47 protein-coding genes (2 of these 47 only partly in view) are annotated in these 57,671 nt (G+C 38.8%); 22 read left to right on the forward strand and 25 right to left on the reverse strand.

Going from position 1 to position 57,671, the window contains the following annotated elements:
• Positions 1 to 474: the 3' portion of an NO-inducible flavohemoprotein gene (locus F580_RS27285; RefSeq protein WP_019026510.1), read on the forward strand. The gene continues 9 nt to the left of window position 1, outside the view; the window shows 474 of its 483 coding nt (coding positions 10-483); its start codon lies off the left edge, out of view; its stop codon occupies positions 472 to 474.
• 87 nt (positions 475 to 561) lie between these two features.
• On the opposite strand, the gene F580_RS0104570 is transcribed toward F580_RS27285, so the two are convergent.
• The 3 genes from F580_RS0104570 to F580_RS0104580 form a co-directional block, all read right to left on the reverse strand.
• Entirely contained in the window at positions 562 to 1,362 is an 801-nt protein-coding gene (locus F580_RS0104570; protein WP_019026511.1) for an HvfC/BufC N-terminal domain-containing protein, read from the reverse strand.
• Positions 1,359 to 2,234, reverse strand: a complete 876-nt coding sequence (bufB, locus tag F580_RS0104575) for an MNIO family bufferin maturase (protein WP_019026512.1) — start codon at positions 2,232 to 2,234, stop codon at positions 1,359 to 1,361. Before bufB ends, F580_RS0104570 begins: the two co-directional genes overlap by 4 nt.
• A gap of 80 nt (positions 2,235 to 2,314) precedes the next feature.
• A complete protein-coding gene (locus F580_RS0104580; RefSeq protein ID WP_019026513.1) occupies positions 2,315 to 2,602 on the reverse strand; it encodes a BufA1 family periplasmic bufferin-type metallophore in 288 nt (95 codons plus the stop codon).
• 351 nt (positions 2,603 to 2,953) lie between these two features.
• Here F580_RS0104580 and F580_RS0104585 point away from each other — a divergent pair, with 351 nt between their 5' ends.
• Positions 2,954 to 3,172: a hypothetical protein gene (locus F580_RS0104585; RefSeq protein WP_019026514.1), complete on the forward strand. Its 219-nt coding sequence runs from the start codon at positions 2,954 to 2,956 to the stop codon at positions 3,170 to 3,172.
• 607 nt (positions 3,173 to 3,779) lie between these two features.
• Here the strand turns inward: F580_RS0104585 and F580_RS0104590 are convergent.
• The 3 genes from F580_RS0104590 to F580_RS0104600 form a co-directional block, all read right to left on the reverse strand.
• The gene (locus F580_RS0104590) at positions 3,780 to 4,178 is read right to left on the reverse strand and encodes a VOC family protein (RefSeq protein ID WP_019026515.1); all 399 of its coding nucleotides are present in this window, start codon (positions 4,176 to 4,178) and stop codon (positions 3,780 to 3,782) included.
• A gap of 14 nt (positions 4,179 to 4,192) precedes the next feature.
• Complete coding sequence (locus tag F580_RS0104595) at positions 4,193 to 4,417, reverse strand: hypothetical protein (protein ID WP_019026516.1); 225 nt, start codon at positions 4,415 to 4,417, stop codon at positions 4,193 to 4,195.
• A 395-nt stretch (positions 4,418 to 4,812) separates the two neighbouring features.
• Positions 4,813 to 6,447, reverse strand: coding sequence for a peptide MFS transporter (locus F580_RS0104600; RefSeq protein WP_019026517.1), 1,635 nt, complete (start codon positions 6,445 to 6,447; stop codon positions 4,813 to 4,815).
• A 356-nt stretch (positions 6,448 to 6,803) separates the two neighbouring features.
• Between F580_RS0104600 and F580_RS0104605 the strand changes: the two genes are divergently transcribed.
• From F580_RS0104605 to F580_RS0104615, 3 genes are all read left to right on the forward strand, one after another.
• Positions 6,804 to 9,113: an aminotransferase class V-fold PLP-dependent enzyme gene (locus F580_RS0104605; protein WP_019026518.1), complete on the forward strand. Its 2,310-nt coding sequence runs from the start codon at positions 6,804 to 6,806 to the stop codon at positions 9,111 to 9,113.
• A gap of 488 nt (positions 9,114 to 9,601) precedes the next feature.
• On the forward strand, positions 9,602 to 10,087 hold the full coding sequence (locus F580_RS0104610; RefSeq protein WP_019026520.1) for a hypothetical protein: 486 nt from the start codon (positions 9,602 to 9,604) through the stop codon (positions 10,085 to 10,087).
• A gap of 5 nt (positions 10,088 to 10,092) precedes the next feature.
• Entirely contained in the window at positions 10,093 to 12,666 is a 2,574-nt protein-coding gene (locus F580_RS0104615; RefSeq protein WP_040356924.1) for an LruC domain-containing protein, read from the forward strand.
• Between the two features lie 198 nt (positions 12,667 to 12,864).
• Here F580_RS0104615 and F580_RS0104620 read toward each other — a convergent pair whose 3' ends face one another.
• Positions 12,865 to 13,470: an HdeD family acid-resistance protein gene (locus F580_RS0104620; protein WP_019026522.1), complete on the reverse strand. Its 606-nt coding sequence runs from the start codon at positions 13,468 to 13,470 to the stop codon at positions 12,865 to 12,867.
• 206 nt (positions 13,471 to 13,676) lie between these two features.
• The gene (locus F580_RS0104625; protein ID WP_019026523.1) at positions 13,677 to 16,052 is read right to left on the reverse strand and encodes a S8 family serine peptidase; all 2,376 of its coding nucleotides are present in this window, start codon (positions 16,050 to 16,052) and stop codon (positions 13,677 to 13,679) included.
• Between the two features lie 481 nt (positions 16,053 to 16,533).
• Here F580_RS0104625 and F580_RS0104630 point away from each other — a divergent pair, with 481 nt between their 5' ends.
• The 6 genes from F580_RS0104630 (at position 16,534) to F580_RS0104655 (ending at position 24,943) form a co-directional block, all read left to right on the forward strand.
• Positions 16,534 to 18,366, forward strand: a complete 1,833-nt coding sequence (locus F580_RS0104630; RefSeq protein ID WP_019026524.1) for a S8 family serine peptidase — start codon at positions 16,534 to 16,536, stop codon at positions 18,364 to 18,366.
• 341 nt (positions 18,367 to 18,707) lie between these two features.
• Positions 18,708 to 20,447 (forward strand): S8 family peptidase, encoded by a 1,740-nt coding sequence (locus F580_RS0104635; RefSeq protein ID WP_019026525.1) that lies wholly within the window; start codon positions 18,708 to 18,710, stop codon positions 20,445 to 20,447.
• 63 nt (positions 20,448 to 20,510) lie between these two features.
• Entirely contained in the window at positions 20,511 to 23,675 is a 3,165-nt protein-coding gene (locus tag F580_RS0104640) for a ligand-binding sensor domain-containing protein (RefSeq protein WP_019026526.1), read from the forward strand.
• Positions 23,676 to 23,945: 270 nt separating this feature from the next.
• On the forward strand, positions 23,946 to 24,212 hold the full coding sequence (locus F580_RS0104645) for a hypothetical protein (protein ID WP_019026527.1): 267 nt from the start codon (positions 23,946 to 23,948) through the stop codon (positions 24,210 to 24,212).
• Between the two features lie 119 nt (positions 24,213 to 24,331).
• On the forward strand, positions 24,332 to 24,487 hold the full coding sequence (locus tag F580_RS26565; protein ID WP_019026528.1) for a hypothetical protein: 156 nt from the start codon (positions 24,332 to 24,334) through the stop codon (positions 24,485 to 24,487).
• 201 nt (positions 24,488 to 24,688) lie between these two features.
• On the forward strand, positions 24,689 to 24,943 hold the full coding sequence (locus tag F580_RS0104655; protein WP_019026529.1) for a hypothetical protein: 255 nt from the start codon (positions 24,689 to 24,691) through the stop codon (positions 24,941 to 24,943).
• Between the two features lie 398 nt (positions 24,944 to 25,341).
• Here F580_RS0104655 and F580_RS0104660 read toward each other — a convergent pair whose 3' ends face one another.
• Complete coding sequence (locus F580_RS0104660; protein WP_019026530.1) at positions 25,342 to 25,944, reverse strand: hypothetical protein; 603 nt, start codon at positions 25,942 to 25,944, stop codon at positions 25,342 to 25,344.
• Positions 25,945 to 26,257: 313 nt separating this feature from the next.
• Between F580_RS0104660 and F580_RS0104665 the strand changes: the two genes are divergently transcribed.
• Entirely contained in the window at positions 26,258 to 27,535 is a 1,278-nt protein-coding gene (locus tag F580_RS0104665; RefSeq protein ID WP_019026531.1) for an MFS transporter, read from the forward strand.
• Between the two features lie 424 nt (positions 27,536 to 27,959).
• Here the strand turns inward: F580_RS0104665 and F580_RS0104670 are convergent, their stop codons facing one another.
• From F580_RS0104670 to F580_RS0104690, 5 genes are all read right to left on the reverse strand, one after another.
• The gene (locus F580_RS0104670) at positions 27,960 to 30,986 is read right to left on the reverse strand and encodes an ATP-binding protein (protein WP_019026532.1); all 3,027 of its coding nucleotides are present in this window, start codon (positions 30,984 to 30,986) and stop codon (positions 27,960 to 27,962) included.
• A gap of 328 nt (positions 30,987 to 31,314) precedes the next feature.
• Entirely contained in the window at positions 31,315 to 32,412 is a 1,098-nt protein-coding gene (locus F580_RS0104675) for a site-2 protease family protein (protein ID WP_019026533.1), read from the reverse strand.
• Between the two features lie 102 nt (positions 32,413 to 32,514).
• Entirely contained in the window at positions 32,515 to 33,558 is a 1,044-nt protein-coding gene (locus F580_RS0104680; protein ID WP_019026534.1) for an NADP-dependent oxidoreductase, read from the reverse strand.
• Between the two features lie 91 nt (positions 33,559 to 33,649).
• Positions 33,650 to 34,807 (reverse strand): iron-containing alcohol dehydrogenase, encoded by a 1,158-nt coding sequence (locus F580_RS0104685; protein ID WP_019026535.1) that lies wholly within the window; start codon positions 34,805 to 34,807, stop codon positions 33,650 to 33,652.
• A 149-nt stretch (positions 34,808 to 34,956) separates the two neighbouring features.
• Entirely contained in the window at positions 34,957 to 35,643 is a 687-nt protein-coding gene (locus F580_RS0104690) for a type 1 glutamine amidotransferase domain-containing protein (RefSeq protein ID WP_026301247.1), read from the reverse strand.
• A gap of 209 nt (positions 35,644 to 35,852) precedes the next feature.
• On the opposite strand from F580_RS0104690, the gene F580_RS0104695 reads away from it, so the two are divergent.
• Positions 35,853 to 36,764 (forward strand): LysR family transcriptional regulator, encoded by a 912-nt coding sequence (locus F580_RS0104695; protein ID WP_019026537.1) that lies wholly within the window; start codon positions 35,853 to 35,855, stop codon positions 36,762 to 36,764.
• Positions 36,765 to 37,099: 335 nt separating this feature from the next.
• Positions 37,100 to 37,648 (forward strand): TrmH family RNA methyltransferase, encoded by a 549-nt coding sequence (locus F580_RS0104700; protein WP_019026538.1) that lies wholly within the window; start codon positions 37,100 to 37,102, stop codon positions 37,646 to 37,648.
• A gap of 58 nt (positions 37,649 to 37,706) precedes the next feature.
• Here F580_RS0104700 and F580_RS0104705 read toward each other — a convergent pair whose 3' ends face one another.
• Together F580_RS0104705 and F580_RS0104710 are read right to left on the reverse strand one after the other, a co-directional pair.
• Positions 37,707 to 38,318 (reverse strand): 3'-5' exonuclease, encoded by a 612-nt coding sequence (locus tag F580_RS0104705; RefSeq protein ID WP_019026539.1) that lies wholly within the window; start codon positions 38,316 to 38,318, stop codon positions 37,707 to 37,709.
• 113 nt (positions 38,319 to 38,431) lie between these two features.
• A complete protein-coding gene (locus F580_RS0104710) occupies positions 38,432 to 38,776 on the reverse strand; it encodes a winged helix-turn-helix transcriptional regulator (protein ID WP_019026540.1) in 345 nt (114 codons plus the stop codon).
• Positions 38,777 to 38,886: 110 nt separating this feature from the next.
• On the opposite strand from F580_RS0104710, the gene F580_RS0104715 reads away from it, so the two are divergent.
• Positions 38,887 to 39,531 carry a cupin domain-containing protein gene (locus F580_RS0104715; protein ID WP_026301248.1) on the forward strand — a complete coding sequence of 215 codons (645 nt, stop codon included), beginning with the start codon at positions 38,887 to 38,889 and terminating at the stop codon, positions 39,529 to 39,531.
• A 96-nt stretch (positions 39,532 to 39,627) separates the two neighbouring features.
• Here F580_RS0104715 and F580_RS0104720 read toward each other — a convergent pair whose 3' ends face one another.
• A complete protein-coding gene (locus F580_RS0104720; RefSeq protein WP_019026542.1) occupies positions 39,628 to 40,143 on the reverse strand; it encodes an ATP-binding protein in 516 nt (171 codons plus the stop codon).
• A 716-nt stretch (positions 40,144 to 40,859) separates the two neighbouring features.
• Between F580_RS0104720 and F580_RS0104725 the strand changes: the two genes are divergently transcribed.
• Positions 40,860 to 41,213 carry a DUF3718 domain-containing protein gene (locus F580_RS0104725; RefSeq protein WP_019026543.1) on the forward strand — a complete coding sequence of 118 codons (354 nt, stop codon included), beginning with the start codon at positions 40,860 to 40,862 and terminating at the stop codon, positions 41,211 to 41,213.
• Positions 41,214 to 41,669: 456 nt separating this feature from the next.
• On the opposite strand, the gene F580_RS0104730 is transcribed toward F580_RS0104725, so the two are convergent.
• Entirely contained in the window at positions 41,670 to 42,029 is a 360-nt protein-coding gene (locus F580_RS0104730) for an ATP-binding protein (protein ID WP_019026544.1), read from the reverse strand.
• Positions 42,030 to 42,276: 247 nt separating this feature from the next.
• Between F580_RS0104730 and F580_RS0104735 the strand changes: the two genes are divergently transcribed.
• Positions 42,277 to 43,356: a cysteine synthase A gene (locus F580_RS0104735; RefSeq protein ID WP_019026545.1), complete on the forward strand. Its 1,080-nt coding sequence runs from the start codon at positions 42,277 to 42,279 to the stop codon at positions 43,354 to 43,356.
• A gap of 15 nt (positions 43,357 to 43,371) precedes the next feature.
• Here the strand turns inward: F580_RS0104735 and mnmH are convergent, their stop codons facing one another.
• From mnmH to F580_RS0104750, 3 genes are all read right to left on the reverse strand, one after another.
• On the reverse strand, positions 43,372 to 44,484 hold the full coding sequence (gene mnmH, locus F580_RS0104740; RefSeq protein ID WP_019026546.1) for a tRNA 2-selenouridine(34) synthase MnmH: 1,113 nt from the start codon (positions 44,482 to 44,484) through the stop codon (positions 43,372 to 43,374).
• A complete protein-coding gene (gene selD / locus F580_RS0104745) occupies positions 44,484 to 45,518 on the reverse strand; it encodes a selenide, water dikinase SelD (protein WP_281167209.1) in 1,035 nt (344 codons plus the stop codon). The genes mnmH and selD overlap by 1 nt, the downstream gene beginning before the upstream one ends.
• A 441-nt stretch (positions 45,519 to 45,959) precedes the next feature.
• Entirely contained in the window at positions 45,960 to 47,117 is a 1,158-nt protein-coding gene (locus tag F580_RS0104750; RefSeq protein ID WP_019026548.1) for an acyltransferase family protein, read from the reverse strand.
• A gap of 147 nt (positions 47,118 to 47,264) precedes the next feature.
• On the opposite strand from F580_RS0104750, the gene F580_RS0104755 reads away from it, so the two are divergent.
• Positions 47,265 to 48,119: a LytR/AlgR family response regulator transcription factor gene (locus F580_RS0104755; RefSeq protein WP_019026549.1), complete on the forward strand. Its 855-nt coding sequence runs from the start codon at positions 47,265 to 47,267 to the stop codon at positions 48,117 to 48,119.
• 394 nt (positions 48,120 to 48,513) lie between these two features.
• Here F580_RS0104755 and F580_RS0104760 read toward each other — a convergent pair whose 3' ends face one another.
• Both F580_RS0104760 and F580_RS0104765 read right to left on the reverse strand, forming a co-directional pair.
• Entirely contained in the window at positions 48,514 to 49,902 is a 1,389-nt protein-coding gene (locus tag F580_RS0104760; protein ID WP_019026550.1) for an IgA Peptidase M64, read from the reverse strand.
• A gap of 168 nt (positions 49,903 to 50,070) precedes the next feature.
• Positions 50,071 to 50,481 carry a PACE efflux transporter gene (locus F580_RS0104765; protein WP_019026551.1) on the reverse strand — a complete coding sequence of 137 codons (411 nt, stop codon included), beginning with the start codon at positions 50,479 to 50,481 and terminating at the stop codon, positions 50,071 to 50,073.
• Between the two features lie 84 nt (positions 50,482 to 50,565).
• On the opposite strand from F580_RS0104765, the gene F580_RS0104770 reads away from it, so the two are divergent.
• Positions 50,566 to 51,447: a LysR family transcriptional regulator gene (locus tag F580_RS0104770; protein ID WP_019026552.1), complete on the forward strand. Its 882-nt coding sequence runs from the start codon at positions 50,566 to 50,568 to the stop codon at positions 51,445 to 51,447.
• A 319-nt stretch (positions 51,448 to 51,766) separates the two neighbouring features.
• Here F580_RS0104770 and F580_RS25400 read toward each other — a convergent pair whose 3' ends face one another.
• Positions 51,767 to 52,714 (reverse strand): DUF1353 domain-containing protein, encoded by a 948-nt coding sequence (locus F580_RS25400; RefSeq protein ID WP_019026553.1) that lies wholly within the window; start codon positions 52,712 to 52,714, stop codon positions 51,767 to 51,769.
• Positions 52,715 to 53,377: 663 nt separating this feature from the next.
• Between F580_RS25400 and F580_RS23975 the strand changes: the two genes are divergently transcribed.
• The 3 genes from F580_RS23975 to F580_RS0104795 all read left to right on the forward strand — a co-directional run bounded on the left by F580_RS23975 (position 53,378) and on the right by F580_RS0104795 (position 57,320).
• On the forward strand, positions 53,378 to 54,022 hold the full coding sequence (locus F580_RS23975) for a TetR/AcrR family transcriptional regulator (RefSeq protein ID WP_019026554.1): 645 nt from the start codon (positions 53,378 to 53,380) through the stop codon (positions 54,020 to 54,022).
• Entirely contained in the window at positions 54,015 to 55,247 is a 1,233-nt protein-coding gene (locus F580_RS0104790) for an NADH:flavin oxidoreductase/NADH oxidase family protein (RefSeq protein WP_019026555.1), read from the forward strand. The genes F580_RS23975 and F580_RS0104790 overlap by 8 nt, the downstream gene beginning before the upstream one ends.
• Positions 55,248 to 55,742: 495 nt before the next feature.
• Entirely contained in the window at positions 55,743 to 57,320 is a 1,578-nt protein-coding gene (locus tag F580_RS0104795; protein ID WP_019026556.1) for a formylglycine-generating enzyme family protein, read from the forward strand.
• Positions 57,321 to 57,389: 69 nt separating this feature from the next.
• On the opposite strand, the gene F580_RS25405 is transcribed toward F580_RS0104795, so the two are convergent.
• Positions 57,390 to 57,671 carry the 3' end of a winged helix-turn-helix domain-containing protein gene (locus tag F580_RS25405; RefSeq protein ID WP_019026557.1) on the reverse strand. The gene runs 1,521 nt beyond the window's last position, so 282 of the gene's 1,803 nt are visible here — the last part of the coding sequence; its start codon lies off the right edge, out of view — the gene reads right to left on this strand; the stop codon is at positions 57,390 to 57,392.

A 57,671-nucleotide genomic window follows, 5' to 3' on the forward strand; every position in this document is an offset into this window, starting at 1 on the left:
TATTTACATGATGAGCTATATGTTGGTTATGAGATTGATTTATACGCGCCAGCAGGCGATTTTCTCTTTAGTGATCGTCAAGCCCCGGTAGTATTGTTATCTGCGGGGGTAGGTATTACCCCTATGCAAGCCATGTCAGAAACACTAGCCCAACAAGGTTACAGCAATTCTGTGCATTATCTACATGCCTGTGAAAATAGTGAACAGCATTCTTTTGCGGCAAGAACAACAGCGCTTATTGATGATAACAACTGGCAGCAAACCATTTGGTATCGTAATCAAACCGTTGAACAAGCGCATATTCACTCAGGCAGGATGGATTTAACGCAACTAGACTTACCTATTGAGCAAGGTAACGTTTACCTTTGTGACCCGATTGCTTTCATGCAATTTTCCAAACGACAGTTACTGACTTTAGGGGTAGTCGCGACAAATATTCATTATCAAGTGTTTGGTCCCCATGCTAATTTATAAACAAAGTGAATAATTTAAAGTAGCTGATAATAAACCGGCACAAAATTGAGTCCTGGTTTATTTAAGTTTTCGCTATCTAAGAGCGCATTAATACTTCGAAAATCCGCAAATCACACCTAAGGCAATATATTTTTTAAGGATATTATCTATCGAGCTATCGGCTTCGATCATAGTGGTATTAGCCATTACTCTCTCAATTGCCATTTCAAATGAATGACCCTGAGCAAATGACTGTAGCAGTGCAAATTCACTCGCGCTTATAGTTATCATTTGTGTTTTTAATGCCTGCTTAAAGAGCACTATATTAGTTTCATTGTCACCATCAAGGGCTAGTTCACTATTGTCTGGGACATTTTCTTGATTCATCTGCCATATTTTATCAATAGGCTGAGTCGATTTGATTAAAGCTACTGATGGAGCAAGGATAAAATTCAATTGCAAGGCGTCTGCTGGTGCCACTTTTGCTAATAAAGTCCAATCGAAGGTAATACTGTCTTTTGCTAAAGAGCATTGATGAAAGAGCCACTCAAGCTGGGCAACATCTTTTAGGTAAGTTAATGATTTAGCTTGCTCTAACTCAGCTACAAATAGCGGAAAGTTTTCACCATAATCATCCATATTTGCTGTTGTTGGCCAATAAATAAAAATATATTGCCGACTAACTTGTGCAAAGAAGTCTTTACCGACTAACTTTTCAACCACTGGATAAGTTAGACTTAGTGAACTAGTAATATTGGCGATGGCACTATGTTGATAAATCCCCATTAAACCTTGAGCAGAAATTGAACGGGTATCAAGTTCCGTTGCCATGGAAATATTATTAGCCGTTAAAGTACCCGATAAACAGTCCTTAATAAAGTTAGACTGTAGGTCTGCTAATTTAGTCATAAACAAACCTGATCAATCGCTAGATTTTCAAGGTTTACTTCATTTTGAATAATAACTTCCGCTTTCTTTTTTTCTGCCAATAACACGGATAATTCGGGAACATTTGTGTCCCATTCAATCAAGGTTGGCAAAGCGCCAAACCGTTTAATAGCTTGTTGGTAAAGTTGCCAAACCCCCTGATAAACCTTCTCTCCATGGCTATCTATATAGACCTCTTCACCCTCTATATTATCGATACTAAAACCCGCTAAATGTATTTCTTTTACCGCTTTAACAGGTATATTTGTTAAATACTCTACCGCATCGAAACCCTGATTATGAGCACTGACATATATATTATTCACATCGAGTAATAGCCCGCAGCCTGTTTCTTGTGTCAGTGCCGACAAAAACTGCCATTCCGCTATGGGCGAGTCGAGATAAGTTAAATAACTTGATGGGTTCTCTATTAATATCTGCCGTTGTAATACATCTTGTGCATGATTGATATTTGTCACGACAACAGCAAAGGCCTCTTCAGTAAACGGGATGGGAAGTAAATCAGGCAAAAAGTGTCCGCTCTCAGAGCCGCTCCAAGATAAGTGATCAGAAAGTAAACTTGGCTGTAACCAGGCGGCTGTTTTTTTAATGCTTTGTAAGTGTTGCTCTCGTACCGGGCAGTCAGTTGCCGCAGAGCCTAGAGACATACCAATACAGTGGGCTGATATCGGATAATCCAGGCTAATTTTAGCGAGATATTTTGCCGCAGTACTGTCTTGGCTAAAAAAATTTTCGGTATGAACCTCTAACCAAGGCACATCAGGTTTGTCTTCAATAAACTGCTGGAAATGCTGATGTTTAAGCCCAACTCCCACCCCATGAATACCTTGCATTATTTATGCTTCCCGTTTTATCTATAACTCTGTAATGCACCCGTGATTTTTTCTAAGCGCATTACATAGGTATTTATAAGCTATTTCTTGGCTGGTTTTACTGCTTTAACAACACCACCAGTAATTTTTTCACAGGTACCTTTAGGTACATAAACCCATTCACTGGCATCATTATTCTTGGTCGCTTGTCCCGCACAGTTATGACTGCCATTTAAAGCACCACAATCATTTTTACCTGCTTTAGCAATACCGGCACATTTCTCCCAGGAAGTCGGTTGATTAGGCACGGCATTGGCCGATGTAGCCGTTAAAACACCCAAAGCTAAAAGACTAGAGATAGCTGCACTGGCAATTTTTTGATTGTTCATAGTGATATCCTTAAAGTGAAATTAAATGTAATAGTCAGAGAATAAAGATAGTGGATATCAACAATAAATTTCAATAATAATTTTTTGAGTTAGCGAAACCTTTTATTTCATCCGCCGAAAAACAAGATAAATGGCTCAACTATTTCGAATACCAAAAAAATTCAGCAATAAAATAATTAATTAATTTTCTTAGTGCCTTGAAAGCTAAGGAGCCTAGCATTGCCCCTCTATTTACTATTTTTCTAAAGCTAAAAATGTACAATCGCCATTATTAGCTAGCTATTAGAGGAAAAAAAGTCCGTCATACACTAAGCTTTTTATATGCAACACCACAACTGAAGGGTAACCGTAATGAAAATGACTGAATTACACAGTGAGATACAAACCGGTATTATCAATTACCTATCTGCACACCCAGAGGCTTGTGCATCAGTACAAGGCATATGCAATCAATGGCTATCGAATGAAAAATATTTGCACAATATTGATCAAGTAAAAACCGCGGTAAATGGTTTACTGCTTCGAGGTGAGATTCACCGGCATGTTGACTCAAATAAATTCAGTTTATAAAAGATAAAATCAGCCCATAACCGGCTAGTAATTTGGTTCTAAATTTTAAGTTTTCAAACATTTTTTAGATCTCATTAAATTATGGGTGAATTGGCAAGCAATGTTGACCGTGGTAATGTTGACCGTGGTCTCGTAATAAAGCCAATACCAATCACATGACTATTTTGGACGTGAGTCGTGATATAGCTCTAGTTTTTTGAATTAAGATAACTGTTTGGTTGCCGGCTAAGAGCAGAATAGTTTACTCAATAGTATTCCATTTCACAGCTGAACATCTTGACCCGGACCTTATACCAATTTGATTAAATTTCTTCCCAGCTCAGAGCTGTACTTAATGTTCAATAACAAGGCAAATTTGTTTAGGTCTAGTTAGTCTAAACCAAATAAATTTAACGATGTTAGTGGGCATTGAGTAAGCTCCCAGTGGGCGAGTTTAAAGGGTTCATATTCGGCGTTATTGATTTTGACAAGGACGCTACACGGATGTAGCCTCTTAGAGAATGCAGGAGCATATTCTCCTGAATAACCATTCTCTTCAATCAATGCCTTGCCTCTAAACCCTTTAACTCTCGCTGAGTGGGAAAGAACTTAATCAACTTGGTATTCTTTAGTTCTCCCCCAAGGGCTGACCATAACTAAATTCAACCCGATTACCGTCAGGATCTAACACGCCACAATAATAGCCAACGGGATATGGCTCTTCTTTAACAGGCCACAATAGTCGACCTTCCTTTTCAGCTTTCTCTGCTATAGCATCCACTTGCTGCTTACTTGTTAAGGCAAAGCCAAAGTGAGAAAAATCCATCGATGATTGTTGGTGTCCTGGACCACGGGGTAAAATGACAAAAATAAATGTATCAGCTTTTCCGGGCTCTGCTAACCAAATAATGTGTTTACCATTAACGTGCCTATCACGTACTAATTGCATGCCAATATAGTCTTGATAGAAAGCTACACAACTAGCCAGATCTTTAACATGTAAAGCAATATGAGTTAAACGCGCCATAACTAATTTCCAAGTTAACCTAAGAAAAATGTTCTCAGCTCGCCTTTAGTTGGCCGTTCTCTAAAAATCAAACTGCCATTAATCAGAATATTAGGTGAGTGGCGGATATGATGCGATGCAACAAGCTCAGGATTTTCTTCAATATAGTCAACGCAATAGTTTATACCCGCATCATCGAGTTCACGTTTTATATTAGGCAAACATGAATCAGTGTGTGTTACCAGAAGTTGTACATGCATAGTAGGCTCCTATGAAGCAAAAGGCTCAATAACTATCCTTAGTATAGCTAGTTATTGAGCCGTACATTTCATAGGAAATTCGCCGCAATATTTTTACGGATTAAACAATTAAACAATTAAACAACAAGCATCAGCTTTACTATACTTACTTATGTAGCCAATCAAACTTTAGTTTGGAAATAGTTCTGACGTAGTTTTTAGGTAGCTAGGAGGTAATTATGACGATGTTTTTCTTAGTAGTAGGCATTAGCATAGTGACGCTAATCATGTTTTATTCAGCACATGCTTGGTATCATTATTTAAGTCACCCACACCACCATTAACAATAACTAATTAACATATAAGTTAACTAGTTCGCTCTTATTCTTGGCTTTAGCCTTGAGGCTAAAGCCAGTTTAACGGACTCCATGCATGCCCCGTTTTAACAGCGGCGCTATCAAAAGCAGCGCCACGCCTGTACCTAGTCCAATCCACATTAAAAATTCGAACAGCTGACTATAGATAACTATTGCCTCACTAACATTAGCAACTTCCCCTCCTTGGGTATCAATGGCTGCCATTTTCCCTAAGCGCATTGCAAGGGTTTCAGATAACGCCGTTGCTAAAAACCATACTCCCATAGAAAGCCCTACCACACGATGAATTGCCAGCTTAGTCACTGCAGAAAGCCCTACAGGAGAAAGGCAAAGTTCCCCGGTAGTGTGAATTAAATAGGCTAACACTAACCACCACAAACTAATTTTACCCGCTTCATTAGGAAATTGTGCCCCGATGACCAAAACACCAAAACCTAAGCCGGCCTGAATTATACCTAAAGCAAATTTAACCGGGATATTAGGGTTTAACTTATACTTATCTAACCATACCCAAAGCGCGGCAAAAGGTAAGGCTAACAAAATGATAAAGCCCGCATTAAGCGAGCCAAACTGACCAGCCGATATCTCAATGCCGGCAATATTTCTCTCAACGACTCGATCGGCAAATAAAGTCATTGAACCTGCAGCCTGCTCAAACAAGGCCCAAAAAACTATTGTAGATGCAATTAATACCATCAGTACCAACATTTTTTGCATTTCTTCCCGGCTGCCTTTTAATACCGCATAAGTGACTAAACCTACGCCTGAAACGACCAACAAAACCTGCTGGGCGGCAAATACTACTGGCTCATGTTGGATCACCAACCAAAATACCGACAAGCTGGCAACGGCTGAGAAATAGATTAAATATTCTCGATTGAGCAAACCCCAAACCTTCTCAACTAATAGTTCAGGCTGTGGCGGCTCAGCCAAACCATGTAAATATTTCAGCCCCTTAGTAAAAGTAAATAAGCCAAATGGCATACCGATACCCGCAGCGCCAAAACCATAACCCCAGCCAAAGGTTTCACCCAAATAAACACAAATGATAGTAGCGGCAAAAGCGCCAAGGTTGATTCCCATATAAAAGATAGTAAAACCAGAATCACGACGAGGATCTTCTTTTGAATATAACTGACCAACAATAGTTGAAATATTAGGCTTTAAAAAACCAACGCCAACAACAATAAACGATAGCGCCAGATAGAAAATATTCAAAGCCGCTAAATCTTGAATTTTTATAGTTTGTGTTAATAGCGTACCAGCGCTGATTACCGTGCCATTGTTAAGGGTAATATCTGAGATTAGCATAGTACCTGCCACGTATTGAACCGCTTGGTGACCTTCCACCGCCATAAGAAAGTGACCTACACAAAGCAAAATCCCGCCAAAAATAACCGATTTTTTCATGCCTAAATAACGATCTGCTAACATGCCACCAATAACAGGCAGCGTATAGACTAAGCCAGCATATGAACCTAAAACCGCCAAGCCCTCTCCATCTGAAAATAAGTGATATTTAGTCAGGTACAAAAGTAACAAATACTTCATACCATAAAACGAAAACCGCTCCCATAATTCAGTAGCAAAACAAACATATAAGCCTTTGGGGTGACCAAATAATTCATCGGAATTAGCATGCCCATTCACATATCTAAGATTGCTTTGTGCCATATATGCCATACCTTCAACAAGGGGGAAGCTATAGAGCAAGTATAGGGGAGTATTATAGATACGCTAAAGGCTGCATTGTTATGTTGAATACTCAGTAAGTGAACAGAAGCAATTGCACTAACTAAGTGAGCAGTTTCAAATAGCTTAAATAACTACTGCTTTGCAAGTTATTAAAATTTAACTCTCTATTTTTATATTATTTTAGAATTAAACACTATAAATCACGGTTTTATCAAGAAATACGCAAAACAAAACCTAGGGTTACATGAAACAATTACCTTATATAAGCCATTGTTAATTACCGACAGTCCCTAATGGAATTAACAATCTAACTTTAGATAGTTTAAGAGAACTTTATGACTAATTTAGCGACCGATGCAAAGCAACCTTTGAGTTTAATTTACCTAGATGCCAATGCTACTACCCAGGTTTTACCACAAGCTGCAGCGGCGGCCTTAGTAACCATGGAAACGCTATTTGGTAACCCGAGTAGTAGTCATGTTACCGGACTGCAAGCGAAGCAGATAATGGACAAAGCTAGACAACAAGCTAAACAGATTGTTGGTGCTGGCGAGGGTACAATTATTTTTACCAGTGGCGCGACTGAGGGTATTCAAACCGCTATTTTATCTGCATTAGTCGCTGCGAAAAAGACGCTAGATAAAGATGCCGATTATTGCCTACTATATGGTGCAACTGAGCATAAAGCCGTACCAGAGTCACTCAAACACTGGAATGAAATTCTTGAAATAAACGCCGAAGTGAAAGAGATACCTGTTGATAGAATGGGTCGCCTTGATATGGATTTTATCGCTAAAGAAGTCCCTAATGCCTTGATTATTTGTACCATGGCGGTTAATAACGAAACAGGTGTCTATCAAGACATGAACTTATTAGACCGAACCATACGTACCAATAACGCCAACACTGCTTGGATGGTAGATTGTGTGCAAGCTTTAGGTAAAACCGACTTAGACTTAAGCCAGACTAGTATCGACTATGCCCCCTTTAGTGGTCACAAACTATATGCCCCTAAAGGTATTGGTTTTATGTACGTTAGAAAAAACGCCCCCTTTACCGCTGTTATTGCCGGCGGAGGTCAAGAAGGTGGCTTACGCTCAGGCACAGAAAACTTACCGGGTTTAGCCGCGTTAAGCGCCATATTTAGTATGCTGTTAGGTGAAAGTGAATCTTGCTTTGCCTCAGTAGCAACCCTGCACTTATTTCGCCAACAGATGGTGTCGTCATTAACTCAGGCATTTCCTGAAATCGTATTTAATCACAGTATTGAAAACTCAGTAGCAACCACTATTAATTTTGCTATTCCTGGCTTTAGTTCGAAAGAGATTATGGATTTATTCGACGCGGCTAACGTACGAGTCAGCTCTGGCTCAGCATGTAGTTCTAAAGTAACGCGCAGTTTTGTCTTAGATGCCATGGGGCTGCCAGCCTGGCAAAGTGAGTCAGCAATTCGAATGTCTTTTGGCCCCGCAATGACACAAGAGCTAGTTGACACTGCCTGTAGCCGAATAATATCTGTAGCTCAAGCATTGCAGCAAAATTGCCTCATTATTGACACAAATAGCATGGCTGAAAATACCCGCGCCGATAAAACTGAACTAGATGGCCTGGTACAATTTAAAGTCGGTGGTAACTGTAGTTGGTTATATGTCGACCAGAAAACTAAATCGGCAATCTTTATCGATCCATTGCCTGAAGTGGCTGATCGCCTACAAACAATACTTACTTGTCAGGAACTTGATTTAGTCGCGGTTATTGATACCCACGGCCATGCAGATCATGACTCTTGTCGTGTTAGTATCGTAGAATCGTGCTTAGCTGAGCAGCAGACTGATGCACTAGGCTGGCCAGACAATACGCAAACAACAAAAATTAATGGTAATGAATACCAGTACCTAACGCTGGGTGATAAGTGGTTGGTTAAAGTAGCAACGCCAGGACATACCGATGACAGCATTAGCTTGTTATTATGCGAACCCGTAACGGATGCCACAGCATCATTACAAGTGCATTATGCTTTTTGTGGAGATCTGATTTTAATGGCTAGCCTTGGTCGCACAAATTTCTCCACCAGTAGTGCCCCAGAAATGTATAGCAGCTTACAGTCATTGCATACGCTTATCGGTAACAACAGTCTTGTTTGTCCGAGTCACGACTATAACAACGAGTTTACTACCAGTATTGCCACAGAATTATCACGTAATTCACTGCTTGCTCAAGTGATTAATAATGAAATGAACAGTGCGGCGTTTTCACTGCAAAAAGCTAAGATGGATACTCATATTATCGACGAATCTGGCAGTGAAATAATGTGTGGCGCGCTAATTGGTACTTGTAATAAAATTACTGTGCTTGACTATGACAGCGCCAGTTTAGCCAAGGCTTTAAAGCAATCTAATCCCATGAAGTTAATTGATATCCGTGAACCACACGAATACGCCCTTCAACACGATGACAGATTTAACATCAATGTACCTTTAACTCGATTAGTGCAGTTTATCCAAGCGCAGCAAGATAAGCAGCAAGAATTGGTACTTATATGTCGCAGTGGCAGTCGCTCTCAAATAGCAGCACAAGCATTAGGTCGTTTAGGTTTTGAAAATGTTGGCCATTTAAAAGGTGGTTACGCTTTACATCAGTATTAACAGGTTTTGGCTTTAATTTTCCAAATAAATAAAACCCGATACAGGTACTCTGTATCGGGTTTTCGCTTTTATTTACTAAGCAGTAACGTGCCAAGGTACTAATCCTGCCTAAATATCTTTTACCTAATTAGTACCTTTTTCAACGCTAGATATGGGTCAGTTTTCAGGATTAGCTCTTTTTTTAGGACCATAATTATAGCTGCTACTTGTTGGTGTTTAACCAAAATCAACATAACTCGTAAAATGCAAACCATATTGAAAAATTGTCGGCATACTGATGACCATTAAAATTAAAAAAACACCTCCCCCGCTGCTAACAATAAGCTAAGGCTTTGTTATTACCACAAAAAAAATTATTTTTATTTTGTGGCATGCGCTTTGCTCTGTTAGTTCATATTAAAGTAATGCTATTAACTTCAACCTTCATTCACATGATAAAAGTTGAATGAAGGAAATTTATATAGCAGAGGTTAATTTGAGGAGTAAACATGATTTTATCTCAATATAAACGAATATTGGTGCTTCTTTTCATTTTAACACCGCTACTTAGTGCCTGTGGTGAAGAAGAAGAAAATGAAGAAGTAGTACAAACGCCCCCCGTTGAAAACACGATGGCAAGCAACATAGAAAATCAAAATAACATAGAGCAAGAAGCAACAAAATCCCTTAGTAGCGTCTCCATGGAAGGCAACTTTGCCTTTGAAACCCAAAGAATGGTAACTGTTGATTTACATTTTATAGCAACACAGTTCCAAGAAAAAATTGCAATTTATTCAGTAATAGATGCCAATACCAACACCCCGATAAATTTGCTAGAACAAGGCATCATAATTCAATCCAATAGCTATAAGAGCATGCTGGCAGCGGCCACAGCAGTCAGCTCTTTAATTGTGGTTAGAAATGATGACTTTTCAAATGCAGTTACGGTAGAAATAAATAGTAATGACTTACTTACTCATACTTTTCAGGAGTAATGAAAATGAAAACAGCGATAATTAGCATACTAATTTTTTTATCAATATTTGCTGCCAAGGCAGACCCCGTATTGCAAAGCATAACTTTAGATTTAAACGCTACTGACTATAAAAAATTGGGAGCCTCCGTCGCTATTTCTGGTGATATTGCGGTTATCGGTGCTCCTGGCTCAGCTGGCGATATAGGGCAAGCATGTCTTTACCAACGTTTAGGTGAAAGCTGGAGCCTGTTAAGTTGTCTTAGCCCAAATACTGAAGATCAAGATACCGTGCAGCAGTTTGGTAATACCGTGTCAATATCAGGCGATCTGCTAGTTATAGGTGCAGAAAACAAACAAAATGGTAAACATGGTGTTGCCTATATTTATCAACGCCAAGGTGATTTATGGTTACAACAAGCTGAATTAATCAGTCCTAATTCATCTTCAAATGATAAGTTTGCCAGCACGCTTAGCATATCGGAAAACTATATAGCGATAGGCTCGCCAGGTTTTTCAGCAAGTCATGCCGGTGCTGTGCATCTGTTTAAAAGTACGACTTCCGGCTGGGTCGAAGATATCGTTATCACGCCAATTTCATCTTTTAAAAGTGCACATTTTGGCTCGTCACTGATGTTAACCGGCGAATACCTCATCATAGGAGACGATGACCATGGCCGTGCCCATGAAGGTACCGGATATATTTACCGACGAGAAGATGATATTTGGAGTCTCCAGGCAAGCTTAAAAGGTGGCGATGTCACTAAAAGCGCCAATTTTGCCACCAGTGTCGCTATTTCAAAAAACTACGCGGTTATCGGGGCAAAATCAGAAAATAGCTCCTTAGTTAAGAAGAATAAAAAAAGTGGCGCTGTCTATGTTTATAAACGCACAGGTAAGTTATGGCAAAATCAAACGAAACTGTTAGCAAGTGATGCCGGACAAGGAGATAACTTTGGCTCTAGTGTTGCTATTTCTGGCGATTATCTAATTATCGGCGCCGAAAATAATAATAGCGCTAGGGGGTCAACTTACTTATTTCGAAATACAAACGATGTTTGGACTGAGGAATTTAACTTTCAGGCTGATGATGCCAATCAGCAAGATAATTTTGGTCATGCAATCGCTATTGCTCAAGACTATATAGTCATTGGCGCACATAACAAAAGTGTGGCAAACAACACACAAGGAGTGAGTTACCTTTATTATCTAAACCGCGACACTAGCCCATCAGAAAGAGAAAAAGCACTGACCGAAATACAAACGCAGCTAGCTTATGATTCTGCAGAAATAGATAGTGACAATGATGATTTGAATGATTGGGATGAAATTAATATATTAGGAACTGATCCATACCTAAGTGATAGCGATGGTGATGGCTTAACCGATAAAGAAGAAGTTATGATTTATCAATCAAATCCGCTGGTAGCTGATAGCGATGGTGATGGCTTATCTGACCTCGACGAAGTGGTGCTTTATAATTCAGATCCTACTTTGGTTGATACCGATGGTGATGGCTCAAGTGACTATGAAGAAGTAATGGTTACTAAAACAGAGCCCTCTTTAGTTGATTCAGACAATGATGGTTTAACCGATCAGCAAGAACTACTGGAAACCAATACCGACCCAACCCTCGCTGATACTGACGGCGATGGTTTAACCGATAATGAAGAGCTTAATTTATATAATACCGACCCCCATAATGCCGATAGTGATAATGACGGTTTTAGTGATGGTAACGAAGTGAACTTTTATGAAACCTTACCCTTAGATAAAAATGATACGCCGATTATAGAGACCACCAGCACCTCATACTCGCCGTCAAACAGTGAGTTTGGCACCATGGCATTTGAAGATGAATGGCCAATAAAAGGCGACTACGATTTTAATGATGCAGTATTTGATTACAACGTTGAAGAAAACAAAGTCAATGGTTTGGTGAGTCGTATTGTTTTTAAAATACTACCTACGGCTCGCGGCGCCATTTATGATAACTCCTTACGATTAATGATTAACACGCCAATTAGTAATATTGGCCAAGTAACCATGAAGTTAAAAGGCGTGATAACAGAGATAACACCTATAGCAGACGGCAATCAATCCCTATTTATCATCATAGCTAAAATAGAAGATGCCTTACCGCCGCCTCCGGGATATAAGATGTCTAATACCTTTTCCGGTAGCCCTAAAGTTAATGGCAACCTTTATACCTTAACCATTAATTTCAATTTCCCTATATCTTCTCAAACGTTAGGCACGGCGCCATACAACAGTTTCATTTCTAGAGTACTGGATACTGGTGAGCATATAGAAGTACACTTTCCTGGCTATTTCCCCTCAAAAAAAGCCTCTAGAAGAAAGTTTGGCCAAGGACAAGATGACTCAGATAAAAGCCAAGATAGGTATTATCAAACGGAAGGCAACTTACCTTGGGCAATGCTGATCCCGACCAAGTGGCACCATACTAAAGAGCGTGTAGATCTATCTAATGGCTACCCTGATATTTTGCAATGGGCTGCAAGCAAAGGGAAAAGTAAAAAAGGTTGGTATAAGAGTAAACGTAACTCAAAATTTGTTTTTGAAAACGTTCCTGATATTTAATAGCGGATGTAACTACTAAGGCAGTAATAATATGTTCTTCGCTGAGCTGGGCAAGTATTGCTGAAATAAAAGATTAAACGACTTGATTAAATGTTAGCTACGGCCAACTAGAGCAGGCCGTATCATTAAAAATAACAAAGCCAGCATATTAGCTGGCTTTTTTACTTAATAGAATAGCTTCAATAGCTAGTTATTTATTTAGTTAACTAACTTCTCTTGATTTTTATTAAGTTGATTCGAAATAGTTAATAACGCAATACCATCAAAAATAAAACTAACACCAATAATAAGTCCAATAATCCAAGCGCTTGAAAAAGGCCAATTAGTCAGCACAACGATACCTAACACAAAGGATATAACACCGTTTAACAGACTGAACACTTTAGCTGATGATTGTAGTTCAAAGGCCAGTACCATTGAGCTGAAACCACTAATTAAAAAATAAATCGCAATTAATAAACCAAGCACACCAAGAATTATAGCTGGGTGAGTAAAGATAATTATCGCTAAAGCGGCTAAAACAAAAGGCCTAAACCATAAGGACATGTTCTGTGTCTTGTTATGCCAAGCATTAAATGACAGTGCTGTTGAGGCCAGTAAAAAAATCCCCGCAACAAAAGTATTGAAAGCCATACCAATAAAATTAGGCACTAAAATAGCTAGCAGACCAATAGTGATCATTACCATACCAATCACTTTAGTATTTTTAATCAACGCTAACTTGAGCTGCTGTGCGGTTGTTTCCCGCGTTACTTCTGGTGCTTGAGTAGAGCTAATGTCTGAGCGAGGTACGAAATCTGTCATGTCGGTTTATCCTTAAATTGACCCGATAATATATTGATAAGGCTAAGGTAGCAGAAGCGACTAATAAACTGTATTTATTCTTAATACTGTTGGTGAATATCCAAAGTCAAAGAGTAAAAAACCCGATGCAAGTTACCTTGTATCGGGTTTTAGTTACTATTTACTCACGACTAATATTAGCGAGTAAATCATTTACCTAAGTTTACTTAAGGATTGTACGTTACCTCTAAGCTAACACCACTTGCTGCCGAGTAACCATAGACACCAATGTGCCAAGTATCCGCGGTAGGATTAGTGAATGAACAGTTTTCATTGTTGCCACTCTTATATGGACGACAGTCATATACAGAAGAAGTCGGTTGAGAACCCCGTCTAATATACATATCCGCATCACCACTGCCACCGCTCATAGCGAAATCTAATGTTGCCATGCCCGCAGGAACATCAAGGGTGTAGTAGGTCCAAGCACGACGAGTAACGCTAATATCTGTTACTGAGGCACTGCCACCTGTAGCTCCGCCACCAGTGCTAGGCTCGGTAAAACTACCGGTTAAGTTAACACCACTAAAGGTAGAGTAAGCGACGACTTTAACAAAGTAAGTGCCCGATTGAGCGCTAGCGATTGGACAACTCTCAGCATTACCACCCTTGTATGGACGACAATCATAACTACTGCTTGTTGGTGCTGAGCCAAATTTAACGTAAAGATCAGCATCACCTGTGCCACCACTCATAGCGAAGTTTAATTCAGTCGCGCCAGCAGGAACGTCCATAGTAAAGCTCAGCTCAGTACTTGAGCCAAGGTTAGCTTTAGCAACACCATTTTCAAGGACATTACCTGTTGTCGGCGGCGGTGTAGTGCCACCACCACCACAGCTAGCTGCCAATGCATCTGAAGCAGCTTTTGCTTGTACTAAACCAAAACCTGTTTTGTCATCACGACCTGCTACACCCAAGTCAATCGCGGTGTTTTTCAAGGCACTGCGGACATCGTCGGCGCTACAGTTCGGATTATTACTCCACACTAATGCAGCAACACCGGTAACGTGTGGGGTTGCCATTGAGGTGCCATTGTAATAGGCATAATCTTGTGAACCATTAACCGTTAAGCTAGCGTTGCTACCTAGCTGAGTCATAAGTTGCTGGCCTAAAACACGGCTAACAGAAACAGTAGGTACGGTTACGTCAGTATTGGCATCGACAAGGAAAGGATTTTGTAACCCCGGACGGATGCTGTCACTATAAACAATAACCGCAGAGGCACCGGCATCAGCACACGCTTTAGCTGGGTTGATTTCCGGGTAGTTACTGCCCTTTTGGTTATCATTACGTTCTGCTAAACAAATATTACCATTAACATTAGTACAGCTATAACTGCTACCTGAAATGGTACAACTTGCTAAGACACCGTTAGCACTGCCATCAACATTGCTAACCAAATAGTTACCGCCACTCTGAATGTAATGCGTTTGCGGTACTACGCTGTCATTACCATATGTAGTTGAGCCAACAGTGATAAAACCTAAACGGCCATCACCAGCAACGGTAGATAATATAGCTTCGCCGGGCGCTGATATTTCAACTTGACTGGTGTATTGAGAAAATTCTGCATGTTGATTGTTACTATCTAAAGCGCCAACAGCCATAACCACGTCGTAAGATGCTGGGTAAGACAAGGTCGCGTTACCATCATTACCCGAAGCGGCAATTAATAATACGCCAGTATCAGCCGCAGCTTGTAGAGCATTTTTTTCAGTATTACTTGAGCCAGATCCGCCTAAACTCATATTGATAACTTTAGCGCCGTTATTGACACAAGTATCCACTGCGTCAGATAAGTCGCCAGAGTAACCCCAACCACTTTCGTTAAATACCTTAACAATATGCAAGTTAACGTTAGTGCTTGGTAAAATACCGACAACACCTTCACTGTTATTTACGCCGGCAATAGTACCCGCAACGTGCGTGCCGTGAGAGCCGCCGTTCTGATACCAGTTACCTGTGCCTGAGTTATTAGTGCCCGAAGCATTATTGGCATTCAAATCAGGGTTTGTTTGTTCATAACCCGAATCAATAATACAAACGGTCATGTTAGCTGCATCAGTGTCTGTTAATTGATCCGATTGTGTCTTCGCGATACCCCAAGGTTGGTTCTGAGAAAAGAGAAAACGTTGATAATCAGGCTCGATTGATTCAACAGACGGATGCTTACGTAATTTTTCAATGAATTTTTCTACATCTTTCACCGAGTGCATTTTATCAAGCGATATTACATGGCTATTATTTTTTAAAACTTTAACGTGTTTTAAATTTAAGCCTATTTTTTTAGCTAAGCCCGGCGGAATAGTTTTACCCTGCTTCTTATCTTTAAAGGTAATAATTAATCTGTCAGTGTAATCGTTACGTTGCTGTTTTTGTTGTGCTTGCCACTGGGCAAAACTTTGTGTTGCCGATTGAGCTAGGGTGGTAACTTTTTCTGCTTTATTAAGCTTAGCTTTACTCGCTGCATTACTCGCAACACTGGTCACGGTTAAAACTGCTAAGGCGATAGCACTCAATGCAATCTTTTTATTATTTCTCATCTGATATCAACTCCATCATTGTTAATTTACGCTTATTACATAAGTCATTTTGACTAATGTCCTGCGTATTATTTTTATAGGTTGGCTTTAGTATTTAACAAAAAACTAACATTAATGACATTGAGTCTTCAGCCCTTTTTTGACTAGTAAATTATCGACAAATATTAATAAAAACCCGACGACAAAATCTTACCAACAAAAGCTAAACCATTGAATATAATGGCTATGATTTAATTTTGTCGTTTTTGTACGAAAAGCTGTCGTTATTTTACTAGAGGCAGTTTTACTAACTGTTACTATCGAATTATGCAAGAGGCAGGAAGCCAAGTTAAGCAGATGTAAATAGTAAGTGAAACATTTAGAAGGAGAACGGACAGTTCATCTAAACAGTTAAACTAAATAGTTCATCTAGATAATAAAAATTAGCGTCCTTAATAATAAGAATCAGACGACTTAACCTTAAACAGAGAGTGAAATACCTATGAAAATTTCTAAATTTGCAACCTCAGTTCTAGCCTTAGCAGTAACCGCTGCATTCTCAGCGCAAGCAGCTGATGACAGATTCATTATTAAAGTAGACAACAGTAAAAAAGGCATTGTAAAAGCCTTAGCGAAAAAGCTAGGTGGTGATATTAAGGTTGATGGTAATGGCTTTATTGCGGCTTCATTTGCGGGTAAAGATTTAAGCCAAGTTAAAGGTTTATTAAACAACCCACATATTCAAATGGTTGAAGAAGATCAACGTCGTATGCCTTTATCTATTTATAGTGATGATGTTGGTAATGCTATGACTGAACAACTAACGCCTTATGCCGTAGTTCAATCACAAGCAGATCAAGTGAGCTTTAATGCGAGTGCCGGCATGAAAGTTTGTGTTATTGATTCTGGTTTAGATCGCTCTAACCAAGATTTCGTTTGGAACAACATTTCTGGGACTAACAACTCAGGTACAGGAAACTGGGATGAGAATGGTGGTCCACACGGTACACACGTTGCAGGTACTATTGGTGCTGCAGACAATAACGTCGGTGTTGTTGGTATGGCTCCAGGCGTTGATATGCATATTATTAAAGTATTCAATGCTGATGGTTGGGGTTACTCTTCTGATTTAGCTTATGCTGCTCAAAGATGTTCAGATGCAGGCGCAAACATAATCAGCATGAGTCTTGGTGGTGGTGGTGCAAACAGCACTGAAGAAAATGCCTTTCAAGCCTTTACTGATAACGGTGGTTTAGTTTTAGCCGCTGCAGGTAACGATGGCAACGATGTTCGTTCATTCCCTGCGGGTTACCCATCAGTAATGATGATTGGCGCAAACGACAACAATAACAACATTGCCGACTTCTCACAATTCCCAAGCTGTGATGAAACTACAGGCCGTGGTAAGAAACGTACTACAACAACCAATGAAGCTATCTGTGTAGAAGTAACAGCTGGTGGTGTTGATACCTTATCTACTTACCCAGCAGGTATGGCGACTAGCGCTTCAATGTCTGCAGATGGCACAGCATTCCTTTCTTCTTCAATGGAAAATACCGGTAGTGCTTCAGGCAATACTTATTACATGGGCACAGCTGAAGCGACAGACTCGGGCGCAAACGGTAATATCTGTATGATTGACCGTGGTAATATCTCTTTCCACGATAAAGTACAAAACTGTGAACAATCAGGTGGTATCGGCGCAATTATCATTAACAATGAAGCCGGCATGTTATACGGCACATTAGGTGATACTAACGCTACATCTATTCCTGCTGTTGGCGCAACCTTTGAAGACAGAGCTGCACTTTTAGCTGCTAATACTGCCGATGTAACCATTGGTTCTAGCGATTACGGTTTCATGAGTGGCACTTCTATGGCAACGCCTGCAGTATCGGGCATGGCGGCATTAGTATGGTCTAATCATAATGAATGTACGGGTACAGAGATTCGTGAAGCATTAAAAGCAACGGCTGAAGATCAGGGCGCTGTAGGTCACGATGACTACTTCGGTTACGGTATCGTAAAAGCAAAAGCGGCTAGTGATTACTTAACGGCTAACGGTTGTGGCGGTGGTGTAACTCCTCCTCCAGTAGGTGGCGATATTACCGCTGATGCATCAGCATACCGCGCTAAAGGCAGAAATAAAGTTGACCTAACTTGGTCAGGTGCTGCTACTTCAAGTGTCGATATCTTCCGTAACGGTTCATTAAGAACAACTACCTCTAACGATGGTGCTTATACGGATAGCTTCAGAACTTACGGTTCATTTACTTATAAAGTTTGTGACCAAGGTAGCGATAATTGTTCAAGTGAAGTCACAGTAAACTTCTAATTTGAACAGAGTTAAGTCCTTGAAATAGTTCCCTTCAAGTACTTATACCCAAGCCACCTTGAAGTCGCTTAGGTATATATCCAGCTTATTTAATAAGCTGGATATTTTCGTTTAAGCCAGGTGAACTTTTAAAAGCGCTAATGCAAGTAATAAAAGTGATTGTGGTTGGGGTGTGTTTAGTCTATGTTTTGTAGTGATATAACTTAGTTACCTTTTTGTTACAACAAATTAACTAGTTGTATACAAAGTAACAAGGTATCGTCAAAATGTAAGTAATCACCCTAATGTTTTAAGAAACACCTAGGTATTTTTAAAGATGTATTGGGCATAGGGGAAATAAGATGTTGAACAACTCAGTTAAGAAAACAATTAAACCATTGTTATTGTTAGGCGCCATTAGCTTGTCAGTTTGGCTTATCAGTTTATTTTTAAACAACACAACTAATAATAGTACTCAGTCTTATATTATAAGTGCTACAAACTATCAATTATTAAAAGAAAAAATCCGAGAGCTTAAGCTAGATCCTACTCATCAACTCGCTATTATTAATGCTGTCGCAGTTGATTTGAATCAATCCCAGCTTGTTCAATTACAGCAAAACCTTAGTATTAAGGTAACTGAAAATTACCAAGTAAAATTGACCAGTGGTCGTGCCTGGGGTAAACGTAAATGGCAGCCAAAATCCGTTGTTAATGACTTGATTGGTGCCTCCTCCGCACATGCGACCCGAAACTTTGGCGATGGCATTACCATTGGCTTTTTAGATACCGGTTTAGATCAATTACCAGGCACCTCTAAAGGACTTGGTTTATCTACAGACTTGTATGGTCGAGATAAATTCTGGGGAACTTATGATGCGATAAATAACAGCATAAGTAATTATAGCAATGAAGAAAATGGTCATGGTACTCATGTTGCCAGTATTGCCGGCAATGCCGACTATGACGTGTACGGTAAAGTGTATGGTGTTGCACCGAACGCAGCCTTAGTGGGAATTAAAGCCTTTGATGCAGAAGGCAAAGCAACCTATGCCGACGTAATTCGTGGCATAGATTGGGCGCTGCAAGTTAAAGATCAAATAAACCTTAGAGTACTGAATATGTCGTTCAGTGGCCCTGCCCGCTCTTATTATTGGGACGATCCTTTGAATCAGGCGGTTATGAAAGCGTGGCAAGCAGGTATTGTTGTGATCGCTTCTGCTGGGAATACTGGGCCAGACCCGATGACTATTGGCGTACCGGGCAATGTTCCGTATATTATTACGGTAGGTGCTATGACAGATAATTATACTGAATCTGATGTAAGCGATGACAAGTTAGCCACATTTAGTGCAGCAGGGCCTACTTTTGAAGGTTTTGTCAAACCAGAGATTGTCGCACCCGGTGGGCATATATCAGGTTTAATGGCATATGATACTCAAATAGTTCAACAACACCCTGAATTTCATGATGGTGGAAAATACTTTGAAATGTCAGGCACATCGCAAGCTGCTGCTGTTGTATCCGGTGTAGTGGCACTTATGTTGACTCAAGAGCCCTCACTAACACCTGACGAGGTTAAGTGCCGATTAATGGATAGTGCCCATGCCGCATTTAATGATAATGGTGATCTTGCTTATAGTGTATTTCAACAAGGTGCAGGATTAGTTAATGCTGCTGATGCATTGACAAGTACTGCTTCAGCATGTGCAAATCAAGCGTTAGATATTACTCAAGATATAGCCGGCAATGAGCACTTCTTTGGTCCTACTAACATTAACGATGATGGCAACTTCTATATTGAAGGCCTTGGTGATAAGTATGTCTGGCGCCACAACCAAGAGTCACTTGATGGAAGTGCGTTGATTTGGAAAGTTAATGACACTAATGATTTTTACGCTTGGCAGGATATTGCAACGACTGATGCACTAATCTGGAAAGTAAGTTTTGAAACCGATGCCTTAATCTGGAAAGTAAACCTTGAGTCAGATGCCTTAATCTGGAAAGTAAACTTTGAAACTGATGCACTTATTTGGAAAGTCAGCCTAGACGATCATAATTCTTCACCAATAGCGATAAATAGCTGGGTAGAGCAGCAATAACCTATATAAAGCCACTCCCGTAGTGGCTTTCTTTTTGTCTGAATTTTCTTGAAGGATCCCTGCGTGAAAAAACTTTACCTAGTACTTTTCTTATCTCTTTTAAGTTATATGGTATCGGCCAAGCAAGTTAAATTATTTAAGAATTTTGGTCATGATAACCCCTTATCCTATCAATTTGTTCGTGCCATTGTTCAAGATCAAGATGACTTTATTTGGTTTGGCTCCCATGAGGGCTTACATAGATTTGATGGTTATCAATTTATGAGTTTTCACCATGATGCATTGTTAGATAACTCGCTCAGTTCTGATGTTATTAGCAAAATCCTTATAGACAGTAATCAGCGCTTTTGGATTGCTACATCGGGAGGCGGCTTGAATCTATACCGAGAGTCTAGTCAAGACTTTGAGCACTTCTCTAGTGAAACGATAGGCTTAACACTAACAAACGATGTAATTAATGCGCTTTTTGAAGATAGTGAGGGGAAGTTATGGATTGGCACGGAGCATGGGTTAAATATCCTTACAAAGGAAAATGATCAATGGGTAATCAAGCAAATTGTTCAGCAGTTAGGTAATGAAAACAGCCTGACTCATAATACCATTCATGATGTTTTAGAAACTAAAAACAATGAAATTTGGGTAGCAACAAACGGTGGCGGGATATCTGTTTTTTCTTTGCAGGGCGAGTTTATTCGAGCAATTAAGTTTGGTGATTCAAACTCTAGCAATTACAGTAATAAATTTGTTAATTCATTATTTCAAGATGATAAAAACAATATTTGGATAGGTACCGTTGATAATGGCTTGCTTAAATATAATTTAAAAACGAAGCAATTGAGAAATTTTAAATTTGATGAAAAAGATGCTACCTCCATCGTTAGCAATACCATTAAAACAATATATCAAGACTCAAAAAGGCAACTCTGGATAGCAACAGATAAAGGCTTGCTAATTTATCAAGAAAAGAGCGAAAACTTTCAGCGCTATAACCATTCAGCTAGTGATCCCTATAGTTTAAGTAATGATTTTATTCTATGTTTTTTTGAAGATAAAAATAACATGATGTGGATTGGTACGTTTACGGGTGTGAATCGCTTAGACCCAAATATGGCGACATTTAGCCAGTATAGCGTAATAACGCACCCTGAATTAGCCAATAGTAATATTACTAGCTTTAGTCAACTTGATGATAAATCGATTCTATTTAGTTCTTATAGTGGTGGAATTTATTTGCTTTCTTTAGAAACAAATGATGTACAAAGGTTAGAACTAAATGATTTTTTCTCAAAGCTGAGAGTCATGAAGCTCTATGTAGATAAACAGACTAATAAACTTTGGGTGGGAACCCGTACTTCAGGTTTATACCTAGTGAATTTAAAGACCAAACATATCACTAGTTACAAAAATGATGCTAACAATAGCAGTTCCATCTCAGCCAATAGTATTACTGATATTCTTAAAGATAAACAGGGAAACCTCTGGGTTTCAACCTTTCATCAAGGGTTAAACCGATTAAACAATGATGAGGGTTTCACTCGTTTTATTAAACACAATGGTCAGCCAGAGCTGGGGCCAAGCAGTAACCATGTATTGCAATTGCTTGAAGATAATCAAGGGTTTATTTGGATTGGCACTTATGGTGGAGGGCTTAATCGCTTTAACCCAACAACAGGTAACTTTATTCATTTTAAGCATGATAAAAATGATGCTAGTACAATTTCTAGTGATACAGCTTGGGTAATGCTACAAGATAAAAGTAATAATCTTTGGGTGGGTACTCAAGCTGCAGGATTGAACTTATTAACCTATAAAAATATGCAAAAAGAGCAGTTTTCTTTTCAGCACTTTGATACTAAAGACGGTATGAAAAGTCGTACTGTGTATGGTCTCACTCAAGATAATTTAGGTGATATTTGGTTTAGTTCTAATAAAGGTATTTCAAGACTCGAGCCTAATAATCAGCGGTTTAAACATTTTGATTTAAGCCATGGCTTAGTCGATCTTGAGTATAACCATAATTCTTTTTTATCAGGGCTTGATAACACCATTTATTTTGGTGCCGGTAAAGGCTTTAGCAGCGTGATACCCGATAAAATAAAAAATAATGTGCAAGCACCCAATGTGCGTTTGACTAATATTCTAAAACTAAATGAAGCTATGACATTTGATGTTCCGCTGGCTCAATTAGCTTCACTGACTTTGAAACATAGTGACCAGCTGATTTCATTTGAATATGTAGGCTTAAATTATGCTACCCCTGATTCCACCCGATATAAATATCGATTACTCGGTTTTGATCAAGAGTGGATTGATGCAGGCAAGTTACGAAGGGCGACCTACACCAACCTCCCTCAAGGAAGCTATCAATTACAAATTATCGCCGGCAATAGCGATAATTTATGGAGTGAATCTTATAAGCTTGATATCACAATGAATCCCGCACCTTGGAATACTTGGTGGGCATATATACTTTATGCAGCATTAATTGCGCTATTACTACTGGCTTATTCGCGTTTTTTAAACCGTAAATTGCTTATTGAGCAGCAACAAAAAGAATATTTAAAGCAGCAAGTTAAAGAGAAAACAGCAGAGTTTCATTTAAAGAATGTAGAACTTGAGCAAGCTAATCTACAGTTAGAAGATGCCGCAACGGTGGATAAAGTAACGGGCGTGAAGAGCCGTCGTTATTTAGATATTTATATCGAACAAGCCAGCCAATTGATGTCTCAAATCCATGAGAATATTCTACCCGTACAACGCAGCCTATTACCACGCTTATACCTGTTGATGATAAAGCTAGATAATATAGAGAAAATAACGAATAGCCAATTAGTTAACCTTACTGATCTACTTCTGTATAGTCGTAATAATGATGACTTAGTTATTCGCTGGGCTGATGATACCTTTATGATTATTGGTTATGAGAAGGATAACAACACCCGTGATCTAGTAACTCGCTTAACTAGTCGCTTTGAGCAAGTATTAGGTCATAACATCAAAGCAGACATGGCGTATGCCTTTTACCCTTTTAACTTTGAACAACCTATGGCTCTGTCATGGGATCAAGTTAGTGTACTGACTGAGCACGCACTTAAAGTTGCCCGTAACAACCAATTAAGTTGGTTAGGTTTTCATGCGCCTAAGGTGCAACCCTTCAACTACTTAGATGTCATTCAACAACAAGATATTGCTGAGCTAAGTAAGTTAGTTAAATTAAAGCAGGGTTAGTTAGATTATATCTTACCTTTCAAATACTTAAATGCAGTCCACACTGACCATTTTAAATCACTGGGTAAAGCGAACGAAAATCATAAACAAGAACTGAGTACTTTTTCTAATGTTTAATTAGAAAAATGTGGCTGGCGTTAAATAGCAATACTCCATTGATAAATAAAGTAAAACACAGGGTTTTGATAGGGGTTTCAAAATAATAACCTATTGATGATGTGTGAGTAAAAAGGTATTGTTACCTCTACACGTTTTAAGGATCATATTGTAATGGAAGAAAAAATCACTTTGGTAGTTGATTACCTGAACAAAGTTAAGACTCGCTGCACATACAATGCTGCTGCGAAAGCGTTGGGTGTTACACCGCAAGCACTGAAGAAGCTGTTGGGTAAGCGCACGCCAGAAAACTCTTGGTTTGTTAATACGGGAACTGGCAATCCAGTTGGATACACTGACGAAGAAAAACATCCGGAGCTTCATCGTAGAAAGCTTATTATTAAATCAGCTGAAGTTTTGACACGAAACCTAGACTTATAGAAAGTTAACAAGTTGCTCAAGCGAGACAATTAAAGCGGGGCCTCGCCCTAAAACTGCCGTTTTGCAAAGCGAGATGTTACCAATTAGATGCACCCCTAAATTAATTCAAGAGTATTCAAATGGCGAAAAGCAATTACAACTATGAGAAGCGGCAGAGGGAACTCGCGAAGAAGAAAAAGAAAGAGGAAAAACGCCTGAAAAAAGTGGAAAAGGCTAGTGAAGAAGTCCCATCCGAAGATCCTCTATTAGCTGAAGATCAAAATACATCCATATAATTATGTCGTCTATTGTGCTCCCATAAAGGGGCAACTATGCCGGTATCCAAGTAGTGAACGGATGTTGATAGTGTTGCGTTTTCAATCTAAATAATAGCGAGCGTAAGTTACTGGAATCGTGTATCAACTCATTTTTCAGTGAGGGGATACCACCCATTAATAAATTTAGTAAATTTAGTAAATAAAATTAGGAGTGCTATATTGCAAACTGTAGTCAAGAAATGGTTCCGAGATAAAGAGTCTGGATTTCTGGATAACGGCGCCGGCCCAGATATAATGGTACGTAAAGCTGATCTTGTTAATTGTGCTTTTTTAAAAGTAGGTGCCACTGTTGAGTTTGAATGCCACTCAGAAAAGCGAGGATTAACAGCCAAAAAGGTTAAGCTTTCGAATAGGAAGCACTCGCAACAAGGGATTCGAGACAATAAACCCTACCGCCCAGGTGTCATGACTTAAGTAATTAACATGGAGTAGGAGTCATTAAGCGGCTTCTGTCCCCACAGAACAAGACGCGACAATCAAAACTGCTAGCCAAGGCCTAGGCTGACAATTTTTATTGCAGCTGAGCGTAACGTTGGTGATGTGATTCTACCTTGCCAATAACCACCGTCTATTCTATAGCATCACCCAAGCAATTTATTCTATCGGATTCACTAATAGACTTTGGTAACAGGAACGCAGGATTAACCTTTATAGCCGCTTTTTTCCTTTTTACATCGTTAACTTTGCTTGCTATAGGCTCGCTATTGACGCGAAAACCTGCCCGGCACTAAGAAAAAAATAAGCTAGAATATTAATTCCTTTTAATATATCTCATTGCCATTTGTTAGCTAATTTATTACCCCTAGTTCTGATTAGCTACTAACGTTAATCGTCCGTTGTATTGATGCCTGACTAACACTGACCTCTATTTCAATCTCTCTTGATGTTAAGCCCTCACTATGTAATTTCATTATCTGTAAATGAATAACCTCGGTAATAACATTAGGAAGGCCAAAAGCAACCGCATAACCATTTTTACGGGCTTTCTTTTTAGCGATGGAAGGCCTATTAATGGGTACTATCGGTTCTCTTTTTTTATGAGCCACTGGAGCTGTAGGTGTAATTTCGTCGGCTATGGCTGCGGTTTTCTTATGTTCAATCAATAGCGGAATCGCTTTACTCAGTGCTTTTTCTACAGCACGAGTAATGATGCCTTCAAGTTCATCAGGTGTTAAATTAATGGTATTGTTTTTTTTCGATGGTTTCGCTGCGACACCTTGTGACTTTTTAGCTATTATTTTCTGCGACACCTTAGATAACGAACCGAAAACACGTATTAACTCAGTAGTATCAATTTTTGGTTTACCTAACGTATCAGCTACCATTATCAGCTTTCCGCTAGCGATGTATCGCTGAATTGTTCTTCGTGATTTCTTTACTAGTAATGCGCTATCAGTGATATTGTGAATAGCCATAGAACACCTTTTTCATTGTTATTTCACTGCGACATATTAGAAGCTTTGACGAGAGGATAGTCAATACTGAACAAAAGAAAATTAGCACTATTTTTTGGATACGGTACTCCGAATTAATCACACGCATATTGGTTTAAAATACTATTTATTACTGCTAGATATACCGTCCGGAAGGTAGCAGTGATAATTACACAGCTGCCGCTCCTCGCTAAAATCGATCATCAATTATTGAGTTAAAAGTACATAAGAATTCACAAACACCTGTTTTTGTGTTTTATTGAGTTCTTATATCTTTACCGAACTGAAGAAATGAATGACACAGGGTCAGAATACTTCCATACCCTCATGGCGAGTCATACTATTACTCATACTTGCTGGCGAAATTATTTTTGGATTACCTTTTCATACCTTACGATTTTTTAGAGCCTCTTTTTTAGAAATATTTGCTTTAAGTAATGCACAATTAGGCGATATTTTTGCCGTTTATGGCGTCATGGCTATGTTAGCTTATTTCCCTGGGGGCACATTAGCGGACCGGGTGTCTCCTAGGAAACTCATGTCTTTATCATTGTTTGCCACAGCAGTCGGTGGCATCTACTACGCAAGTATTCCAAGTTATTTTGGCATGCAGTTGTTATTTGGCTATTGGGGGATTACAACCATTTTATTATTCTGGGCCGCCATGATAAAAGCTACTCGTGAATGGGGTGGAGAGGATAATCAAGGACGTGCGTTTGGTATACTCGACGGTGGTCGAGGCTTAGTGGCGGCTATAACATCATCGGTTGCCGTCATTATTTTCAGTTTTTCATTACCTGAAAATTCAGCCGATATAACGGTAGCAGAACGGCAAGCGGGCGTTCAATCAGTCATCTATTTTTATACTGCCATCACCTTTGCCCTATCTATTCTGGCGTGGTATTTCATCCCGACAGCTCAAGAAAAACAATTAACCTCATCTAGGCAATCACTTAAAGGTTTTGTCAGCGTTGCTAAACTAAAGACAACTTGGTGCCAAGCATTTATCATCATTTGTGCATATTGCGGTTACAAAGGAATAGACAATTATTCCTTATATGCCGTCACTGTGATGCAAATGACAGAGTTAGAAGCTTCACAAATAACCTCTTTAGCGGCATATATACGACCCATTGCTGCTATCTCGGCTGGATTTATCGCTGACCGTTTTATCACCAGCAGAACTATTATTTTCGCTTTCAGTATCACCTTAATATGTTATGGACTGATGTCCATTGTTGATCCTGCAAACGTCTTCGGTTCAAAATCGGTTGGATATCTCATTATTATTGTTAACCTAATTGTTTCCATGTTTGCGGTTTTTGCAATAAGAGGCGTTTATTTTTCTCTTATTGCAGAGTCTAAAACATCCAAAAAATTTACTGGTACAGCGGTAGGTGTTATTTCAGTGTTAGGTTTTACACCAGACATTTTTTTCGCATCAATATCGGGGCGTATATTAGATGCAAATGTTGGATTAATAGGATTTCAAAATTACTTTCTATTTCTGAGCTTTTTTTCAATTGTGGGTATTATAGCAACTAGCATGTTTGTGAAGTTCCAAAAGGTGTAATGGCACAACAAAAATAACCGCTACTTTAGCGTTGATTTATATAGCAACCAACAAGGTTGATGTTTTAAAGTTTGGTCTTAATGAAAGGTCTATATTGGTATCAAAGTGATCGTTAGAAGGTTGTAAATTATACCAATCGGACTAATTAATCGATCACTTAGCGAGAATTAAAAGGCTTATAGGCAAGGCATTGATTACAGAGAATGGTTGTTCCCTTGTCAAAATCAATAACGCCGCATATATACCTTTTAAACTCGCCCTTCGGGAGCTCAGTAGCAAACTGATAACTTCACAAAATGAATGAAATATAGAATAACTATGTTTAACTCATTTTGTTTGTTCTAAGCTCGCTACTGAAGCTCTAAGTTGGTCGATTTATTAATCCGTTTGGTATAAGACCGCTTTGTGATTGTTTCTGAGCGAATCAATCCCTTGTTGAATCTTGTTGCGCCATTTTCTGTTGGTATTGTTTTGGCGTGCATTGATAACTTTCTTTAAAGCAACGGCCAAAGTAGGTTTGTGATGAGAAGCCGACATCTAACGCAATACGGCCAATTTGTGCACCACTTAGCAGTAGGACTTGTGCTTTTTTCAATCGAAATTCTTTGATGAAGTTATTAGGCGTAATGCCTAATATCACTTTAATTTTTCGCTGTAATTGCCGCTCACTCATGGCGAGCTCCTTGGCCAGTAATGAGATATCTAATTCGGGCTCGGTGTAATGTTTGGCTATCAACACTTCAAGTTTGTGTAAAAACATATCTTCAATACTGTCCTGTTCAACGGGCTCTTGTGTGAGCTTAGCGACATTTTCCTGGCTGGCAGTTTTTCGTTCTGCTTTTTGCTCAGCTTTTTGTTGATCGTTAAACTTTTGTAAATAACGCTTTTGTAATTGCTGCCTATTCGCAATTAAATTTTGAATTCTCGTCAATAGCTCATGTTGATTAAACGGTTTACTCAAATACTCATCAGCATTCAGTTTAAGGCCTTGTAACCTACTTTCAAGATCAGATCTTGCGGTAAGCAATATCACCGGAATATGGGCAGTCATTTCGCCTTGCTTTAACTGGGTTAATACTTCAAAGCCATCAATACCCGTTAACATCAAATCGCAAACTATAAGATCGGGGATATATTCTTGTGCTAATTGCAAACCAAGCTCACCACTACCGGCAAGAATACAGTGATGTTGTTGCTCGATCACTTGTTTTATATGGCTTTGCATATCAAGGTTGTCTTCAATCACTAAAACGACTTGCTGTGAATGATTGCTATGAATACTCGCTACTGAGCGCTGCTCAATGAGCAATGAAGACACCTCATCCTCTGAGATACTCATCGATATTTCAGCTTCAACCTCATTTGCTGGTGCTAGCGGGATTGACAGGCTAAATTTGCTGCCATGACCCTGCTCACTCACTAAACTTATACGCCAACCATGCGCTTTAACAAGTTCATTGACTAACGATAAACCAATACCGACACCAAACGTTGCTTGGTTTTTCACGTCATCCGCTCGCTGAAAGCGCTCAAAAATTTTATCTTGAGAATCTTTACTAATGCCTATGCCTGAGTCGATAACATCTAAAATAATGGTCTCTTGTTCAACATAAGCATTCACTTGCACAGAGCCGCCTTTAGGCGTGTATTTAATCGCGTTAGCAAGTAAATTAAAGATGATTTTTTCAAAGGCTTGACCATCACAATCGAGCCACAAATCTTCAGGGATATTACTACTAAAGCTTAAATGACTTTGTGAAGCTAAACGAGAAAATGAATCCACAGGCATCATCATCAGGGTTTGTAATCGATAAGTGTTCTGCGACAGTTGTGGATTATCACTTAAACGTGAAAGCTCTAACAGTTGCTCAACCATACGCACTAAGCGTAAACCATTACGTTTGGCCGTTGTTAACTCCTCACTTTCTCGCTCATCTGATGTTTTATCTATATACCTATCGATAATGCCGTTAATAATGGTTAGTGGTGTTCTAAATTCATGTGAAATATTGGCGATAAATTTATCTTTTAATTCTAACGCTTGTTTTTCGGCATGTTTTCTTGCCGATAAATTAATAAACGTGATGACAATGAGTGGTTGTTTGGCCCGCTCAGCCCACTGTAACTCTGCTTGTGCAGGAAATTCACTACCATCTGAACGCAGCGATAGACACTCTACAGAAATGCCCTCTCCTTTACGCTGCAATGAATATACATTACTTTGGAAGTCAAAAAAGAAGTGCATTTCGTCTTTTTTTGAAAATAAGCGGCCAACTAATGTGCCTGTTAACTCTTGTTCAAGACTTTGAAACATCTGCACGGCTGCGGGGTTAGCCGAGAGTATCTCACCGGTGATGGTAGTGGTTAATATGGCATTATTTGAAGCTCTGACTATCGCTTTATCTTCACTATTGATCAGGGCATCAGTTAAGTCATGATTTAGACTCGTGAGTTGTTGATGCTGCCCTTGCTCTTCGAGTAAATTTTGCTTGAGCCTTTTAGTTTGACGACGACGGGTGCTGGCGATGTTTGTTAATAAGAGTGCCCCAACAAATAGCCAAAAAAGCAGCACAATCGATTGAAAATTGGTATTCACACTATAAAACAGCTTTTGCTCATAGCCGTATAAATGCATTGCTGTTGGAACAAGCATAAGCAGTAAAACGTATAATTCAGGGTGGTTTTCTTTTGCTATTGCTTTAGGTGGCTTGCTTGTTTTTAAGGTAATGTTGGCGGCAACAATAAGTAAAAAATAAGGCAGTAATAAAATCAGCTGAGCAGAATAGCTATTGGCGTGAATTAACGCTGAATCAAGCTGAAGAAAAGCCCTGGTATGACCTATTAATAAAAAGCCGGCACTGCCCGAAAGTAATGCAAAGGTAAAACGCCAAAAATTGTCGTTAACTGTCACTAAACACTGTATTAATCTGGCAATAATAAGGCTATTTATGACCAGATGAAATAATAAAGATGGCTTAGCTGCTTGGTATGCTTGTCCTGAAAATTCAGCGGGTAAAAGAATAAAATAGCAAAAACAAATCAGGGTGAAAAATATAGCCGGCACTCGGCCACTGATATATTTATTAAGGGGCATATTACTTAAATGCGGGTTGCTCTCGATAGCCAATAAAATGAAGAAATAAATAAACAGCGAAGCAAAGTCTTGATATAACTGTTGGCTAATACTGACGGGTGAGCCATTTAAGAATTTACTGGCAATGACTACAAGTGTCGCTAACAGTAGGTATTGCCAAAATAGTTTAAATGAGCGAGTTGAGTGTTTTTTAAAACAAAAAAACACCAATATAGTGCTGATAATTTGCACAGTAGACAAGGCGATATTTGACAAACTTTCAGGTGGAATTGATAGATTACTAGCAATAAAAAGATAAGGAAAAAAGGTTACCAAGCCTGCTAGGGCTAATATTAATTGTCTAATAGGTCTGCGCAATGGTTATTCCTACTGAGTATTTATTCTCTACTTACTTCTTATCCTAATTTAAACTTTAAGCTATCCTATCCTTATAAATAACCGCTTAACACACCCTATAGTAACATTTCATTTACATCAAGCAGAGAAGCTTATCTAAACACGATTAAAGCTTCTTACTTTTGGCTTTTACGTAGCCTTTAGCATACAGAGACAAATTAGCTTTTAAAGATAAAATAAAAAAAGCTTACGGATTCAACTGTAAGCCTTTTAATAATCTAACGATTATCAATGGTATAAAGATCTCAGTATATTAATGCCCTCTTCATACCACCTATGACTAACGACTCTAACTCGCTAATATTTTAAGTGGCAGTGATAAAGCACCGTTACCCGTTTGGCCAACAAACCAAATAATGGCACTTAAACCGCCAAGGGTAAGGATATACCACAGAGCTGAAACAATTTGCGCATAGCGATTAAGTGGCAATAGCTCACTTAAATGTCGGCGTTTGTACTCAAAGACTATTTCAATACTGCCAATAGCCAGTAAAAATCCTAACAATGCTAAACCGAAGTGATAACTGATATAAACCCCTAACACAGCACCTAACACACAAGCTACTAAGCCAATTTTAGAATTGATTGAAAAAGCGATACTTTTAATGATGTGGCCGCCATCTAAAGGCAATACCGGTAACAAGTTAAATAAATTGAGCAGCGCATTAAACACGGCTAAACCGGCCAATATTTCAATATCAGTAAGCCAGTAGCCAATTAAACAAACGATGGATAATATCAAACCAAAGAAAGGCCCCATAATGGAGATAACAATATCTTGCCAGCGGGTATTAATTTTGTCGTCACTCAGCGCTAAGCCGCCAACAAATGGGATCAGGTATATACCTTTGGTCTTTAAACCAAAGTATTTCATCGCCTTGATATGGCCGTATTCATGAAAAACTAAACAAAGAATAAGTGCGATGGCAAATTCAATAGAAAATAACCAACTGTAAGCCGCCAAACTACCGGCAGCAAATAACACTTTAATAACCTTGGCACTTTTTAATAACTTTAAACCAAGACCTGCCATGCCAATGAAGCTAAACTTCATTTTTTGCTTTTGATGTTCGCCTATTTTCCTTTGCTCAATATCCTTTTCATTGAGGCTATTTTCGTCAAGCAGCTCACCATTGATTAATAGTTTAAATTGCAGTTCAAAAGGCTGCCATTGCAAAGAGCCATTAAGTTCAACCTTTAACTCGCCCTGCTCACTTTCTTCACCACCATCTGTTTTTAAGGAGAATTGATGGCTAAATGACTCGCTGTCGGCATTAGCATTAATTTGGGAAACACATTGCCCACCCCAAAAAAGCTGTTGCCATCCGGCCATTGAACCTTCTAACTTCAGCGTTTTACCTAAACACTCAATTTCTAATAACTGCACTTAAATAACTCAACAAAAAAAACCTTGCCCGATTATCGCTATATTTAGCGATGCGGCAAGGTTTTTCGAAGGAAATTATTAATTAGACCTTATTGGTCGTAGTTATGCTAGGTCATCAGGACCTACACGTACCACTAACTTACCAAAGTTTTCACCTTTCAATAAGCCGATAAAAGCACCTACCGAGTTTTCAAGCCCATCAATCATGTGCTCTTTGTACTTGATCTCGCCAGCCATTAACCACTTCACCATTTGCTCACTAAATTCGTTATAACGATGACCATAATCGTCAAAGACAATGAAGCCTTGCATCTTAATGCGCTTAACTAATAATGTGCCCATTAATGAAGACAGTCTGTCAGGACCGCTAGGTAATTCAGTAGCATTGTACTGAGAAATCAGACCGCATAACGGTACACGCGCACAGCTATTAAGTAACGGCATAACCGCGTCAAATACTTTACCGCCAACATTTTCAAAATAAACATCAATGCCTGATGAACAAACCTTCGCTAGTTGCTCGGCTAAATCTTCACTTTTATGATCAAGACAATGATCAAACCCTAAGGTTTCAACCGCGTATTTACATTTAGTCTCGCCACCTGCAATGCCAATCACTTTACAGCCTTTTAATTTGGCTATTTGACCCACTAAGCTACCGACTGCACCCGTTGCCGCAGCAACCACTACCGTTTCACCCGCTTTAGGCTGGCCAATATCAAGCAAGCCCATGTACGCTGTTAACCCAGGCATACCCAAGATACCTAAAGCATGTGATGGCTTAGGCATATTATTATCAAGTTTAAGTAATTCACTGCCATTGATAACGCTATAATCTTGCCAACCACCAAAGGCAACTACCCAATCACCTATCTTATAATTTTCATGATTTGACTCTTCAACGCGACAAACGCTGCCACCAACCATGACTTCATTTAAAGCAACAGGGTCAGCATACGACTTCGCGTCATTCATGCGCCCGCGCATATAAGGGTCGAGTGAAAGAAATACCGTACGAAGTAATACCTCACCAGCTTTAGGTACTGGCTTCTCACTTTGTACCAGGTTAAAGTTTTCCGCTGTTGGCGCACCAAAGGGACGTGAAGCCAAAACCATTTGGCGATTGATGTCAGTTGTTTGAGTCATGTTCTTTCCTAATAAATAGAAAACAAAAAATATAAAGGGACATTAGTGGTCTATGAGTAACGTCAATAAGCCACTAACATTTGTATTTCTCTTACAGTGCTTTCGTTAAAATCTCACGGCTTATTGCTAGGGTAATATCACTTTTTTCACCCAATGCCGTCATGCCATGTTGCTCTAATCGATTAATCAATAAATCAATATCATTACTACCAAGATTCACATCAGACAAACGTGTTGGTACTTGCATTGCTTCGAAAAACTCTTCAGTTAAACGAATAGCTTTATCAATACGTGCATTATCATCACCTTCGGTTATCTGCCAAACGCGTGTCGCATATTGTAGTAATTTCTCACGCTTTTGCTCTTTACGTACTTTCATTACTGCAGGTAATACAATAGATAAAGTTCGTGCGTGATCAATACCAAAAGCACCCGTAAGTTCATGGCCTATCATATGCGTAGACCAATCTTGCGGTACGCCAGCGCCGATAAGACCGTTTAATGCCATGGTTGCCGACCACATAATATTAGCTCTAACTTCTAAGTTTTCTTTAGTGGCTGGGGCTAACGCTTTAGGCCCTTCTTCAATCAAAGTTTGTAATAAACCTTCACTGAAACGGTCTTGCACTTTACCATTTACGCTGTAAGTTAAATATTGCTCAATGGTATGAATAAAGGCATCAACCACACCATTGCTGATTTGGCGATCTGATAGTGACAAAGTCACACTAGGATCTAACACTGCAAATAATGGACGAACCAAAGGGCTAGAAAAAGGTAATTTATTACCATCGCGTGTCACCACTGAATTACCATTACTTTCAGAGCCTGTCGCTGGTAACGTTAATACCGCGCCAATAGGTAATGCTTTTGTTACTGCTTGTTGTTTAGCGAGAATATCCCAAGCATCGTCGCCTTCGTAAAGTGCGGCTGCGGCAATAAATTTAGCGCCATCAACAACAGATCCACCACCAACGGCAAGTAAGTAATCAATGTTTTCTGCTTTGATAATCTCTTGAGCTTTCATCAAGGTGTCATAGGTCGGGTTTGGTTCGATACCTGAAAACTCAAAAAAAGTATGCTCACTAAGGGCATCAATCACTTGTTTATAAACGCCATTACCTTTAATTGAACCGCCGCCATAAACCAATAATACTTTTGCGTCTAAAGGGATTTCTTTTGAAATGACTTTAATTTGTCCCTCACCAAAGTTAATCTTTGTAGGGTTTTGAAAGTTAAAATTTAACATCTTGAGTCCTGTATTTATCTGAAGCAGTTTAGCTAAGGATATTAGCTAAACTGCCTATTCAAATAAGTTATCTAAGTTGATTATCTAGACTGAGAGTCTAAACTGAGTGCCTAGACTGAGTGCCTAGACTGAGAGTCTAAACTGAGCGCCTAAGCTGAAAGATGAGCTAGTAACTTTTCAGCAGCTAAAGCTGAACTTGCAGGGTTTTGACCGGTAATAATAAGACCGTCTTGAACTGCAAAGGCATGCCAATCTTCTGCTTTTTGATAGTCGCCGCCACGTTTAATAAGTTCGTCTTCCAGTAAGAAAGGTACCACTTCTGTTAATTGCACTGCTTCTTCTTCGCTGTTAGTAAAACCAGTTACCGCTTTGCCTTTAATGGCAAAATCACCTGAAACTTCTTTTACATTTAATAAAGCGGCGCTGGCATGACAAACTGTCGCCACGGCTTTGCCTGCTTTAAGAAAACTTTCGATCAAGGTGATTGAGTCTTTATTATCGGTAAGATCCCATAATGGACCATGACCACCAGGATAAAATACGCCATCAAAATCACTTTCGTTAAGTGTAGATAAAACAACCGTGCTGGCAATCTTAGCTTGTGCTACATCATCGCCATCATAACGTTCAGTCGCCGACGTTTGAAAGTCTGCTAAAGTACTGGTTGGATCAATAGGTGCTTGCCCGCCTTTTGGGGTTGCCAAGGTGACTTCAACACCGGCATCGATAAAAGCGTAATAAGGGGACGCGAATTCTTCCACCCAAAAACCGGTTTTTTTGCCGGTATTGCCAAGCTCGTCGTGTGAAGTAAGTACCATTAATATTTTTTTAGTCATGTTCATTCATCCCGTTATCTATGTAAGTGTTTAGAAGTAACTATTTAGAAGTCAGTGTAAGTTCATTTCAATAAAGCCAGTATAGGCCTACAAGACCACATGAACAATGCAGATATAACTGACAACATTGTATCAATAATTGATACAATGTTGTTTACGATAAATTACCGATCAAGTAGTAATACGCTTTTAGTCAGTTAGGATAGTCTATGAATGTTTCATTTGAACAACTCAAAAGCATGGTTGTGTTTGCGCAAGTCATTGAACAAGGTAGCTTAAGCGCCGCAGCCAAACACCTAGGGCTATCTCGTGCGGTAGTCAGTTATCATTTAAAAAAGCTTGAAGCGCATCTCGAAGTAAAGTTACTTAACCGCTCTACCCGTTCGATTAAGCTCACTGAAGCTGGCCAAGCCTACTATGAACGTTGTCGGGTTATTGCAGAGCAAGCCCGTGCCGCTAATCAGCAAATTGAAAATTTCAAAAATGAGCCGGTCGGATTACTTAAAATAACCTGCCCGGTAAATGTTGGTTTGCAAACCGTGGTGCCCGCACTCAATGAGTTTAAAAAGATTTACCCTAAGATAGCGCTTGATGTCATGCTCACTGATGAAGTGGTTAATATCATGAAAGAAGGCATCGATTTAGCTATTCGTGGTGCGCCATTGCCCGATTCTGGCTTGCAAGCCAGTAAGCTTGCCACCCTAAAAACTTGTCTGTGTGCTGCGCCTGATTACCTGCGGCAATACGGACAGCCAAAGAGCCCCGCCGATTTAAGTAATCATCAATGGGTGATTTATAAATTAACCTCTGGGGTGGTCACCCTCACTAAAGGCAGTCGTTCGTTCAGCATTAGCACCAAGGGAACCATCAGTACCAATAATGCCGCAGCGCGTACTGCATTTGTTGAAGCAGGCCATGGCTTAGGGCGAATTCCTCTTTATGATGCCTTGCCCAAAATAAAGGCAGGCAGCTTAGTCACTGTGCTTAATGACTATCAGCTGAGCGATATCAATGTTTATGGGGTTTTTCCGCCAGGCACTGCCAACTCAAAAAAACTGAGATTATTGCTTAATTTTTTAAAAGAGTATTTTACTAGCCAAATAACTAACAAGGTAGCTTAGTTAATTAAGACCAGACGAGAAACAATCATTTGATCTTCAGTGGATAAAGTCGCACAATCCTCGGCTGAATTTAACTCGCCTTAAGGCAAGTAAATTCAACTAACCAGTGTCCCGCTAAACTAACCTGGACTCGGCTTAAGAGATGGTTAATCAATTGAAAAATATTAATTAAATTACCCCACAGCGCTAGCTTGATAGTTTTGCTTAATTCAAGGAAGATTTACGCGTCAATAGCTTGCCTATTGCAAGTGAATTTAACGTAGAAGTAAGTAAAATCAGCGGCTAGAGCAACATTTATTAAGCCTAGTGCAGGTTAAATTATAAGAGTAGCAACCATGAGTGAAAAAATACAGCTTAGTAAAGAAGAGCTTAGAGAAAGCAAACCATCGAGACATGAATATTTAGATAAGCCAAAGATCCCTTTAATCGTAGTATTAGATAATGTCACCAATAGCTACAACATTGGCGCTTTTATTCGTTTGGCTGATGCTTTTGCTATCGAAAGAGTTATTGTTTGTGGTGCGCTAACCATTTCAGATAAGAAGATGAAAAAAGCTTCGCGCAATGAAGCTAAATGGGTTTGTGTTGAATACAGCGATTGCACTACCACAAGTTTACAAACTTTATTAGCTGATGGTCATACACTATACAGTGTTGAATTATGCCGGGAATCTGTTGATTACAGCGAAGTCACTTACCCGCCTAAGTCGGTTTTAGTCTTAGGTAATGAGCGCAAAGGTGTCAGTGAAGCAGCACTGAAATTAACGCATCAACACATACATATCCCTATGTTTGGTATGGGCAACTCACTCAATGTTTCTACCGCCGGCGCCATTGTTTTAGCCGAATGTGCAAACCAAATAAGAAAAAATTCGCACGTGTAACCCCCCGGAGCAGGGCTATTAATTATCTGTACCGCTAATTAATAGCCTTCTACAAAGTTTATGAAAAGCTAGCGAGTAACTTAGCGACATTGCCTTTTGTGGTTTTGGTCAGCTTTTGTACTAAAGAAAAGGGTACCTCATCAATAGCCGCTTTTTCTTGGATATCTTCTAACATCGCTAACCATAGTTTTGCTGTCATTTCAGAATCGTATAATGCCCTATGAAAACTACCGTTTGAAGCGATACCTTTATAGTTAATCAAGGTACCTAACTTATGATTAGGCGCACTTTGGTTTAGTCGGCGCGAGAGTAATAGCGAACAGGCGAATTGACCATCATATGCTCTCGATATTCGTTTTAACTCACTGTCTAAAAAGCGTTTATCAAACGAGGCATTATGAGCAACCAGGTTATGCCCTTGAATAAAATCAGCAAAACGTGCCATTACCTCATGACAGGGTGCAGCTTTACTTAACATTTCATTAGTGATGCCAGTGTAATCGGCAATAAAATGACTCACAGGTCGCCCTGGGTACATTAGCTCTTGAAAATGCTCAGTGACCACACCATTTTCAAGTTTTACCGCCCCTATTTCAATAGCTCTATCGCCATTATCAGGTGACAGACCGGTTGTTTCAAAATCGAGAATGATTAGCGAATTTGCGTTCATATAAATTAGTTACTACTTAGCATGGTTATTAACACGTTGAATACTTGATAAAGTGACGAGCAACTGCTTTTTCATAGCGTCAAGATATCATAAATGAGCTTATAGCAAATAGATTAAAGTTTACTAACATCTATTTCTGCTTGCAGCTTTTCTAATTCAGTCAGTATGTGGATAAACTTATCGCCGAACGTTGTTACCCTATACTCGACTCTAGGTGGAATTTCATTAAAAGTTTCCCGTTCAATAATACCAAATTCTATATTGCGCTTTAAACAAGCATTCAGCACTTTGGTGGTTAAACCTTCAACACTTTTTACCATTTCTCCCGGTCGAACAATATCATTTTTCAGTAAATTATAAACGGTGAGTGACCATTTACAGCCAACAATAGTTTCAACCATACGCGCTGTTTTTTCAGGTGCTGATTTTCTAGAAAATTTAATTGTTTTATTATTCATAAAGATGTACCTAAAAGTGCTTAGCAAACCTTATTGTGCCTACTTGGCATAATATGTAGTAGAGGATATTATACCAAGTAGATAAATTAATAGGTAATAGAGGTCAAATCGTGCTGAATATGAACTTTACTGAAAAGGTTGTTATTAATACCCACGAGCAACCCTGGGTAGCTAGTCCTCATTCGGGTGTCTGGCGTAAACCTTTAGCCAGAGAAGATGCCGAACGAGGCCATGCCACCAGCTTAGTTAAGTTTGAAGCCGGCGCTAGCTTTAATGAACATGATCATCCGCTAGGTGAGGAAATCTTTGTTTTATCGGGCAGCTTTTCTGATCACACCGGTGATTATCATGCTGGAAGTTACTTTAGAAACCCTGAAGGCTTTCGACACGCGCCCTTCAGTAAAGACGGCTGTATATTATTAGTAAAGCTGCACCAATTTCAATCAGGTGATAATGAACATTTAATCATTGATACCACTAAAACAAGCTGGTCATCGGGTATGGGCAATTTGATGGTTATGCCCTTGCACAACTACCAAGGTGAGTCCACTGCGCTAGTTAAGTGGCCCAAAGGTGAGCGATTTCAGCCGCACCGACATTTCGGCGGCGAAGAAATATTTGTCATTAGTGGCGAGTTCATTGATGAGTTTGGCCGTTACCCACAAGGCTCATGGATACGTAGTCCCCATTTGAGCGAGCATTTTCCTTATGTAGAGCAAGATACAATTATAATGGTTAAAGTGGGTCACCTGTAAGCTTAGTGACTCAACTAAGTTCAGCTAAGAGTTCAGCTAGGACGAACATTGCTCTTTGTTATAATTACGATGAGCTAGAGTTATTGGCGAATAATATTATCGCCCCATATAAGGTAATGACAGCACCACCTCAACACCTTGACTCTCCTGATGACAAACTTGCTCAGTGTTTTGATGATACCTTGAATAATTAGCCAATTTAATCGAACCATTATGATTAAATAAAATTTGTCGGCACAGTGCTAAACCTATGCCACTGCCTTGAGGTTTTGTTGTATAAAAAGGTACAAAGACATTATCAAGGTTAGCAATACCTGAGCCAAAACCCCTGATAAAGATATGTTGCCAATTACCCTCTTCTTTACTGCTAACCTCTATGACTTTTTCATCAACATCACTCATCGCTTCAAGCGAATTTTTAAATAGGTTAATCAGTACTTGTTCAAGTTGGCTTTTATCCGCCTCGATAAATAGCTCAGTATCAAAAGCACATTGTATTTTACACTGGGGATAAAGTGCTGCTAGGTTATCAATCATTAAGGCTAATTTAATTTTTATTAGTTGAATTTTACTTATATTATCAACGTCTCCCAAGATAAGTTTATTCCCCATACTTTTCCATGCCTCTTTCACTTCCAGAGATGTTACCTATAATATCTACAGCATGAATCAAGCTAAACCTTCAGTAAAAAAACCAGCTAAATCACTGGTTTTCGTGAGCATTAATATTGATATTGAGTGCTGTTTTTAATAGCCTCACTCGCATCTATTTGTTTTTCTAAAAATGATACTTGTTGGAGTGATCTAAAACAATTGTGATAATTGGTAAAAAACAATGATAAATACAGAAATTCAGACATAAAAAAAGCCCGCTTCAAGCCGGCTTTATCGTTAAATAATTTTAATAGAGTACTTACTTCTTGGTACTGCTTTGTGGTTATAGAATGCTATCAGCTATAACTTACAAAAATTACTTGCTGATCTCCTTTCTTTAATACTTATTTCACCAATAGATCCTGCAACAACAACATGTAAATACGTCAATATTGCAGCATTGAAGACTCCGACATGACGATTTTTCGCACACCAACTCCATCATGGTTAATTTAGCCACGACGATGGTTAATTTAACCATTTAGTTGTATGACATATAATGTCATTTAAATACGCTCAATCACACCAATAAATAAAAACGTTAAAATTCAATGTGATAAAATAAAAACCAAGATTGGCACAGCACTTGTAATAGTCTAATCACAATAAGAAAAATAACAATTAGTATGAGCGAAACAATAATGTTTCGTAAACTAAAACACCTGGAGAATACCATGACTACAATTAAAACAACTCTTATCGCATTAGCTACCGCTGTTCCTGTTTTGGCTTTTAGCTTACCAAGTACCGCTGCTACTCCGTCATTTATTGACACTGCATTAGTTGAAGTATGTAAAGCAGCTCAAAGCAATAAAGTATTCAAATTGAAATCTACAATGAAATCTTACCGTTTACAGGAAAAAACTGTTGCCTTAAAAGTTATCTGTAATGGTGATGATATTATTACTTTTGCAGAAAAGAGTGGCGCAACAAAAACAGCCGCTAAATTACAAAGAAGTATTGGTGACGTTAGCATTATTGATGTAGCAGCGACTGATAAAATCAATGTAACCTTTACCGAGTCATAATTATGCGAGTAAACACTAGGGGCTGTTGAACTTTCAAATTATAACTCTGTTGCACTTGAAAAAGATGGCAGTTGAGGCGCTTAATATAATGTTTGGTTGTTCCAAATGCTTATTAAGCAACAAAAAGTGACGCTTTTTCAAGACAACCCGAAGGGCAATGGCTAATTTTCAACTTAACATCGTTGAAAATCGTTGAAGTAGAATAACTACATGGCACTCTTTTCGTCTTGTTACCTTAAAAATTAGCCTATTGCAGAGAGTAATTTGAAAGTTCAACAACCCCTGCACTTATTATAGTTATTAAAGCGTTATAATAAGTGCTTAGTTTTACCCCAATAATTTGGGGGTTACTTTCCCATCATAAAAGGTAGAGATAAAAGGTAGAGATAAAACCACTTCAACACCCTGACTCTTCTTTTGATAGGTTTGATGAGAGCCTTGATGATTACTTTGCTCTTAACTTGAGTGATTATCTATTTTAATCGAACCATTATGATTAAATAGAATTTGTCGGCACAGTGCTAAACCTATGCCACTGCCTTGAGGTTTTGTCGTATAAAAAGGTACAAAGACATTATCAAGATTAGCAATACCTGAGCCAAAAGCCCTTATAGAGATATGTTGCCAATTACCCTCTTCTTTACTGCTAACCTCAATGACTTTTTCATCAACATCACTCATCGCTTCAAGCGAATTTTTAAATAGGTTAATCAGTACTTGTTCAAGCTGGCTTTTATCTGCTTCAACCAGTAACTCGTTATGAAAAGCACAATGAATGTTGCAGCCCGGATAAAGTGTCGCAAGATTTTCAATCATTAATGCTAATTTTTAAACAGATATAAACTACATTTTCATTGAAGGCACATTAGACACAAACTAGAGTGTATCAATTTCAACACAGTGTTGAACACAGAGAGTCGCAGTTCTGATACAGGCGTCCTCTCAGTACTACCTACTCAAGCAGTAAGCAATTGATATAGAGAAAATTGATAAATCACTTAATCTTGTACTTCACCATAGTCGTGTCTACGCTTTTATATACATCCAGTGATTGTGAGACCTCATGACAATATTTTCCCCTAGCACTAGCCATAAAGTTGCTAATAACATTACTGATTTGATTGGCAATACCGACCTACTACGCATCAATAGCCTGAGTAACTTAACCGGTTGTGAAATATTATTAAAGTGTGAGCAGCAGAATCCGGGTGGTTCTATTAAAGACCGGGCGGCCTTACAGTTAGTAAAAGATGCCATAGAAAATGGCCATCTAAAAAGCGGTATGACCATTGTTGAGGGAACCGCAGGCAATACCGGAATTGGTTTAGCCCTTGTTGCCAAAGCCCTGGGTTTTAATATGCTAGCGGTAATGCCAAAAGGACAAGCGATAGAGAAAGAGCAAATGATCGCACTGTATAATGCACAACTATTGTTAGTTGATGCTTGCCCCTTTGCTGATCCTAAACATTTCTATCATACCGCCAAACAACTTGGTGAACAGCATGCGGATTATTGGTGGGCCGATCAGTTTGAAAATACCAGTAATTGTAAAGCCCATTATCTCAATACTGGACCCGAAATCTGGCAACAAACTCAAGGTAAGATTGACGTTTTGGTTTCAGTAGTCGGTACTGGTGGCACCATAGCAGGTAACTCAAGATATTTGTCAGAGCAGAACCCGCAATTACAAACTTGGTTAGTAGACCCCTACGGCTCAGGTATCTACCACTATTTAAAAACCGGCCAGTATCAAGCAAGTGGCAGTTCATTTACTGAAGGCATCGGCATTATGCGCTGTGTAGAGAATTTCCGTCAGGCCAAGATAGATAAAGCTATCAGCTTACCGGATCAAGATTTGGTGACAATTTCCCGAGAGCTCAGCCAACGTGACGGTATTTTACTGGGCAGCAGCTCTGCGTTAAACGTTGCCGGTGCGCTATATGCAGCAGCAAAAATGGGCCCGGGGAAAACTATCGTCACCTTTTGCTGTGATTTGGCAGAGCGCTCATATAGCAAACTTTACAATGCCGCGTTTTTAAAAGAAAAACAGCTCCGTACCGATCATGAAACCCTCGCCAGCATGTTTGAACGTTATCAAGCAGAGCCAGATAACGCGGTGATTACAGTGAGAGAAGTGAAATAACTAACACTAACGAGCCTAATCGAGTTCATTTTGCAAAAAAGATAAACATTGGGCATTATTGCCACGAAAAATTATTCTTTCGGCCTTTAGCCCTAATTGGTATTGATACATAGGATCATAGTATTCGCTGAGCAAAGGTTTTAACCAATCAAAATGATAGTGAAGTTGACCATTTTTCTGTTGGGTTAAGGCCGTACTCTGTATTGCCTTTAATTGGCCGTAACGCTCAGTACCAAGGCGCTTTCGTACTTTGAACAGGCCTTGCTCTAAATACTGACTAAAGGCGACAAAGCCTTGTTCAACACCATATTCAGCTTGGTATTGGGCTGTCATTTTTATGATATATTCTTGATAAATATGCTCAAGTCGATAATCTAAGCTTTCTTCAAGCACCACTAATGGCGCTAATGCCATGGCTTTACGTAAGCTCTCCGGTAAATGAATGCTGCCAATTGCCCTGCCTTCATCTTCTAAGAGCAAGGTTTGCTCTGAGTTATAGTTACCCGTGATATATTGTTCAACGAGCTTATTTTCAAAATTTATTTGATTTGATTGTCTGGTAACGAAGCCGCCAAAACTCGAACCTCGATGACCCGCTGCACCTTCTAAATCTAAACTGTTAACACAATGGCTTAGAAAAGGCGTTTTGCCACAGCCAGTATTGCCGGCTAAAATCATCAATGGCTGTAATGCTAATTTATCCAGTTCGTCCAGTAAAAACTGACGAAGGGCTTTATAACCACCAGTAAGCAGTGGGTAGTTAACTCCCGATTCCTTTAACCAACGCTGTACCGTTTGCGAACGTAAACCGCCGCGAAAACAATATAAATAACCTTGTGGGTTTTCCCGAGCAAAGTTTTGCCATTGTGCCAGCCGACTCGATTTTGTCTGCCCTGAAACTAAGCTATTGCCTAGAGTGATGGCAGCCGCTTGGCCATTATTTTTATAACAAAGGCCTACTTCCGCTCGTTCATCGTTATTCATCAGAGGGTAATTTATCGACTGATTAAAAGCGCCATTTTCAAATTCAATCGGCGCCCGTACATCCATTAAAGGAATTTTATTGCGAATAATAGTGCGAAAATCTGCGCTGTTGGCTCGTTCTATTGTTGAAGTATTGATGATCATTACAACAAGCTCACGGTTGGTGAAGTTGCCGCCACTAGCTCACCAATAGGTTCTAGGTTAAGGCCATTATCTAGACATAGCGCTTCAAATTCCTTCTGGCCTTGTGGTTGTACTGCCACCAGTAAACCGCCACTGGTTTGTGGATCGCACAAAAGTATTCTTTGCTTGGCGCTTAACGGCCCAACGTGCTCGCCATAACTGTCAAAATTTCGCTCACAGCCACCAGGTATGCAGCCTTGGTCAATGTAATCATTGACGAAGTCCATAAAGGGTACTTGCTCAAAATCGATAACAGCAGCAACATCACTGCCTTGACACATTTCCAATAGATGTCCTAAAAGTGCAAAGCCCGTGACATCAGTCATAGCCGTAACAACATCCAGTGCTGCAAATTTTTGTCCAATAGTATTTAAGGTTTTCATCACTTGCGGTGCTAGTTGTGTGTGTTCAGGTAACAGTTTCCCTTGTTTTTCGGCCGTGGTCATAATGCCAATACCTAACGGCTTCGTTAAATACAAAAGATCGCCAACCCCTGCGGTATTGTTTCGCTTAATCTGCGCATTATTGATCAGACCAGTAACGGCTAAGCCAAAAATAGGCTCAGGCGCATCAATGGAATGGCCCCCGGCTAACGGGATCCCAGCCTCAGCACAGATCATTCTTGCGCCATCAAGCACTTGTTGGGCTATTTCTGGCGCTAAAAGTTTTACTGGCCAGCCCAAAATAGCTATCGCCATTAGCGGCTTGCCACCCATGGCATAAATATCGCTAATGGCATTACAGGCGGCAATTTTACCAAAGTCAGTAGGATCATCGACAATGGGCATAAAAAAATCAGTGGTTGAGATCACGGCTTGATCATTACCAATATCGAAAACAGCCGCGTCATCTTTGGTGCTATTGCCCACTAAAAGTGCGTTATTCTCGGGCAAAGCCAGTGATGACTTTAGCATCACATCAAGTACCGACGGTGAAATTTTACAGCCACAGCCTGCGCCGTGTGAGTATTGGGTCAAACGAATATTTGTCATGATAGTAGGTACAATGAAGAAGCAGGAGACTAATTTACAGTAATAACTCCGCTGTTACACCTGTGGATTAATATTTATCTCCGTTGCAGTTCAAAGTGCGGGACTTCAATGGCAATTAAAATTGCTCAAGTACTCGGCAACATTCACCTTTATTGATGATTGGATTAGTTGTTGGAATAATTGTTGGTATTAGTAATTTAACTAATTTAACTAATTTAACTAATTTAACTAATTTAACTATGCCACCCATTATAACGTCAGGGCAATAACGGTAATCTAATTACGGTATTTATAACTTAATAAAAGACTCACTTATAAAACAAATGCGTCTTATCTAGCCATTCGCCATCAATATTTTTTATAACTAATACCTACGTGGTGAAATAGCATCGACAAAGTGCGTTATATCCATTTAGCCAGGTCCCGAATCTTGTGTAGTCCGTTTTAATTGGCTTGATAAGCCATTGATTCAACCTTATTTAGAGGTTTTAAACCAAATAAAAATCTAAGGGTATTAGATGGTTTAATAATAAACCAACAAATTACACTTGTGATTGAAAATGACAAAACGAAAAGTGAAATTATTTTCATCCAGAGTGGTACTTGCCAAGTAATAACATAATATCCAATTACGACGATGACGGTTTGATGAAAGATATAAAAAGGATAAATTAACTCATTACTAAGACGAAGCCATTTAGGTGTTTTTGTTAAATAAAACTGCGCATAACCTAAAAGAGTTAACAGTGCAGACCAAGCGACTAAGCAACATACTATCCACCAAATAGACCAACGCATATCTAATGATAAGTATTCACTAAGATCAGGTGAATAATAATAAGCATAAAAAAGTATGGTACTAAAGAACAATAACATTAGGTTATAAAACCGTTGTTCACCTACTGCTTGCCAAATACCTTTGTTGTGAATAAAGACCATACCAGCGATAAAAAAGAATAAATAAAAACTAGAGGATGATAAATTTTCAATTTTGTTGTCATCACTTGAAAATATTAAGGAAAAACACACTTTTATTACTATTAGTAATATAACCAGCAAATATAAACCAATTTTGTACCTTGATAATTTTTGCACTAAGTTAACAACAGTTGCGCCTAACGAAGAGCTAAAAAATTTATTTAAGGGAATAGCAAGCAAGAAAAAAACCAGAAGGTATTCAATAAACCAAAGATGATTTGTTTCGAACTTTAATGCAAGTTTAGGATACTCTTGCCAGTATGATTGCAGCTCTACAATATTTTCAATATAAGTCTGTGGAGGGATCACTAATAACGAACCCGCCAAAAGAGGAATAAAAAGCCTCAAAAATTTATCGAAGACAAATTTTTTCACTGTTATTTTTGATAACAAGATAACAGAGCCAACCCCTGAAATAAAAAATAAAATGGGCAATCTAAATTGCTCAAAATAAACCATAATGTCATCAAGTATCTTGCTTGAATCATTATTCATGATATGCCAGCTATCACCATTAAAAGGCATACACACATGATGAAGAAAGACTGCTAAAATCAAGATAACTCTTAACCAGTCTAATTCTGATAATCTTGAGTCGATTGTTTTACAATTATTTGTCAGCATAGTTTCTACCATTGGTGATAATTCAACATGGATAAACTAACTTGTTCTCAGGCTATAAAACACCCCCAAAGGCTTAACCGCTAGTATATAGGGATAAACGGTGGTATACAGGGATTAGAAATATCATTTACAATAAAAATATAATTAATGACACTATTATCTAGGTTTGAAAAGCATCCTCAGTTATATGAGCTACTATTTATTGCCTGTTATTTATTCATCAACAATACCATTAGTGCGACTTCTATTTTGATGGAAGCGAGTCGATTTGGACAAGAAATCCCCTTTCCTTTATGGCAACCTTTTGTTTGGGAATACTCAAGCGCACTAAGTGTAATTTTGTTGATTCCACTAGTTGTTTTACTGTTAAAAGCAGTACCGTTAACTTGGCAATTGGTTAAGAAAAACATTATCTGGCATATTATTGGCTCTATTGTATTCTCTTTACTGCATACGTTTTTAATGGTGCTATTTCGAAAAGTAGTTTATTTCAGTCAAAATTTACATTATGAATATGGCGAACTACCGATTGAATTATTTTATGAATATCGCAAAGACGTATGGACATACTTCTTTTTTATTACCATCATTTACAGCTTTAGATTTGTGACTAGTCGTTTGATAGGTGAAGCGCAACCTCTGCTCGATGGGGAGGGAAGTAATCTAAAACCTCCGCAGTTAGAACGTCTGTTAGTTAAAAAACTAGGTAAAGAATTCATTATCAAAATAAGTGATATTGAGTGGCTAGAATCGAGTGGGAATTATGTGAATTTGCATATCAAAAATCGAATTTATCCTACTCGTTCAACACTAGGTAACTTTATCGACCTAATTTCAGCACAAGGTTTTTGTCGTATTCATCGCTCTTATGGGGTAAACCTGAGTGCAGTAGAGTCAATTACATCACTGCCCAGCGGTGACTATGAAGTTAAGCTGAAAAATGAAAAAGTTTTAAACCTCTCTCGTCGTTATAGAGATGCTTTTAAAGCTAATTTAAGTTGAGCAGACTTTTCATTGTACTGAGTTATGCCAGGGTTATGTAAGTTTATAGGTTATATCTACTTATTTTTTGATATTGAACCAACAGCAGAAGTTTGGATTTGATTGCAATTAGCTTCTGCTTAGTTGACCAAGAGCTCATTAGCACTAATCGATTTTAGTACTAAAAATTGAAACTGTTACATCCACCGATTGAACTCAAACCACATTGCTGACCTTAGTTTTTAAGTTACTAACCACTGCTTTGATACGAAATCTAACCTTAGCTCATACTTTCATAACAGCAACTAATCCGACAATCTATGGACGTTATATAATGTCGAGGGCGGATTGACTGACCGGCTATTTTTATCACTTAAAAACACTGAACATGCTTGTTCATCTAGTAAAATGTAGATTAATGACTGGAATACAGGTTTATCATATCAATAATGGCGTGCTGGCAGACTTGGCAAAACTCAGTGGTACGGGTAAACATAATGCAGTTCATTTCACTGCGGTAATATCCTTTAGCGGCATAATTAGCCCCTTCAAACGCACCAATAACGCTATTATTTTCAGCTTTTGAAAACATAGCCTCAACAATATTTTGGTTGTCATGAAAAAGTTTGTCCATTTCACTTTCCGGTTTATTATCCTTACGCAATTGCGCTCTGATTTTTTGATACTGATAAGAATGTTGTTCATATTGCTGTTTAGGCCAACTCGTGGGTAAAGGCGTGCTTTTATCTAGTTTTTCCTGCCATTTAGTTTTGCCCGCAATGAGTGCAGTGACATTAGGTTCGTAAGGTTCAATAATATTTTTGGTCGTTGAATAAGCGACTGAGCTGGTATAATACTCATCGGCAAGTCCTGCAAAATGGTGTCCAAATTCATGGATAAATACATAGTTCGCCCAATCGCTATTAGCCGCAGCCGTTGAAAACAAACCAAAAATACCCCCTCCACCATAGGTATCATTATTGACCAGTATCTCAACAAAATCATAAGGTGCTGATGAAGCGATACGACGGAAGTTTCTATTATCAGAGGTCAATACATAACGTTCAGAACCAAAAGCATCATAGGTGACGCCCAATGGGCTATCACGGTAAGTACTTGTTGATGGACGAGACACACCAGATTTACTACTTATGGGTGCAATCGCCCAAATATTAAAATCTTTACGACGCTCTTTAAACGGACTGGTGGCAAATAAGGCTTCAGTCATCGCTTTTGCCGTTTTTTGGAATTTGCCGAGTTCCGCCACTGTATAGCCATCTCCCATGATCAAAATATCTACTTTTTCTTCAGGAGAACCATTTTGCTCAATAGCGATCACTTGTTGTTGATACATCGCTGATTCGCGATGATTCAAATAATGGTTAGGATCAATTTCTGTTTGCCAAACAACCTGAAACTGATGGTTATGATCACGCTTTTCTATGGTGATTTTTACTCTGTTTTCAGGTTGAGGAAAACGTAACGATTCATGAAAGGTCCGCTTTATTTTTTTAGCTTCACCGGTTGTTTCCCACTCGCCATAGATAGAACTAAAACTGCGGGTGAATAATACTTTATTGGTGGCTTTATCTTTAACAATAAAACGGTACTTGCCACGATTTAAAGTATCTAAGGATTGCGCTAAGGAACCTGGCCAGGCCAAGGGTTCAATGACGACCTGATCTAAAGAAAATATTTCCTGGTTTACATCGCCGGTATGATAAAAATCAACTCTAAGTGTTTGTACTTGAGCAAAACTTAAATTTGTCCAAAAGAGCATAGTAATAAGAAAAAATTTATCCATTTTAGTTCTCTATATATTAAGTTTTCTATACAGATCATACTAATAAAGAACTTAACAACAATCAATATTAACACAATAGCGGTTTTTCAATAATCAGAAAACCGAGCAATTCGACCTCAGGATAGTTGACTTCAAAGACAGAAGTTACTAGTAGATGAAAACGTGCTTTTAAGAGACCACTAACTTATGCTTGGTTATGTCATAACACCAATTGTAAACAATCGCATAAATAATGAAGAATATGATCATGCCGATATCTAGGATTAATGCCGTAATAAAGTCCATATCAAACATCCACATTATTAGAGGTAAAGTAACAATCAATAGACCAAGTTCGAATACCGTAGCATGGCCCATACGCATGAAAAAAGAACGTTCAATTCTATTGGTGCCGAAGTGTTTATCAAAAATCAGATTGTAAACATAGTTCCAACACATCGCTGTTAAACTTAATACTACCGCTAAGCCAGTTACGCTGCTCATATCAAGGTCACTAAAAAAACTACCTAACGGGATTAATAGACTTAACGCGATCACTTCAAATAATATACTGTGAAAAATACGTTCCTGGGTCGACATAAAAATTTCCTCTGAAAAACAATTGCCAATGATTATATTTGAAATTAAGATATATAAAAGTTAGTTACCATCGGTTTTACAGATATGTTGAGTCTACAACAACTGAAAGTTTTTATCGTTTGCGCTGAGCTCGGCTCCTTTTCTGCTGCTGCACGAAAATTAGGTAAGGCCCAGTCAGTGGTTAGCCAAGCTATTGCCAATTTGGAAGTCGACTTAGGGTTGTCGTTGTTTGATCGCAGTACTCGAAAGCCGACGTTAACCAAACAGGGAGTAAAACTATTAGCGCATGCGCAAGCAACTTTAATACAATCACAGGAGCTTGAATCCGCCGCATTAGCACTAGCTGCGGGAGATGAAAGTGAGCTTACCTTAGTTGTTGACCCAGCACTTTTACTGCCTAAGCTGTACCAGGTATTGCAGGATTTTTGTCTACGCTACCCTGCAACTAACATCATCCTAAACATTGCCAACAGTGACGACATTGCACAAATCGTAGAAGCGCAGGATGCTCAGTTTGGCCTAAAATTAATTGATACTTTGATGCCAACGGGTGTTGAACTTGGCTTGGTTGGTCATTTACCCTTTTTCGTCGTGGTTCATCCCAAGCACCCACTTGCGGAACTAGCCAGTGTATCAAGAGCTGAACTAGCAAAATATACCCAACTATTGGTACGTAGCGCTGAAAAGAAAACTATTTCGATGTTACCAGAAATATCACCTAAGAAATTCTGGTCTAATGATTTTGAAGCATTAAAATGTATGGCTGAATATAAACTTGGTTGGTGTTACCTACCGGCTCATATCGCACAACCGCCAATAGATAACGCTAGCTTAATTCGTTTGCCTGTTAACTTTGATATAAAAACATGGACGATACCCGTTGACCGAGTCATGCCACTTGATACCGCGAAAAGTTCCGCTTTATTGTGGTTAGCTGAAGCATCTGAGAGTTTATTTGATGACTAGTCATAGTGGCTAGTGACAAGGACTACTTACTTTAATGTAAGTAGTCCTGCCATGCGTAGAACAATGGCATTACTTATTTATAAAACTTCGAAGATCCTGCGAGCAGTCAAATGCTTAACCTGAACTCGGTTTAACAAATAGTTAACTGTTTGGATATATTGGCTAAGTTATCCACGCCATCGCTAACTCGATACTTGTGCTTAGTTCAAGGCGCAATTTACGCGTCAATAGCTAGTCTATTGCAAGTGAATTCAACGCAGAAGTAGGTAAAAGTAGCGGTTAGAGAAACAGTTGTTAGGCTAGGCTAAGCTCAGCTTACTTACCAATCGACACTCGGCTTGCCTTCTTGGCAGACGGGACACTTACGTCGATGTATTTCTGATGTTTTAGCGCCATAAACCTCACCACAATCTCCACATGCCATTTTGTAAGTTACCTGCTGCTTGTCAGTGTTATCCAGATTTCTGCTGCCTAACACTTTTTGATTGTTACTATTCTCATAATTTATTTGCGTGGTTTTAGTTGCGCCACTGACAAACAAATCATTACTAACACTCTCTTCAGAAGTAGACTTTATCTCGACAACCTCATCATCAGATGCATCTTGCTGAGGCTCATTCTGTGGCTCATGACTGGCTTGTTTTTCATCATCTATAGTCCACTTAAAAGGCACTCTATCTTGCTTTGTATCTCGCCAAGCATTCCAAGCTTTAAAACCTCCGAGCCATAAGCCAAGTTTGGCTAGCTCATTTAATGCAGGGATTTTATTTACCTCGTTACCTATATTTTTAAATAGCTCATCCCAACCGGATTGAGTTGATATTGTTTCATCCCATAGCGGATTATTATTCTCATCTAAGCTATATATGCCATTGTAGCGATAGCCATAATCATGGATAAGACCAGGAACAAGTAGCAAACCAATCGGACTTAACAAACCCCAAAGTGGTTTAGGTATTGAGGCGCCATCAAATTCAAACCCGGCATGAATAGCATACTTTTTGCCTTTATATTTATAAATAAAAGCTTGCTCTACGCGCCAACGTCTTACCTGAAAGACCCAAACGAGCACTTTATTGAGCAAGGTTTTTTGATTGGCTGTGGGTATAGGGATAGGACGCAACACGGGCATATTAGCCATGTTAACAAGCGTCTTAGCCGTGGCTAATTCTTTCTTTTTACCTTGTAGCAGCGCTAAAAGTACAAGATAAGCAACGAAAATACCGGTAACTATAATGCCAAAAAAATCGACAAAGAAATCAAACATTTCGAACTCCATTCCGTTTAGGTCACATATTAAACGATTATCATTTAATTTTCATACTACGTCTATAGTTAACCACTGATTTTTAATGGTTTTATATTCCTTTGACAACTCCATGTTTACCGAATCAATTTAGCCTAACCGTTACCGCTATTTACCACACCTAAGTCGTTATATTTTTAGTTACTAGCCACTGCTTTTAGCCGTCATTAGTAACGAGTCAAAATCATCCCACCAAACGCTCATTTAGATACGAAAGCTGAGCTTTCAGTTTTCAATATGAAAAATTTTCAATGCGTTAAGCGATAGCTAACAACTCGTTAATCCTAACGTTCGCTGCCGTTGGTATTTAATTCCTAAACGGCAATTCACAGTCTATTTCGTTCATAAATTGCTTGTTAAAACCAACTTCTAAAGCAGCCACTTAGATAACAGAATTGGACGTTGACTAATTTCATGTTAAGAGAAACATTCAGTTAAAGTCTTGTTATAAAATCAAGGTTCACCTTACTTCACAACAAAAATAACTATCCATGTTTTATCGAGTATCAGTGATTTGATTCAGCAAAGGAATGCGTTTGTGTAGGTTGGTTAAATCTTTCATTGCATTTAAAGACGATCGTCTTTAAACTGCCATCGAGTAAAAATACAACAGGTTATTAATCAATGGCAAGACCTAGAAAAAATGATCATTTAAAACAAAAGCTACTAGAGACAGGTATGCGTTTATTAATTGATAACGGCTACCATGGCACAGGTATCAAACAAATTCTTGATGCAGTGAATGTACCTAAAGGGTCGTTTTACAATTTTTTTACCAGTAAAGAACAGTTCGTTTCAGAAATTATTAGTTATTATTCAACAGTCATTTCCGAAGAGTTTTCCGTTTTTTTGAAAACGTTTAACAACGAATCTGCGATTATTACTTTTTGGTTATGCTTTCAAGAGAAAGTGAATGCTAGTGAAAATTGTACTTGTTTAATCGGTGCTATGGCATCAGAAATTGCACAGTCTAGCGAGTTATGTCGCTGTACTATCATTGACGCTGAAGCAGCCTGGTTATCAACACTGACGTTATTATTAAACAGTGCTCAACAACAAGGTGATGTTCGTAATGATCTGAAAGCAGAAGATTTAGCCTTATCTTTTTATAATCATTGGCAAGGTTGCTTACTTGAATTTCAAGTGAGCAATAACCCAGAGATTGTTTTGCACCGTTTAGCTACCTTTATTCGTTTACTATTAACAACTCAAGGGCATACAAAGCTTGCCTCTTGCTCTCATTATTTCAAGGATAACCTTAATGTCTAATACCAGACTACTTACTTCATCAATTGCTCTTACCGAAAATGTTTCTGCTAAAAATCGATTATTTAAATCCGCTATGAGTGAACAGCTAGGGGACAAGAATTTTGCACCAACACCTCAACTTGTTCATCTTTTCGATGTTTGGTCAAAAGGTGGGACAGGTGTATTGATCACAGGGAATGTGATGATAGATAGAACCGCTTTAGGTGAACCTAAAAATGTAGTACTTGATAAAAAATCTGAATTATCACTGTTTAAACAATGGGCTGAAGCCGGAACACAAAATAACACCCAATTATGGATGCAACTTAATCATCCAGGAAAACAAAGCCCAAAATTCTTAAGCACTGAACCTGTAGCACCATCTGCTATTCCACTAGCGAAAGCCTTACAAAGTGGCTTTAATACACCGAGAGCGCTTAGTGAAAAAGAAATATTTGCTATCATCGAAGATTTTGCATTTGCCGCTGAAAAAGCACAAGAAACAGGATTTTCTGGTGTACAAATTCATGGTGCTCATGGTTATTTAGTCAATCAGTTTTTATCGCCTCATCACAATCGCCGCGAAGACAAATGGGGAGGTAGCTTAGAAAATAGAATGCGCTTTGTACGTGAAATTTACCAAGCGATTAGACTGCGTGTGGGAAATAACTTTCCTATCGGTATAAAACTAAATTCTGCTGATTTTCAAAAAGGTGGCTTTAGTCCCGAAGACTCAATTCAAGTAATGAAAACTCTGCAAGAGGACGGCATAAACTTGATTGAGATTTCAGGGGGAAATTATGAAAAACCCGCAATGATGGGTGGTAAAGTTAAATCGAGTACTGAAAAGCGTGAAGCATACTTTTTAGAATATGCTGAAAAAGCCAAAGAAGTATTAACAATTCCATTGGTAGTAACGGGCGGTTTTAGATCGGCATCCGCTATGGAGGCTGCGCTTAAGTCAGGTGCCACAGATATGATTGGTATTGCCCGCCCATTAGCGGTTGATCCTAATGTATCTAATAAGTTACTCACAAACGAATCCCATAAAATACATTTGAAAACGTTAACCACGGGCGTTAAAACCCTAGACTTTATGGCGATGTTAAATATTACTTGGTACGAACATCAACTCAGCCGCATAGGCAATAAAAAAGCCCCTAAACCCAATATGAGCGCATGGCTCTTGGTAATAAAAACAATTTCAACTATTGGATTAATTGCGTTTAAAAAACGTCGAGCTTAAACATTATTCGAACAACATTTACAGGCTTGAAAGTCGATGGGGGACTAGATGTATTAGATCATCTTGGTTCTTTATTTGTTGAAACTGCCGCTGCGTGGTATTTAGTGACCTTTTGAAAAGATGATTTAATCGGTTGTTATTTACTCTGATGTAAGGATCACTTTGTGCTGTGAATTCAAATGACCAACGTAACATATTCTATTATTAGGTAATTAATTGCTAGATACTTACAGACTACTTTTGTCTTCATCAGGCCCAATGGCCTCACGATAATGTGACTTCCATTTTGCAGTATAGATAAATTAGTGATGTTATTTACCGATTATCCAACCGTTTAAAATGGTAAGTTAAATTAACATTAATACTCATTGTTTAACTAAAAATCATACTAAATTTTTCTATTGGTTTTCTATACTATAAGAAAATAGAAAACCAATAAGACTTCTTTTCAGTGAATTCAATAATATCTTCTTATCAATTTAATAAGGAGATATTATGAAAAAAATCATCACCACTTTAGCTATCGGGTTCAGTACAAATCTATGGGCAAATTCGCTGCCAATAGAACCCGTGTTAGTGCCTATAGTAGAAGCAACAAAAAACATAAATATTCAAATGGGTAAGTACGAAGTTACTGTTGAAGAGTTTACTCGTTTTGTTAACGCAACAGATTATAAAATGTCAGGTAAATGTTATTTATATAACGCTAAACATCTACCTTCCGACGGTACCGGTACCGCGAATGATAAAGACTTAACAGCAAATCCTTTTCGACCTATGGTATGTATTGGTCCGTATGGTGCAATGGATTATGCAAACTGGTTAGCAAAAACCACAGGAAAACCCTATAGATTACCCGAAAAAAATGAATGGCTGTATGCCTCATCCGAAGGTAAATCAAGTCGCTTTGCTTTTGGCGACGATTTTAACTACACCGAAATGTGCGACTATGAAAATATTGAAGATGCAGCGAATAGTGCGGGATTAAAACAACATCATAATTACAGAAATAGAATCAGTGCTAACTGTAATGATGGCGCTATCTATCACACTGTTGTGGGTATGTATCGTCCAAATAGTTTTGGTTTACATGACATGATGGGTAACGTGAGAGAGTTTCTGCAAACTTGTCATGTATTTAATAAAAAAGAGCCTAAGCAATGTCAGGAGTATGTATTAGCTGGCAGTGGTTGGCATTGGATGCCAAGACCTACCGATGTATTCGACAGTATGGGTGGTAACTTTGTTGGCAGCATTGAAGGCTTTCGTGTAGTACTTGATAGCTCGACAAAACATTCTCAATCGGTACAAACTAAAACCTTTGTTAACAACTTAGTGGTAGCCCAACATGACGAAAAACACGAGCATGATAGGTTAAAATCTTTACCGACAAGCCCCCCCGGATTATATGCAAAACTGGAGGGGGAAAATCAAGTGAACCTCAGTTGGTTACCGAGCACCGGTGAAAGTGTGAGTTATTCTTTGTATCGTAGCTATCTAGATCCCAGTGCAAAAATAAGTCGAAAAATGACTAAAATAGCCGAAGGCATTAAGGCGCTCTACTATGTTGATAATTTACCGAGCGATAGTGCGGCAAGTTATCAAGTATTTGCAGACAATGAGATAGGACAAAGTCAGGCAAGTAATGAAGTGAGTATTGGAAAACATCCAGTGTTTCATGTTGATGAACGAATTCAAGCGGAGTTTTATAACCAATATCGCAACACTAAAATATTTGAGAAAGAGCAACAACAAAGTGTTCTTTTCGATGGCAATGCAGGCGATAACATGCAAAATCAACGGCCATTTGTTCCATCATGGTTAAAGTATGATTTTAACAGTAAAAATACAGGCCAAGCGATGCTAAAAATGAACATTCGTGGGCAACAAGGGGCTATTATTGAGTTTTGGCAAGGTAAACATTTAGTGGCAAAAACAGCGATTGAGGGCGGTGAAAATTATGCTGAGCAAAACATTCCTGCTCGATTGATGGCCGGAGATGAGCCGATACAAATTCGTGCCGCCAACAAACTATATTTTATACTTGATTGGTTTGAACTACGTTACCAATAAGCTAAAGGTATAACGGCGCTAGGCTAAGATTTCAATTACCTAGCGTTTGTTAAATAATGACTAACACTGCTATTCTTTATCCATTTTTTTCATCTGATCATTCAGCCACGCTTTCAAAGCATTGCGTTCTAAATAGTCCATATACTCTGCTTGTATTTTTGGGGCATGGCTATTTAGCTGGTATAGCCCAAAAGCTGCATGGACAGCCATATGAGTATTGTGCTCTAATCGCGCTAATTCAAAGGCCTTTAAAAAATACTGGCGCGCTTCATTTTTGTTATCAGTGGCATGATGTAACTTGGCTGTTAACACCAGAGAATCTGGAGATTCAGGTCGGCTTTGCAAAAGCGA

The organism is Colwellia piezophila ATCC BAA-637 (genome assembly GCF_000378625.1).
In the GTDB taxonomy this organism is placed as follows: Bacteria; Pseudomonadota; Gammaproteobacteria; order Enterobacterales; family Alteromonadaceae; genus Colwellia; species Colwellia piezophila.

Excerpts from the sequence above, each read along its gene's own strand:
- F580_RS0104570 (WP_019026511.1), bottom strand. The coding sequence starts at position 1,362 with ATGACTAAATTAGCAGACCTACAGTCTAACTTTATTAAGGACTGTTTA.
- bufB (WP_019026512.1), bottom strand. The coding sequence starts at position 2,234 with ATGCAAGGTATTCATGGGGTGGGAGTTGGGCTTAAACATCAGCATTTC.
- F580_RS0104580 (WP_019026513.1), bottom strand. The coding sequence starts at position 2,602 with ATGAACAATCAAAAAATTGCCAGTGCAGCTATCTCTAGTCTTTTAGCT.
- F580_RS0104585 (WP_019026514.1), top strand. The coding sequence starts at position 2,954 with ATGAAAATGACTGAATTACACAGTGAGATACAAACCGGTATTATCAAT.
- F580_RS0104590 (WP_019026515.1), bottom strand. The coding sequence starts at position 4,178 with ATGGCGCGTTTAACTCATATTGCTTTACATGTTAAAGATCTGGCTAGT.
- F580_RS0104595 (WP_019026516.1), bottom strand. The coding sequence starts at position 4,417 with ATGCATGTACAACTTCTGGTAACACACACTGATTCATGTTTGCCTAAT.
- F580_RS0104600 (WP_019026517.1), bottom strand. The coding sequence starts at position 6,447 with ATGGCACAAAGCAATCTTAGATATGTGAATGGGCATGCTAATTCCGAT.
- F580_RS0104605 (WP_019026518.1), top strand. The coding sequence starts at position 6,804 with ATGACTAATTTAGCGACCGATGCAAAGCAACCTTTGAGTTTAATTTAC.
- F580_RS0104610 (WP_019026520.1), top strand. The coding sequence starts at position 9,602 with ATGATTTTATCTCAATATAAACGAATATTGGTGCTTCTTTTCATTTTA.
- F580_RS0104615 (WP_040356924.1), top strand. The coding sequence starts at position 10,093 with ATGAAAACAGCGATAATTAGCATACTAATTTTTTTATCAATATTTGCT.
- F580_RS0104620 (WP_019026522.1), bottom strand. The coding sequence starts at position 13,470 with ATGACAGATTTCGTACCTCGCTCAGACATTAGCTCTACTCAAGCACCA.
- F580_RS0104625 (WP_019026523.1), bottom strand. The coding sequence starts at position 16,052 with ATGAGAAATAATAAAAAGATTGCATTGAGTGCTATCGCCTTAGCAGTT.
- F580_RS0104630 (WP_019026524.1), top strand. The coding sequence starts at position 16,534 with ATGAAAATTTCTAAATTTGCAACCTCAGTTCTAGCCTTAGCAGTAACC.
- F580_RS0104635 (WP_019026525.1), top strand. The coding sequence starts at position 18,708 with ATGTTGAACAACTCAGTTAAGAAAACAATTAAACCATTGTTATTGTTA.
- F580_RS0104645 (WP_019026527.1), top strand. The coding sequence starts at position 23,946 with ATGGAAGAAAAAATCACTTTGGTAGTTGATTACCTGAACAAAGTTAAG.
- F580_RS26565 (WP_019026528.1), top strand. The coding sequence starts at position 24,332 with ATGGCGAAAAGCAATTACAACTATGAGAAGCGGCAGAGGGAACTCGCG.
- F580_RS0104660 (WP_019026530.1), bottom strand. The coding sequence starts at position 25,944 with ATGGCTATTCACAATATCACTGATAGCGCATTACTAGTAAAGAAATCA.
- F580_RS0104665 (WP_019026531.1), top strand. The coding sequence starts at position 26,258 with ATGACACAGGGTCAGAATACTTCCATACCCTCATGGCGAGTCATACTA.
- F580_RS0104680 (WP_019026534.1), bottom strand. The coding sequence starts at position 33,558 with ATGACTCAAACAACTGACATCAATCGCCAAATGGTTTTGGCTTCACGT.
- F580_RS0104685 (WP_019026535.1), bottom strand. The coding sequence starts at position 34,807 with ATGTTAAATTTTAACTTTCAAAACCCTACAAAGATTAACTTTGGTGAG.
- F580_RS0104690 (WP_026301247.1), bottom strand. The coding sequence starts at position 35,643 with ATGACTAAAAAAATATTAATGGTACTTACTTCACACGACGAGCTTGGC.
- F580_RS0104695 (WP_019026537.1), top strand. The coding sequence starts at position 35,853 with ATGAATGTTTCATTTGAACAACTCAAAAGCATGGTTGTGTTTGCGCAA.
- F580_RS0104700 (WP_019026538.1), top strand. The coding sequence starts at position 37,100 with ATGAGTGAAAAAATACAGCTTAGTAAAGAAGAGCTTAGAGAAAGCAAA.
- F580_RS0104705 (WP_019026539.1), bottom strand. The coding sequence starts at position 38,318 with ATGAACGCAAATTCGCTAATCATTCTCGATTTTGAAACAACCGGTCTG.
- F580_RS0104710 (WP_019026540.1), bottom strand. The coding sequence starts at position 38,776 with ATGAATAATAAAACAATTAAATTTTCTAGAAAATCAGCACCTGAAAAA.
- F580_RS0104720 (WP_019026542.1), bottom strand. The coding sequence starts at position 40,143 with ATGGGGAATAAACTTATCTTGGGAGACGTTGATAATATAAGTAAAATT.
- F580_RS0104725 (WP_019026543.1), top strand. The coding sequence starts at position 40,860 with ATGACTACAATTAAAACAACTCTTATCGCATTAGCTACCGCTGTTCCT.
- F580_RS0104730 (WP_019026544.1), bottom strand. The coding sequence starts at position 42,029 with ATGATTGAAAATCTTGCGACACTTTATCCGGGCTGCAACATTCATTGT.
- F580_RS0104735 (WP_019026545.1), top strand. The coding sequence starts at position 42,277 with ATGACAATATTTTCCCCTAGCACTAGCCATAAAGTTGCTAATAACATT.
- mnmH (WP_019026546.1), bottom strand. The coding sequence starts at position 44,484 with ATGATCATCAATACTTCAACAATAGAACGAGCCAACAGCGCAGATTTT.
- F580_RS0104750 (WP_019026548.1), bottom strand. The coding sequence starts at position 47,117 with ATGCTGACAAATAATTGTAAAACAATCGACTCAAGATTATCAGAATTA.
- F580_RS0104755 (WP_019026549.1), top strand. The coding sequence starts at position 47,265 with ATGACACTATTATCTAGGTTTGAAAAGCATCCTCAGTTATATGAGCTA.
- F580_RS0104760 (WP_019026550.1), bottom strand. The coding sequence starts at position 49,902 with ATGGATAAATTTTTTCTTATTACTATGCTCTTTTGGACAAATTTAAGT.
- F580_RS0104765 (WP_019026551.1), bottom strand. The coding sequence starts at position 50,481 with ATGTCGACCCAGGAACGTATTTTTCACAGTATATTATTTGAAGTGATC.
- F580_RS0104770 (WP_019026552.1), top strand. The coding sequence starts at position 50,566 with ATGTTGAGTCTACAACAACTGAAAGTTTTTATCGTTTGCGCTGAGCTC.
- F580_RS25400 (WP_019026553.1), bottom strand. The coding sequence starts at position 52,714 with ATGTTTGATTTCTTTGTCGATTTTTTTGGCATTATAGTTACCGGTATT.
- F580_RS23975 (WP_019026554.1), top strand. The coding sequence starts at position 53,378 with ATGGCAAGACCTAGAAAAAATGATCATTTAAAACAAAAGCTACTAGAG.
- F580_RS0104790 (WP_019026555.1), top strand. The coding sequence starts at position 54,015 with ATGTCTAATACCAGACTACTTACTTCATCAATTGCTCTTACCGAAAAT.
- F580_RS0104795 (WP_019026556.1), top strand. The coding sequence starts at position 55,743 with ATGAAAAAAATCATCACCACTTTAGCTATCGGGTTCAGTACAAATCTA.